General features: G+C 57.8%; 51 protein-coding genes and 1 pseudogene (1 of these 52 running past the window's edge). 31 read left to right on the top strand and 21 right to left on the bottom strand.

Features of this window, described 5'->3' with window-relative positions; genetic code table 11:
- The 8 genes from hpaX to yjiA form a co-directional block, all read left to right on the top strand.
- Window positions 1-6: the end of a 4-hydroxyphenylacetate permease gene (gene hpaX / locus UTM25_RS21460; RefSeq protein WP_194400873.1), read on the top strand. 1,347 nt of this gene lie to the left of the window's left edge; only the last 6 of its 1,353 coding nucleotides appear in the window; the start codon falls outside the window, past its left edge; it ends in the stop codon at window positions 4-6.
- A 9-nt stretch (window positions 7-15) separates the two neighbouring features.
- Window positions 16-948, top strand: a complete 933-nt coding sequence (gene hpaA, locus UTM25_RS21455) for a 4-hydroxyphenylacetate catabolism regulatory protein HpaA (protein WP_194400875.1) — start codon at window positions 16-18, stop codon at window positions 946-948.
- Window positions 949-1,125: 177 nt separating this feature from the next.
- Window positions 1,126-2,688, top strand: a complete 1,563-nt coding sequence (hpaB, locus tag UTM25_RS21450) for a 4-hydroxyphenylacetate 3-monooxygenase, oxygenase component (protein ID WP_063439872.1) — start codon at window positions 1,126-1,128, stop codon at window positions 2,686-2,688.
- A gap of 17 nt (window positions 2,689-2,705) precedes the next feature.
- The gene (locus UTM25_RS21445) at window positions 2,706-3,218 is read left to right on the top strand and encodes a 4-hydroxyphenylacetate 3-monooxygenase reductase subunit (RefSeq protein WP_023310274.1); all 513 of its coding nucleotides are present in this window, start codon (window positions 2,706-2,708) and stop codon (window positions 3,216-3,218) included.
- A 179-nt stretch (window positions 3,219-3,397) separates the two neighbouring features.
- Window positions 3,398-4,315 (top strand): helix-turn-helix transcriptional regulator, encoded by a 918-nt coding sequence (locus UTM25_RS21440; protein WP_194400877.1) that lies wholly within the window; start codon window positions 3,398-3,400, stop codon window positions 4,313-4,315.
- A gap of 191 nt (window positions 4,316-4,506) precedes the next feature.
- Window positions 4,507-6,660 (top strand): carbon starvation CstA family protein, encoded by a 2,154-nt coding sequence (locus UTM25_RS21435; protein ID WP_194400879.1) that lies wholly within the window; start codon window positions 4,507-4,509, stop codon window positions 6,658-6,660.
- A 100-nt stretch (window positions 6,661-6,760) separates the two neighbouring features.
- Window positions 6,761-6,964: a YbdD/YjiX family protein gene (locus UTM25_RS21430; protein WP_003856610.1), complete on the top strand. Its 204-nt coding sequence runs from the start codon at window positions 6,761-6,763 to the stop codon at window positions 6,962-6,964.
- A 10-nt stretch (window positions 6,965-6,974) separates the two neighbouring features.
- Window positions 6,975-7,928, top strand: a complete 954-nt coding sequence (gene yjiA, locus UTM25_RS21425) for a GTPase (protein ID WP_194400881.1) — start codon at window positions 6,975-6,977, stop codon at window positions 7,926-7,928.
- 55 nt (window positions 7,929-7,983) lie between these two features.
- Here yjiA and UTM25_RS21420 read toward each other — a convergent pair whose 3' ends face one another.
- Window positions 7,984-9,342, bottom strand: a complete 1,359-nt coding sequence (locus UTM25_RS21420) for an esterase-like activity of phytase family protein (RefSeq protein WP_194400883.1) — start codon at window positions 9,340-9,342, stop codon at window positions 7,984-7,986.
- Window positions 9,343-9,753: 411 nt separating this feature from the next.
- Here UTM25_RS21420 and UTM25_RS21415 point away from each other — a divergent pair, with 411 nt between their 5' ends.
- Window positions 9,754-10,299, top strand: coding sequence for a YfaZ family outer membrane protein (locus tag UTM25_RS21415; RefSeq protein WP_120159648.1), 546 nt, complete (start codon window positions 9,754-9,756; stop codon window positions 10,297-10,299).
- 55 nt (window positions 10,300-10,354) lie between these two features.
- Here the strand turns inward: UTM25_RS21415 and UTM25_RS21410 are convergent, their stop codons facing one another.
- A complete protein-coding gene (locus UTM25_RS21410) occupies window positions 10,355-11,725 on the bottom strand; it encodes an NAD-dependent succinate-semialdehyde dehydrogenase (protein ID WP_194400885.1) in 1,371 nt (456 codons plus the stop codon).
- A gap of 151 nt (window positions 11,726-11,876) precedes the next feature.
- Here UTM25_RS21410 and UTM25_RS21405 point away from each other — a divergent pair, with 151 nt between their 5' ends.
- The 7 genes from UTM25_RS21405 (at window position 11,877) to UTM25_RS21375 (ending at window position 22,659) form a co-directional block, all read left to right on the top strand.
- Window positions 11,877-12,620 carry an AraC family transcriptional regulator gene (locus UTM25_RS21405; RefSeq protein ID WP_194400887.1) on the top strand — a complete coding sequence of 248 codons (744 nt, stop codon included), beginning with the start codon at window positions 11,877-11,879 and terminating at the stop codon, window positions 12,618-12,620.
- Between the two features lie 47 nt (window positions 12,621-12,667).
- Window positions 12,668-13,306, top strand: coding sequence for a LysE family translocator (locus tag UTM25_RS21400; RefSeq protein ID WP_194400889.1), 639 nt, complete (start codon window positions 12,668-12,670; stop codon window positions 13,304-13,306).
- Between the two features lie 178 nt (window positions 13,307-13,484).
- Window positions 13,485-15,752, top strand: a complete 2,268-nt coding sequence (locus UTM25_RS21395; protein ID WP_320715319.1) for a class I SAM-dependent DNA methyltransferase — start codon at window positions 13,485-13,487, stop codon at window positions 15,750-15,752.
- Complete coding sequence (locus UTM25_RS21390) at window positions 15,752-17,104, top strand: restriction endonuclease subunit S (protein ID WP_194400892.1); 1,353 nt, start codon at window positions 15,752-15,754, stop codon at window positions 17,102-17,104. Before UTM25_RS21395 ends, UTM25_RS21390 begins: the two co-directional genes overlap by 1 nt.
- Window positions 17,101-20,367: a type I restriction endonuclease subunit R gene (locus UTM25_RS21385; RefSeq protein ID WP_320715317.1), complete on the top strand. Its 3,267-nt coding sequence runs from the start codon at window positions 17,101-17,103 to the stop codon at window positions 20,365-20,367. The genes UTM25_RS21390 and UTM25_RS21385 overlap by 4 nt, the downstream gene beginning before the upstream one ends.
- Complete coding sequence (locus tag UTM25_RS21380) at window positions 20,360-21,283, top strand: DUF5655 domain-containing protein (RefSeq protein WP_194400894.1); 924 nt, start codon at window positions 20,360-20,362, stop codon at window positions 21,281-21,283. The genes UTM25_RS21385 and UTM25_RS21380 overlap by 8 nt, the downstream gene beginning before the upstream one ends.
- A gap of 104 nt (window positions 21,284-21,387) precedes the next feature.
- Window positions 21,388-22,659 carry a DUF445 domain-containing protein gene (locus tag UTM25_RS21375; RefSeq protein WP_194400895.1) on the top strand — a complete coding sequence of 424 codons (1,272 nt, stop codon included), beginning with the start codon at window positions 21,388-21,390 and terminating at the stop codon, window positions 22,657-22,659.
- Here the strand turns inward: UTM25_RS21375 and UTM25_RS21370 are convergent.
- The 4 genes and pseudogenes from UTM25_RS21370 to UTM25_RS21355 form a co-directional block, all read right to left on the bottom strand.
- On the bottom strand, window positions 22,656-23,732 hold the full coding sequence (locus UTM25_RS21370) for a DUF2955 domain-containing protein (protein WP_194400896.1): 1,077 nt from the start codon (window positions 23,730-23,732) through the stop codon (window positions 22,656-22,658). The two genes, UTM25_RS21375 and UTM25_RS21370, sit on opposite strands and share 4 nt — an antisense overlap.
- On the bottom strand, window positions 23,722-24,789 hold the full coding sequence (locus tag UTM25_RS21365; RefSeq protein ID WP_194400946.1) for a biotin/lipoyl-binding protein: 1,068 nt from the start codon (window positions 24,787-24,789) through the stop codon (window positions 23,722-23,724). The genes UTM25_RS21370 and UTM25_RS21365 overlap by 11 nt, the downstream gene beginning before the upstream one ends.
- The gene (locus UTM25_RS21360) at window positions 24,786-25,256 is read right to left on the bottom strand and encodes a MarR family winged helix-turn-helix transcriptional regulator (protein ID WP_194400897.1); all 471 of its coding nucleotides are present in this window, start codon (window positions 25,254-25,256) and stop codon (window positions 24,786-24,788) included. The genes UTM25_RS21365 and UTM25_RS21360 overlap by 4 nt, the downstream gene beginning before the upstream one ends.
- Window positions 25,257-25,506: 250 nt before the next feature.
- A pseudogene (locus tag UTM25_RS21355) lies at window positions 25,507-25,632 on the bottom strand (transcriptional regulator); the annotation flags it as partial.
- Between the two features lie 236 nt (window positions 25,633-25,868).
- Here UTM25_RS21355 and UTM25_RS21350 point away from each other — a divergent pair.
- Both UTM25_RS21350 and UTM25_RS21345 read left to right on the top strand, forming a co-directional pair.
- Entirely contained in the window at window positions 25,869-26,138 is a 270-nt protein-coding gene (locus UTM25_RS21350) for a DUF1778 domain-containing protein (protein ID WP_063143245.1), read from the top strand.
- Between the two features lie 3 nt (window positions 26,139-26,141).
- Window positions 26,142-26,663, top strand: coding sequence for a GNAT family N-acetyltransferase (locus UTM25_RS21345; protein ID WP_194400898.1), 522 nt, complete (start codon window positions 26,142-26,144; stop codon window positions 26,661-26,663).
- A 50-nt stretch (window positions 26,664-26,713) separates the two neighbouring features.
- Here the strand turns inward: UTM25_RS21345 and UTM25_RS21340 are convergent, their stop codons facing one another.
- Window positions 26,714-28,129 carry an aldehyde dehydrogenase family protein gene (locus UTM25_RS21340; protein ID WP_194400900.1) on the bottom strand — a complete coding sequence of 472 codons (1,416 nt, stop codon included), beginning with the start codon at window positions 28,127-28,129 and terminating at the stop codon, window positions 26,714-26,716.
- 100 nt (window positions 28,130-28,229) lie between these two features.
- Between UTM25_RS21340 and UTM25_RS21335 the strand changes: the two genes are divergently transcribed.
- Entirely contained in the window at window positions 28,230-29,132 is a 903-nt protein-coding gene (locus UTM25_RS21335; protein WP_045404537.1) for a LysR family transcriptional regulator, read from the top strand.
- Here the strand turns inward: UTM25_RS21335 and UTM25_RS21330 are convergent.
- Window positions 29,119-29,598: a carboxymuconolactone decarboxylase family protein gene (locus UTM25_RS21330; protein ID WP_014882392.1), complete on the bottom strand. Its 480-nt coding sequence runs from the start codon at window positions 29,596-29,598 to the stop codon at window positions 29,119-29,121. The two genes, UTM25_RS21335 and UTM25_RS21330, sit on opposite strands and share 14 nt — an antisense overlap.
- 101 nt (window positions 29,599-29,699) lie before the next feature.
- Between UTM25_RS21330 and UTM25_RS21325 the strand changes: the two genes are divergently transcribed.
- Complete coding sequence (locus tag UTM25_RS21325; RefSeq protein WP_194400902.1) at window positions 29,700-31,088, top strand: PLP-dependent aminotransferase family protein; 1,389 nt, start codon at window positions 29,700-29,702, stop codon at window positions 31,086-31,088.
- Between the two features lie 39 nt (window positions 31,089-31,127).
- Here the strand turns inward: UTM25_RS21325 and UTM25_RS21320 are convergent, their stop codons facing one another.
- Window positions 31,128-31,289, bottom strand: a complete 162-nt coding sequence (locus tag UTM25_RS21320; protein ID WP_194400904.1) for a DUF1127 domain-containing protein — start codon at window positions 31,287-31,289, stop codon at window positions 31,128-31,130.
- Between the two features lie 176 nt (window positions 31,290-31,465).
- Between UTM25_RS21320 and UTM25_RS21315 the strand changes: the two genes are divergently transcribed.
- Complete coding sequence (locus UTM25_RS21315; protein ID WP_194400906.1) at window positions 31,466-32,884, top strand: PLP-dependent aminotransferase family protein; 1,419 nt, start codon at window positions 31,466-31,468, stop codon at window positions 32,882-32,884.
- A gap of 61 nt (window positions 32,885-32,945) precedes the next feature.
- Here UTM25_RS21315 and UTM25_RS21310 read toward each other — a convergent pair whose 3' ends face one another.
- The gene (locus UTM25_RS21310; protein WP_194400907.1) at window positions 32,946-34,067 is read right to left on the bottom strand and encodes a cupin domain-containing protein; all 1,122 of its coding nucleotides are present in this window, start codon (window positions 34,065-34,067) and stop codon (window positions 32,946-32,948) included.
- 135 nt (window positions 34,068-34,202) lie between these two features.
- Window positions 34,203-34,805 (bottom strand): ATP-dependent Clp protease proteolytic subunit, encoded by a 603-nt coding sequence (locus UTM25_RS21305; protein WP_023310243.1) that lies wholly within the window; start codon window positions 34,803-34,805, stop codon window positions 34,203-34,205.
- Window positions 34,806-34,893: 88 nt separating this feature from the next.
- On the opposite strand from UTM25_RS21305, the gene UTM25_RS21300 reads away from it, so the two are divergent.
- Together UTM25_RS21300 and UTM25_RS21295 are read left to right on the top strand one after the other, a co-directional pair.
- Window positions 34,894-35,280, top strand: coding sequence for a VOC family protein (locus tag UTM25_RS21300; protein ID WP_194400909.1), 387 nt, complete (start codon window positions 34,894-34,896; stop codon window positions 35,278-35,280).
- 185 nt (window positions 35,281-35,465) lie between these two features.
- A complete protein-coding gene (locus tag UTM25_RS21295) occupies window positions 35,466-36,083 on the top strand; it encodes a response regulator transcription factor (RefSeq protein ID WP_194400911.1) in 618 nt (205 codons plus the stop codon).
- Window positions 36,084-36,086: 3 nt separating this feature from the next.
- On the opposite strand, the gene UTM25_RS21290 is transcribed toward UTM25_RS21295, so the two are convergent.
- The 5 genes from UTM25_RS21290 to UTM25_RS21270 all read right to left on the bottom strand — a co-directional run bounded on the left by UTM25_RS21290 (window position 36,087) and on the right by UTM25_RS21270 (window position 43,309).
- Entirely contained in the window at window positions 36,087-41,669 is a 5,583-nt protein-coding gene (locus UTM25_RS21290; RefSeq protein ID WP_194400913.1) for an ATP-binding protein, read from the bottom strand.
- 9 nt (window positions 41,670-41,678) lie between these two features.
- Window positions 41,679-42,059: a response regulator transcription factor gene (locus UTM25_RS21285; protein WP_059445718.1), complete on the bottom strand. Its 381-nt coding sequence runs from the start codon at window positions 42,057-42,059 to the stop codon at window positions 41,679-41,681.
- 23 nt (window positions 42,060-42,082) lie between these two features.
- Complete coding sequence (locus UTM25_RS21280) at window positions 42,083-42,343, bottom strand: XapX domain-containing protein (RefSeq protein WP_010427264.1); 261 nt, start codon at window positions 42,341-42,343, stop codon at window positions 42,083-42,085.
- A complete protein-coding gene (locus UTM25_RS21275) occupies window positions 42,340-42,561 on the bottom strand; it encodes a DUF1427 family protein (protein ID WP_194400915.1) in 222 nt (73 codons plus the stop codon). The genes UTM25_RS21280 and UTM25_RS21275 overlap by 4 nt, the downstream gene beginning before the upstream one ends.
- A gap of 61 nt (window positions 42,562-42,622) precedes the next feature.
- Entirely contained in the window at window positions 42,623-43,309 is a 687-nt protein-coding gene (locus UTM25_RS21270; protein ID WP_194400917.1) for a hydrolase, read from the bottom strand.
- Window positions 43,310-43,527: 218 nt separating this feature from the next.
- Between UTM25_RS21270 and UTM25_RS21265 the strand changes: the two genes are divergently transcribed.
- From UTM25_RS21265 to UTM25_RS21245, 5 genes are all read left to right on the top strand, one after another.
- Window positions 43,528-45,399, top strand: a complete 1,872-nt coding sequence (locus tag UTM25_RS21265) for an amidohydrolase (RefSeq protein ID WP_194400919.1) — start codon at window positions 43,528-43,530, stop codon at window positions 45,397-45,399.
- Window positions 45,399-45,806 (top strand): DoxX family protein, encoded by a 408-nt coding sequence (locus tag UTM25_RS21260; protein WP_194400920.1) that lies wholly within the window; start codon window positions 45,399-45,401, stop codon window positions 45,804-45,806. The genes UTM25_RS21265 and UTM25_RS21260 overlap by 1 nt, the downstream gene beginning before the upstream one ends.
- Window positions 45,803-47,422: an MFS transporter gene (locus UTM25_RS21255; RefSeq protein WP_320715308.1), complete on the top strand. Its 1,620-nt coding sequence runs from the start codon at window positions 45,803-45,805 to the stop codon at window positions 47,420-47,422. The genes UTM25_RS21260 and UTM25_RS21255 overlap by 4 nt, the downstream gene beginning before the upstream one ends.
- Window positions 47,423-47,452: 30 nt before the next feature.
- Window positions 47,453-48,274 carry an alpha/beta fold hydrolase gene (locus UTM25_RS21250; RefSeq protein WP_194400924.1) on the top strand — a complete coding sequence of 274 codons (822 nt, stop codon included), beginning with the start codon at window positions 47,453-47,455 and terminating at the stop codon, window positions 48,272-48,274.
- Window positions 48,275-48,399: 125 nt separating this feature from the next.
- Complete coding sequence (locus tag UTM25_RS21245) at window positions 48,400-49,641, top strand: hypothetical protein (RefSeq protein WP_233469406.1); 1,242 nt, start codon at window positions 48,400-48,402, stop codon at window positions 49,639-49,641.
- Between the two features lie 36 nt (window positions 49,642-49,677).
- Here the strand turns inward: UTM25_RS21245 and UTM25_RS21240 are convergent, their stop codons facing one another.
- Both UTM25_RS21240 and UTM25_RS21235 read right to left on the bottom strand, forming a co-directional pair.
- Window positions 49,678-51,072, bottom strand: coding sequence for an MFS transporter (locus UTM25_RS21240; protein WP_223535099.1), 1,395 nt, complete (start codon window positions 51,070-51,072; stop codon window positions 49,678-49,680).
- Between the two features lie 50 nt (window positions 51,073-51,122).
- Window positions 51,123-52,211, bottom strand: a complete 1,089-nt coding sequence (locus UTM25_RS21235) for a cellulase family glycosylhydrolase (protein ID WP_194400926.1) — start codon at window positions 52,209-52,211, stop codon at window positions 51,123-51,125.
- 185 nt (window positions 52,212-52,396) lie between these two features.
- Here UTM25_RS21235 and UTM25_RS21230 point away from each other — a divergent pair, with 185 nt between their 5' ends.
- On the top strand, window positions 52,397-53,404 hold the full coding sequence (locus tag UTM25_RS21230; RefSeq protein ID WP_194400928.1) for a LacI family DNA-binding transcriptional regulator: 1,008 nt from the start codon (window positions 52,397-52,399) through the stop codon (window positions 53,402-53,404).
- On the opposite strand, the gene fosA is transcribed toward UTM25_RS21230, so the two are convergent.
- Window positions 53,390-53,815, bottom strand: coding sequence for a FosA/FosA2 family fosfomycin resistance glutathione transferase (gene fosA, locus UTM25_RS21225; protein WP_194400930.1), 426 nt, complete (start codon window positions 53,813-53,815; stop codon window positions 53,390-53,392). The two genes, UTM25_RS21230 and fosA, sit on opposite strands and share 15 nt — an antisense overlap.
- A gap of 199 nt (window positions 53,816-54,014) precedes the next feature.
- On the opposite strand from fosA, the gene trpS reads away from it, so the two are divergent.
- On the top strand, window positions 54,015-55,016 hold the full coding sequence (gene trpS, locus UTM25_RS21220) for a tryptophan--tRNA ligase (protein WP_194400932.1): 1,002 nt from the start codon (window positions 54,015-54,017) through the stop codon (window positions 55,014-55,016).
- 87 nt (window positions 55,017-55,103) lie between these two features.
- On the opposite strand, the gene UTM25_RS21215 is transcribed toward trpS, so the two are convergent.
- Window positions 55,104-55,367, bottom strand: coding sequence for a hypothetical protein (locus UTM25_RS21215; protein ID WP_194400934.1), 264 nt, complete (start codon window positions 55,365-55,367; stop codon window positions 55,104-55,106).
- Between the two features lie 158 nt (window positions 55,368-55,525).
- Window positions 55,526-55,993, bottom strand: a complete 468-nt coding sequence (locus UTM25_RS21210) for a SymE family type I addiction module toxin (protein WP_194400936.1) — start codon at window positions 55,991-55,993, stop codon at window positions 55,526-55,528.
- Window positions 55,994-56,374: 381 nt separating this feature from the next.
- On the opposite strand from UTM25_RS21210, the gene UTM25_RS21205 reads away from it, so the two are divergent.
- Window positions 56,375-57,295: a colicin D domain-containing protein gene (locus tag UTM25_RS21205; RefSeq protein WP_320715303.1), complete on the top strand. Its 921-nt coding sequence runs from the start codon at window positions 56,375-56,377 to the stop codon at window positions 57,293-57,295.
- Window positions 57,296-57,395 lie beyond the last annotated feature (100 nt).

The raw sequence follows: 57,395 nt of genomic DNA, 5'->3' as shown, positions 1-57,395 counted from the left end.
CACTAGGGAGCCGCCATGTGCCAGAGCCCCATTACCAACATCGACATTAGCAAGGAGTACGACGAAAGTCTGGGCACCGACGACGTGCACTACCAGTCGTTCGCGCGCATGGCGGCCTTTTTTGGCCGCGACATGCAGGCGCACCGTCACGACCAGTATTTTCAGATGCACTTTCTCGATACCGGGCAGATTGAGCTCCAGCTCGACGATCACCGCTACTCGGTGCAGGCCCCGCTGTTCGTCCTCACGCCGCCATCGGTGCCGCACGCGTTTATCACCGAATCCGACAGCGACGGACACGTGCTGACGGTGCGCGAGGATCTCATCTGGCCGCTGCTGGAGGTGCTCTACCCCGGCACGCGGGAAGCGTTTGGCCTGCCGGGGATCTGTCTCTCGCTGGCCGACAGGCCGGACGAGCTGGCGGCGCTGAAGCACTACTGGCTGCTCATTGCCCGGGAATCCACGGAACAGCTGCCGGGGCGCGAACATACTCTGGTCCTGCTGGCGCAGGCGGTGTTTACCCTGCTGCTGCGCAACGCGAAGCTCGACGACCACGCTTCGGGCGGCATGCGCGGCGAGCTGAAGCTGTTCCAGCGCTTTACCCAGCTAATAGATACCCACTACCACCAGCACTGGACGGTGCCGGAATACGCCAGCGAGCTGCACCTGACCGAATCCCGCCTGACCGATATCTGCCGCCGCTTCGCCAACCGCCCGCCGAAGCGGCTGATCTTCGACCGCCAGCTGCGGGAGGCCAGACGCTTGCTGCTCTTCTCCGACAGCGCGGTCAGCGACATTGCCTGGCAGCTGGGGTTTAAGGACCCGGCCTATTTTGCCCGGTTTTTTAACCGCTTAGTGGGGTGCTCGCCGAGCGCGTATCGGGCGCAGAAAGTACCGGTATCGCCTGTTCCCCTCACCCCGGCCCTCTCCCAAAGGGAGAGGGAGTAACCGTCCCCTCTCCCTTTGGGAGAGGGTTAGGGTGAGGGAAATCACACTCTGCGATCTCTCGCGAAAAGTACCCGCCGTTGTCCCAATCGTCCCTTCACGTTACGCCCCTCTCAGGCTTCAATTAAACAACAAAAACAAAACATAAATTTAACAACCCTATTCCGATACGAGGTCCCTATGAAGCCTGAAGATTTCCGCGCTGATGCCAAACGTCCGTTAACCGGCGAAGAGTATTTAAAAAGCCTGCAGGACGGCCGTGAGATTTATATCTACGGCGAGCGCGTCAAAGACGTCACCACCCATCCGGCGTTTCGCAACGCGGCGGCCTCCATCGCGCAGATGTACGACGCGCTGCACAAGCCGGAGATGCAGGACACGCTCTGCTGGGGCACCGACACCGGCAGCGGCGGCTATACCCACAAGTTCTTCCGCGTGGCGAAAAGCGCCGACGACCTGCGCCAGCAGCGCGACGCCATCGCCGAGTGGTCGCGCCTGAGCTACGGCTGGATGGGCCGCACGCCGGACTACAAAGCCGCGTTCGGCTGCGCACTCGGCGCCAACCCGGCCTTCTACGGCCAGTTCGAACAGAACGCCCGCAGCTGGTACACGCGCATTCAGGAAACCGGCCTGTACTTCAACCACGCCATCGTTAACCCGCCGATCGACCGCCACAAGCCGGCGGACGAGGTGAAAGACGTCTACATCAAGCTGGAGAAAGAGACCGACGCCGGGATCATCGTCAGCGGCGCGAAGGTGGTAGCAACCAACTCGGCGCTGACCCACTACAACATGATCGGCTTCGGCTCCGCGCAGGTGATGGGCGAAAACCCGGACTTCGCGCTGATGTTCGTCGCGCCGATGGATGCCGAAGGCGTGAAGCTGATCTCCCGCGCCTCTTACGAGATGGTGGCAGGCGCAACCGGATCCCCTTACGACTACCCGCTCTCCAGCCGCTTCGACGAGAACGACGCGATCCTGGTGATGGATCACGTGCTGATCCCGTGGGAAAACGTGCTGATCTACCGCGATTTCGACCGCTGCCGTCGCTGGACGATGGAAGGCGGCTTTGCGCGGATGTACCCGCTGCAGGCCTGCGTGCGTCTGGCGGTGAAGCTCGACTTCATCACCGCCCTGCTGAAGAAATCCCTGGAGTGCACCGGTACCCTGGAGTTCCGCGGCGTGCAGGCGGATCTCGGCGAAGTGGTGGCCTGGCGCAACATGTTCTGGGCGCTGAGCGACTCCATGTGCTCCGAAGCCACCCCGTGGGTCAACGGCGCGTATCTGCCGGATCACGCCGCGCTGCAAACCTACCGCGTGATGGCCCCGATGGCCTACGCCAAGATCAAGAACATCATCGAGCGTAACGTGACGTCTGGTCTGATCTACCTGCCGTCCAGCGCCCGGGATCTGAACAACCCGCAGATCGACCAGTATCTGGCGAAATACGTGCGCGGCTCCAACGGTATGGACCACGTCGAACGCATCAAGATTTTGAAGCTGATGTGGGACGCCATCGGCAGCGAGTTTGGCGGTCGTCACGAGCTGTACGAGATCAACTACTCCGGAAGCCAGGATGAGATCCGCCTGCAGTGTCTGCGCCAGGCGCAAAGCTCCGGCAACATGGACAAGATGATGGCGATGGTCGACCGCTGCATGTCCGAGTACGACCAGCACGGCTGGACGGTGCCGCACCTGCACAATAACAGCGATATCAACATGCTCGACAAGCTGCTGAAATAGCGCAGCGGGAGGTAGCAATGCATTCAGATGAACAACGCCTGCGTTTTCGCGACGCAATGAGCAGCCTGTCGGCTGCGGTTAATGTGGTCACCACCGAGGGCGAGGCCGGCCGCTGCGGCATTACCGCCACCGCCGTCTGTTCGGTCACGGACACCCCGCCGTCGGTTATGGTGTGTATCAACGCCAACAGCGCCATGAATCCGGTATTTCAGGGCAACGGCAGGCTGTGCGTTAACGTACTTAACCATGAGCAGGAGATCATGGCTCGCCATTTCGCCGGGATGACCGGTATGACGATGGAGGAGCGCTTTGCCCTCTCCTGCTGGCAGAAAGGGCCGCTGGCGCAGCCGGTGCTCAAGGGCGCGCTCGCCAGCCTTGAAGGCGAGATTAGCCAGGTGCAAACCATCGGCACGCATCTTGTCTACCTTGTTGAAGTTAAGAACATCATTCTGAGCGACGCGGGACACGGTCTGATCTACTTCAAGCGCCGCTTCCACCCGGTCATGCTGGAGGCGGAAGCCGCCGTGTGATCCCCCCTCGCGCTGGCCTTTTTCTTCGGCCAGCGCCGCTTTCTACAAAAACTCCTAAGGTTTCCGCTAAATCACGCCGTTATATACCCGTAAGAGAAATTTTCTGTGCCTGAATACTGACACCGCGCGTCAGTGCACCCGCATCATTCAGCGCATACCTAAATATACAGGATGACCTTATGGCTAAAACGACGCGGAGCCGCTCGGCTGAACGTCTGGTCGATATTCTCCTTGAGCTACATTTAAACGGTGTGGTAAACCGCAGTGCGCTAATGGAAAAATTTAAAATTACCGAGCGTACCGTCTACCGGGATTTAAATGCCCTATCTCCTATTGTTGAACATACCGGTAACGGGCTATATCGACTGATCCATTCTGCGCAATCGCCCGGCGGACAAGGCTTACATCACACCCTTGCTAACTTCCTGAATGCTGACAGCTTTTTCCCTGAAAGAAATACGGAATTCTGGCAGAAGCTCGAAACGCGCGTTGACGAAAACCATATTCTTATTCTTGGCAATGAGGCAGAACACACGGTAGAACGTGATATTCGCCGTCATTTAACGAAAATCGAGAAATCGATTAAAAACCATAATGTTTGTCAGATCGTTTATAAGGGGAAAACCCGTCTGATTAATCCCTATAAACTCATTAACAAAAAAAATATATGGTATTTACAAGCCACCGAAAATAGCCGCCTGAAATCCTTCTCATTGAGCCAGATTAGCTGGTTCGATATTCAGAAAACGACCTTTACGCCCGAAGAAAATGTCCTTGAGCTGCTGGAGAAAAGCCTCGATCCCTGGGTGTCTGAAAATACTTTCGCAGTGAAAATATTTATCAAAGATAATATTTCACATTACTTCCTGCGCCGCGATCTTCTGCCGGAACAGGAGCTGCTGGAAAAGCAACAGGGCGGCGTCACGCTTCGCTGCCAGGCGGCGCACGAGAACCAGATCCTGCCGCTGCTGTTCTACTGGCTGCCCCACATTCAGATTCTGGAACCGAACTGGCTGAAGGAAAAACTGATTAGAACCCTGGAGAACTATCTGGCGGTAGAACGTAACCCGAATAATCAAGTGATCTCAATCACATAATTTCGCCCCGTGGCGGCGAGCCGGAACCGCTCGCCGCCCCCTTTGACCGCTCACCTGGTTCTTTCAACCACTCATTCATTTACCGTCCTTTACACGCGCGTAGATCTGGCACGATCGCTCCAGCATTAATCAATACCTCCTCACAACGAACCCTGACCCTTTTTTCTTTACATAAAAAACCAGGTCTTACTATGGATACTAAAAAACTACTGAAGCACGTGCCCTGGGCCTTACTCGGGATCCTCGGCGCTTTTTGTCTGGCGGTTGTCGCATTACGCCGGGGCGAACACGTAAGCGCCCTGTGGATCGTGGTCGCGTCCGTTTCCGTCTATCTTGTGGCTTATCGCTACTACAGCTTGTACATCGCGCAGAAGGTCATGAAGCTCGACCCGACGCGCGCCACTCCGGCGGTCATTAACAATGACGGCCTGAACTACGTGCCAACCAACCGCTACGTGCTATTTGGTCACCACTTTGCCGCTATCGCCGGCGCAGGCCCGCTGGTCGGCCCGGTGCTGGCCGCGCAGATGGGCTACCTGCCGGGTACCCTGTGGCTGCTCGCCGGCGTGGTGCTGGCGGGTGCGGTGCAGGACTTTATGGTGCTGTTTATCTCTTCTCGCCGTAACGGCGCCTCGCTGGGTGAGATGGTCAAAGAAGAGATGGGCCGCGTGCCGGGGACCATCGCGCTGTTCGGCTGCTTCCTGATTATGATCATCATCCTCGCGGTGCTGGCCCTGATCGTGGTGAAAGCGCTGGCCGAAAGCCCGTGGGGCGTCTTCACCGTCTGCTCAACCGTGCCGATTGCGCTGTTCATGGGGATCTACATGCGCTTCCTGAGACCGGGACGCGTGGGTGAAGTGTCGGTGATTGGTATCGTACTGCTGGTCGCCTCCATCTACTTCGGCGGCGTGATTGCGCACGACCCTTACTGGGGCCCGGCGCTGACCTTCAAGGACACCACCATCACCTTCGCGCTGATTGGCTATGCGTTTATCTCCGCGCTGCTGCCGGTCTGGCTGATTCTGGCCCCGCGTGACTACCTGGCCACATTCCTGAAAATCGGCGTTATCGTCGGTCTGGCGATCGGCATCCTGGTGATTAACCCGGATCTGAAAATGCCGGCAGTGACCCAGTACATCGACGGTACCGGCCCGCTGTGGAAAGGCGCCCTGTTCCCGTTCCTGTTCATCACCATCGCCTGCGGTGCGGTCTCCGGCTTCCACGCCCTGATCTCCTCCGGTACCACGCCTAAGCTGCTGGCGAACGAGAAAGACGCGCGTCTGATCGGCTACGGCGCGATGCTGATGGAGTCCTTCGTGGCGATCATGGCGCTGGTTGCAGCCTCCATTATCGAACCGGGTCTGTACTTCGCGATGAACACCCCGCCTGCTGGCCTCGGCATTACCATGCCAAACCTGCACGAAATGGGCGGTGACAACGCGGCGCTGATTATGGCGCAGCTGAAAGACGCGAGCGCACACGCGGCGGCGACCGTCAGCTCCTGGGGCTTCGTGATTTCGCCTGAGCAGATCATGCAGACGGCGAAAGACATTGGCGAACCGTCCGTGCTGAACCGCGCCGGTGGTGCGCCTACGCTGGCCGTCGGTATCGCACACGTGTTCCACAAAGTGCTGCCGTGGGCGGACATGGGCTTCTGGTACCACTTCGGTATTCTGTTCGAAGCGCTGTTCATCCTGACCGCGCTGGACGCCGGTACCCGTGCGGGCCGCTTCATGCTGCAGGATCTGCTCGGTAACTTCGTACCGTTCCTGAAGAAAACCGACTCTCTGGTGGCGGGTATTCTGGGTACGGCGGGCTGCGTCGGCCTGTGGGGCTATCTGTTGTATCAGGGCGTTGTCGACCCGCTCGGCGGCGTGAAGAGCCTGTGGCCGCTGTTCGGTATCTCTAACCAGATGCTGGCCGCCGTGGCGCTGGTGCTCGGCACCGTGGTCCTCGTGAAGATGAAGCGCACCAAATACATCTGGGTAACGGTCGTTCCTGCGCTGTGGCTGCTGCTCTGCACCACCTGGGCACTTGGCCTGAAGCTGTTCAGCGCCAACCCGCAGCTGGAAGGCTTCTTCTTCATGGCTAACCAGTACAAAGAGAAGATTGCCGCAGGCGGCGCGGATCTGACCGCGCAGCAGATTGCCAACATGAACCATATCGTGGTGAACAACTACACCAACGCGGGTCTGAGCATTCTGTTCCTGGTGGTGGTGTACAGCATCATCTTCTATGGCATCAAAACCTGGCTGAAAGTGCGTAACGCCGACGGCCGTACGGATAAAGAAACCCCGTACGTGCCGGTGCCGGAAGGCGGCGTGAAGACCTCTTCACACCATTAATCCGCGATCCTCCCCCTCTCCCTTTGGGAGAGGACTGGGGTGAGGGGAACACAAGCCCAGCGGAGTCACATCGCCGGGCTTTTTCTGTCTGGAGCCCACAATGTTTGGTAACTTAGGCGAAGCAAAAAAATACCTCGGTCAGGCGGCGAAAATGCTGATTGGCATTCCGGACTATGACAACTACGTTGAGCATATGAAGACCAACCATCCGGATAAGCCGTACATGACCTACACCGAATTCTTCCGCGAGCGTCAGGAAGCGCGCTACGGCGGAAGTGGAGAAGGCGGCGTCCGCTGCTGCTAAAGGAGAGACCATGACCCCGATTGCCGTTACCCTGCTGACCGGTTTCCTCGGCGCCGGTAAAACCACCCTGCTGCGCCACATCCTGAATGAGCAGCACGGCTTCAAAATCGCCGTTATCGAAAACGAATTCGGTGAGGTCTCGGTAGACGATCAGCTGATCGGCGATCGCGCCACCCAGATCAAAACCCTCACCAACGGCTGCATCTGCTGCACCCGCTCTAACGAATTAGAAGATGCCCTGCTGGACCTGCTCGACAGCCGCGATCGCGGCGAGATCGACTTTGACCGTCTGGTGATCGAGTGCACCGGCATGGCCGATCCCGGCCCGATTATTCAGACCTTTTTCTCTCACGAGATACTCTGCCAGCGCTATCTGCTGGACGGCGTGATTGCCCTGGTCGACGCGGTCCACGCCGACGAGCAGATGAACCAGTTCACCATCGCCCAGTCTCAGGTGGGCTACGCCGACCGCATCCTGCTGACCAAAACCGACGTGGCGGGCGGAAGCGAAAAACTGCGCGAGCGCCTGACCCGCATTAACTCCCGCGCACCGATTTACACGGTGACGCACGGCGACATCGATCTGTCTCAGCTGTTCAACACCAACGGCTTTATGCTGGAAGAGAACGTCACCGCAAAACCGCGCTTCCATTTTATGGGAGATAAGCAAAACGACGTGGCGTCGATTGTGGTGGAGCTGGACTACCCGGTGGACATCAGCGAGGTTTCGCGGGTGATGGAAAACCTGCTGCTGTCGTTTGCCGACAAGCTGCTGCGCTACAAAGGGATGCTGTGGATTGACGGCGAGCCGAACCGCCTGCTGTTCCAGGGCGTGCAGCGCCTGTACAGCGCAGACTGGGACAGACCCTGGGGCGATGAAGCGCCGCGCAGCGTGATGGTGTTTATAGGCATACAGCTGCCGGAAGAAGAAATTCGGGCGGCGTTTGCGGGGCTGAAAAAATAACCGTCCCGAACAATCCCCTCTCCCTGCGAGGAGAGGGTTAGGGTGAGGGGTAAACCTATTTCACCGCCTCCGGCAGCGTCACAATCCACAGCTCGCTGTCCGACTCCGGCTTCTTCAGCGGCTTCACGCTGAGCGTGGTTTCCACCGGCTTATCATCCAGCGTCAGCTTGCCTTCCGCGTTCACCCGATAATCCTTGAGCTTCTTGCCCTCGACCGGGTTTTGCATCGCCACCTTCACGCCAAAGTCGTTATCGTTCGCCACCGCAAGCGTTTTGCTGTCGATCAGCGCCAGCCCTTCGGCCTTCTCCTGCTGCCAGCCCAGCGCGCGCAGATCGACGACCTGCGTTTTTGCCGCAAGCGTTATGCCGCGCTGCGCCAGGGTTTTCTCATCATCAAACTCCGGGTATTCGCCCGGCTTGTCGAAGGCGGTCAGGTCGCTCGCCTTGCTGAGATCCACCTTGTAGATAAGGTTACGCATGCCGTCGTTTTTATCGCTTCCCTGCTCAATCAGCAGGATGTGCTGGTCATCGAGCGCCACGATGTCGCCGATTTTGGCGTCGCTGTTTTTGTCATAAGCCGCGCTGTCGATAGGGTAACCGTACATCGCCGTTTTCCCGGTTGCCGGGTCGAAGCTCACCAGACGCGTAAACAGCGCCTGCTTTTTGCTCTTACCGTCGATATCCAGCGTGCTTTGCACGGCGGCGATAATCCGCCCGTCCGGCATCCGGGTCAGGCCTTCAAAGCCCCGATTCGCCTGGCGCCATTTGATAATATTTGGCAGGCCGCCCGCGAGGGATTTTTCCCCTTCCGCCGCCTGCGGCCCGTGGATCGCCAGGATCTTCCCTTTGCTGTCGACGTTAATCAGGAACGGGCCATATTCGTCGCACAGCCAGTAGCCGCCTTTCCCGTCCGGCGTGATACCTTCCGTGTCCAGGCCGCGGTTGTCACCCTTCAGGGTCTTGAGGGTATCGCTGAACGCCACTTCATTGGTGGAGCCAATCACGCCGCTTTGCAGCGGCAGACCGTTAATCTCGCCTTTATCATCATGCAGCGGGCGGGCATCCGTTGCCTCTGCTTTGCCGTTCTCAACGCGGATGGTCATCAGCAGCGGCGCGAAATCTGGCGTGACAAATATTTTGGCTTCGTTTTTACCCATTTTTGGCGCATCGGCGTTTGGACCGCGATCGGTCACGGTCGCAAAGGTCAGGGCGTCGCCCTGTTTGCCGGTAAACAGCAGGCCAGAACCGATTCCCACGGGCAGTCCGTTCGGAAACGCGCTGGCAAACGCGCCGCTGTAGCTCACGTGTGAGCCTTCAGGGAAGCTGACGACATAGCGCTCAGCAGTGGGCTGCGCCGCCAGGCCAGAGAAAGAGAGCGCACAGCCGATTAGCACAGGAATAATTTTTCTTTTCATATTGTTAGCATCCATAGAGTGAAGCCAACAACGTAAAGAATAAACGTGTCAGAAAAATGACACAGATGGAACGCTGACCAACGCAGCGGCACGTATATCCCTCTTCAGAAATGTAAACTTACGTCTTTATCTATGACAACTGAAACACTTTTGGAAATTATTAGAAACCCAATTAATTCATCTCAAAGGGCTTTTTTCTCCTCGTTCAAACGTCGTTTAGTAAACTATTTAAACTTTTCCTAAACGCGAATTTAATTACCGTTGACGGCTCGCCAAAGAAACAATTCAGCAACAGACAAAAACAAAATAGCTAACAAAATCAGCATAAAACCACGACATGCATCACATTTGCAGTCATAAACATCACTTGTTAAGGTGCCCTCAGATTAATTTGATGACGAGGAAACACTCATGAAAAAGCTTAACGTTCTCATCCTTTCCGCTCTGACCGCTGTCTCGGGCTCCGCACTGGCGATGGGCGGCAGCATTGAGCAGGGTAAAAACTTTACCAACCTGAATGTGGAAATGGGTAAATCGACCTCCGGTCTGTACACCGAAGGTAGCTGGCTGAAAAATACCGATGACGGCACCACGACCGGTGGCGTAGGTGCAGGATACAACTTCGAAGTCGGTCCGGTGATGTTGAACGCAGGCGCTAAGGCCCTCTACGTTGGCCCGAAAAAAGGCGATAACGGCGTAGCGTTCCCAATCGGTGGCGGCGTGAACGTTGCCCTGACCGACAGCATCAAGGTATTCGGCGAAGGTTACGTTGCGCCAGACGGGCTGAACAACAGCGTCAAAAACTACGTGGAAGCGAACGGCGGCGTCAGCTGGACCCCAATCAAACCTGTGACCCTGAAAGTGGGTTACCGCCACGTGAGCGTTGACGGCAAAGACGGTCGTCCAAACCACACGCTGATCGACGGCGCATACGTGGGCGGCGGCGTGAGCTTCTAATCCGACGAACAAACAAAAAAACCTGCCATGCGGCAGGTTTTTTTTGTCTCGGGTATTACCTGTGCACCACCACCAGCTTCTGGTTCACAAACTCTTTGATCCCCAGATCCGACAGCTCGCGTCCGTAGCCGGAGCGCTTCACGCCGCCGAACGGCAGCTCTGGCGCGGTATCGGTAAGCCAGTTGATATACACCATCCCGGTCTCAATACGCGACGCCATTTTCTTCGCCCGCTCGATATCCTGGCTGAACACCGCGCCGCCCAGACCGTAGTGAGAGTCGTTCGCCAGGGCGACCGCCTCATCGTCGTTTTTCACCACGTAAACCTGCGCCACCGGGCCGAAGAACTCTTCGAAGTACGCCGGGTTGTCGCGCGAGATATTGGTCAGAATGGTCGGTTCAAAGAAGCTCCCGTCGCGCTGAACGGGCTTGCCGCCATAGTGCAGCGTCGCGCCGTTTTTCACCGCCTCGTTGACCTGTTTGGTCAATGTTTCCAGAGCATCTTTAGACGACAGCGGCCCCAGCGTGGTGCTTTCGTCCAGCGGATCGCCAATCTTCACCTGCTTAAATGCCTCGGTGAATTTGCTCAGGAAGGCGTCGGCGATCTTTTCATGCAGGATAAAGCGCTTCGCCGCGGTACAGACCTGCCCGGCGTTGTTGAGCCGCGCATTCACACCAGTCTTGACGGCTTTGTCCAGGTCCGCATCGTCCAGCACCACGAACACGTCGTTACCGCCAAGTTCAAGGGTGGATTTCTTAATGTGCTTCGCCGCCTGCGCGGCCACCACGCTGCCTGCCTTTTCGGAGCCGGTTAATGCTGCGCCCTGCACGCGATCGTCGGCAATGATGTTCGCCACCTGCTCGGACGAAATGAAGAGGTTGGTCCATGCCCCTTCCGGCGCGCCCGCCTCGCGCACCAGATGCGCAAAGGTCTCGGCGCAGTGCGGCACGATGCTGGCATGTTTGGCGATCACCGGGTTACCCGCCGCAAGGTTTGGTGCCAGGACGCGCATCAGCTGGTAATACGGGAAGTTCCACGGCTCGACAGCCATCAGCACGCCGATGGGGTGGTGCTCCACCCAGGCTTCACCTAGTTCTGAATCATATTTCACCGGGGCCAGGAACCGCTTCGCGTTGTCGGCGTAGTAGCGGGCGATCTGCGCGCACAGCTTCACCTCGCCGCGGCTCTGTTCGATGAGCTTACCCATCTCCTGGCTGGCGATTTTCGCCAGCTCCTCGGTGCGCTCGTCGATCAGGTCGGCAAGCTTATGCAGCACCGGCAGGCGCTGGCTGATGTCGCCATTCGCCCATTCCGAATGGTAGAGCGCATCGGCGGCCTTCAGCGCCGCCTCGATATCCGCGTCGGTATGTGAGGGGTATTCTTTGATGAGCTGGTTGGTGGCAGGATTTACTGTCTTATAGGCCATGTCGAATCTCCTTGTTTTACCGCTTAGGGTATTAAGGGTAGTCAACATGACTGGCTATGGACGTAAAGTTGGGTATATCCGGAAGGTTCTTAATGAAGCGCTGCCGGACGGTTCGCTGACGTGGTATAAAAATCGTCCAGAAGGAGTTCCCATGACCGATACCCGACACGTCCGGCAGACATTTCGCCGCGCCTCAGGCCTTGAGCTGCGCAGCACGTGGCAGAGCACGCAGACGTATAAACGTCATTGTCACCCGCAACTCTCCATCGGCGCGATTGTGGAGGGCCAGACCTGCTGCGTCAGTGATGGCAAAGAGTTTATCCTGGCTCCAGGGGATCTCATTGTCATCCCTGCTTACGCGCCGCACAGCTGCAACCCCGTCGTCGGGCAACCGCGCAGCTACCATATGCTCTACCTCGACACAGAGCTTCCTCTGGCGTTCCAGGTGATTCGCGACCCTAGGCTGTTTAAGCATTACCTTGATATTGTTGAGACGATGTCGCCTGCATCCGTGGAGACGCTGCTTTCTGCCCTTCCCCGCTGCGCGGATAAGAGTGCTGTGCTTCGCTCAACCAGCCAGCAGGTTCAGCAGGCGTTTCTTTCCGATCTCACCTGCCCGCCTTCCCTCGACGAGCTTGCCCAACGCTTCTCGCTGCGCAAGGAGACCCTGATCCGCACCTTCAGGCAGGACACCGGCCTGACGCCGGGCAGCTTCCTCAACATCTCCCGCGTGGAGTACGCCAAAGCGCGGCTGCGTGCCGGAGACGACATCGCCGACGTCGGCTACCAGAGCGGCTTTGCCGACCAGAGCCATTTTCATAAGACCTTCGTGAGCTATACCGCCGCCACGCCGCGCCAGTACGCCACGGGCCGATCAATATCAGACAATAAATAGGTTCTGCAGCGCCGTATTCTGACCTCGGATTGTTAACTGAGGTCGCTATGGAACTGTTATTCCCTTCCGCTTTTCTCGCCCTGGCGCTGGCGCACTTTGTTGCCCTGCTAAGCCCGGGCCCGGACTTCTTCCTGCTGGTAGGCTACGCCGCGCGCTATCGGCTGCGCGGCAGCGCCGGATTGTGCCTCGGCATCGCCGCGGGTAACGCGCTCTATATTGTTCTGGTGATTATCGGCTGGAGCGCGCTGCGCCAGTTTACGTGGCTGTTTACGCTGATCGAGCTTTGCGGGGCGCTGTACCTGCTGTGGGTCGGCTCGCATCTGATTCGCAGCCGCCAGCAGGCGCTGACGCTGAATGAAACCCACCAGCGCTTTCCTTCGCTGCGTAAGCAGATCCTGCTGGGGCTCGGTTCGGCGCTGTTAAACCCGAAGAACGCGCTGTTCTATCTGGCGCTGATGACGGCCTTGCTGGGGCCGGACGTCACGCTGCTTCAGCAATCGATCTGCGGCGTCTGGATGGTGATGGTGGTGCTGGTGTGGGATCTGGCGCTGGTGTCGCTGATGGGATTGACGGTGGTTCAACAGAAGCTCAGCCGTTCGCTGTGGTGGATTGAGCGCACGGCGGGGGTCGTGCTGATGGGGTTTGGCGGGTGGGTGCTGTGGCGATTATGCGTTAAGGCAATATGACCCAGCCCCTTCACTTGTACTGAAACACACATTCATGATACTCATCAATTATCACAATGCATAAATATAACATATTGATTTAGATCGATTTTCTAGTCGATCAATATTTTTAACCATGATAAAAGGAGGGTTTTAGATCATCATTAAAAATGCCTGAAATATGGGCAAGGACGCTTTTATGAGTACCCTGAATTTCTCCCAAACAGCAGCTTTTATCTGGTCTGTCGCCGATCTCCTGCGCGGTGATTTTAAGCAATCTCAGTATGGCCGCATTATTCTCCCGTTTACCCTGTTGCGCCGCCTGGAATGCGTGCTTGAAGAAACGAAAGAGGCCGTCGTTATTGAGGCTCAAAAAGTCCGCTCTACTCCCCTACCGGAAGAAGCGAAAGAAAAGTTAATCCTGCGCGCCACCAACGGGCTGACCTTCTTTAACGCCTCGCCGCTGGACCTGAGCAAAATGGGGCAAAACGACATCAAGGCCAACCTGGAAAACTACATCCAGTATTTTTCCAAAGACGCGCGGGAGATTTTCGAGCACTTCAAATTCAGCGAATTCATTGGCTTACTTGATGATGCCAATCTCCTCTACAAAGTGGTGCAGAAGTTTGCCACCACCGACCTTAGCCCGCAGGCCATCTCCAACCATGACATGGGGCTGGTCTTCGAAGAGCTGATCCGGCGTTTCGCCGAAAGCTCGAATGAAACCGCCGGTGAACACTTCACGCCGCGCGATATCGTGCGCCTCACCACTTCGCTGGTGTTTATGGAAGACGACGAGGCGCTAACCAAAGAGTGCGTTATTCGCACCCTTTACGACCCGACGGCTGGCACGGGTGGTTTTCTCTCAGCCGGGATGGAATACGTTCACGAGCTGAATCCGAATGCCGTGATGAGGGCGTTCGGGCAAGAGCTGAACCCGGAGTCCTACGCTATCTGCAAGGCCGACATGCTGATAAAGGGTCAGGACGTCAGCCGCATCAAGCTGGGCAATACCCTTTCTAACGATCAGCTTCCTGCCGACCGCTTCGATTACATGCTGTCGAACCCGCCGTTTGGCGTGGACTGGAAGAAAATCGAAGCTGACGTAAACAACGAGCATCGCAAAGGATTTGACGGGCGTTTCGGGCCTGGCCTGCCGCGCGTATCCGACGGCTCGCTGCTGTTCCTGCTGCACCTGATCAGCAAAATGCGCGATGCCGATACCGGCGGGCGCATCGGGATCATCCTCAACGGTTCGCCACTGTTCACGGGCGGCGCGGGCAGCGGCGAAAGCGAGATCCGCCGCTACATCCTTGAAGCCGATCTGCTGGAAGGGATCGTCGCCCTGCCCACCGACATGTTCTACAACACCGGGATCGCCACCTACGTGTGGATCCTGTCCAACAAAAAGGCGGCGGAGCGTAAGGGCAAGATCCAGCTGATCGACGCCAGCAAGCTGTGCAGCAAAATGCGTAAGTCACTGGGCGCGAAGCGCAACATGATGAGCGAGGAGGATATTCGGCTCATCACCCGCACCTTTGGCGACTTTGAGGTGGTCGATCTTAAGGACGCCGATGACAAACGCACTTTCGCCTGCAAGATTTTCAACAGCACCGACTTTGGCTTCCGCCGACTGACCATTGAGCGCCCGCTGCGCCTGACGGCACAGGTTACGGATGAGTCCATCGCCGCGCTGCGCTTTGCGCCGAAACCGCTCAACGCCCCGATGGCGTGTCTGTACGACGCGTTCGGCGCCTTCTGGCAGGACGAGAACTACGGCAGTTTTACCGAGTTTGAGGTGGAAGCACGCGCCGTTATCAAGGCAGAATTCCCTGAGCTGAAAGAGAAGCAGATTAAAGATCTGCTCGACGCAACGCTGTGGCAACACCAGCGCGCGCTGATGGTAAAAGCGCAAAAAATCCAGTCGGCGCTGGACGGTAAAGCGGGTAGTTGCGCTCAGCCGAGTGATGATTTCAACCAGTTCCAGCTGACGCTCAAAGCGGCGTTCAATACCGCCGACGTGAAGCTGGATGCCAAAGAGCATAAGCAGTTTATCGAGGCCATTACCCGCAAAAACCCGGACGCGGAGCCGGTCGTTAAAAAGGTGCTCAGGGAGGATGCGCAGCCGCTGTACGGCGCGTTTGAGTATTGCGGTCAGGTGGTGGAGTTTGAGCAGGATGCCGACCTGCGCGACAACGAGAACGTAGCGCTCGATCCGTCAGTTTCGACCAGCGATTTGATTGAAGGCTACGTGAAGGCGGAGGTGCTGCCGCACGTGCCGGACGCCTGGATTAATGCCGACAAGCGCGACGCCCGCGACGGCGAGGTTGGGGTTGTTGGGTACGAGATTCCGTTTAACCGGCATTTTTATGTGTATAAGCCACCGCGCCCGCTGGAAGAGATTGACGCGGAGCTGGATGCGCTGAGCGCGGAGATTATGAAGCTGCTGCAGGAGGTACACTCCTGATGGCTAAGTATAAGGCGTATCCGGAATATAAGGATTCTGGGGTTGAGTGGTTGGGGGAAATTCCTTCAACTTGGAATATTGTACACCTAAAGCATATTACAATAATTATCAATGGCTCAACTCCAAGATCTGATATTGATGCATTTTGGAATGGTGAGATAAACTGGCTTACACCAACTGATTTAAGTAAGAAAAAAGGAAGGTTCATTTATTCTAGCTTGAGGAAAATAACCAAAAGAGGATTGAACTCATGCGGAGCATCTTTAGTCCCTCCAAATACAGTTATTCTATCAACCAGAGCTCCGATTGGTTCATTAGCATTAAATAAAATATCATCCTGTACTAATCAAGGATGTAAATCTTTGGTTTGCAAAAACGATAATTTAAGTACATTCATTTACTATTGGCTAACAATATTAAATGAGCAACTTAATAATCTTGGGCGAGGAAGTACTTTTTTAGAGTTATCATCAGAAGATCTTGGTCAAGTTAAAATATCTATCCCAAATGAAAAGATAGATAAAACTGTTTGTTTTCTAAACAGTGAAACTGCGAAAATAGATAAGCTTATAGACAAACAACACCAACTTATCAAACTACTAAAAGAAAAACGTCAGGCAGTGATTAGCCATGCCGTAACCAAAGGGCTAAACCCTGATGCACCGATGAAGGATTCTGGGGTTGATTGGTTAGGTAATATACCAGAACACTGGATACTGAAAAGAGCAAAATTTATATTCCGTAAAATGCAAAGGCCGATATCAAAGCATGCTGGAATAATTACGGCATTTCGTGACGGACATGTCACACTTCGACAAAACAAAAGAACAGATGGGTTTACTTTCGCCATTAAAGAAATTGGGTATCAAGGGGTTTTAAAAGGAGACCTTGTGATACATGCTATGGATGGTTTTGCTGGTGCAATTGGGGTTAGTGATTCGAATGGAAAGTGCTCTCCTGTTTGTTCTGTTTGTATCCCTTATGAAAAAACACTTATTTATACTTACTATTATGGCTATCTCGTTCGTCAATTAGCAGTTACTAATTTTATCCAATCTTTATCTAAAGGAATCAGAGAGCGCTCAACAGAATTTCGTTTTAATGAATTTGCAGAATTACCTCTTCCTATTCCTAATTATGAAGAACAGATGTTCATCTTCAAACATATAAAGAAAAAGGAAGAAAATATAGAGGAACTGTTACAAAAACAACTCCAACAAATCGATCTCCTAAAAGAACGCCGCACCGCCCTGATCGCCGCCGCCGTCACCGGGAAAATCGATCTGCGCGACTGGACGCCTCCCGCCAGCAGCACCGAATCATCCCTCGCCGATGAGGAGGCCACCGCATGATCGCCGACGTCACCAAAGAATCGAACCTGCAGGCCGATATCATAAACCAGATGTGCCAAAACGGCTGGGTTCCCGGCACGGGCAGCAAGTACGATCGCGAACGGGCACTCTATCCGCAGGATGCGCTGACGTTTGTCCAGACCACCCAGCCGCAGGAGTGGGAAAAATTCACCCGCATCTATCCCAACGACACCGAGCGTCATTTTCTCGATGTGCTGGTCGCACAGCTTAAAAAAGCCGATGCCAACGCCACCGATCTCCAGTCCCGAACCTACGGTACTCTGGGGGTGCTGCGCCACGGCATTAAAAGCCATAACGCTCGCTTCTCGTTATGTCAGTTCAAGCCGGATCACAACCTCAACCCGGACACCCTTGCGCGCTATCGGCAAAACATATGCCGTATCGTTCCGGAACTGGTTTTTAGCCCTCACGCCACCAGCAATGCCACGGATGTAAAAGCCAAACGCTGGCGCATCGACCTGGTGCTGTTTATCAATGGCCTTCCCGTTGCCACTCTGGAGCTGAAATCCGAATTCAAGCAGACGGTCAACAGCGCCATTAACCAGTACAAAAAAACGCGCCTGCCGAAAGATCCGGCGACCAACAAGCCTGAGCCGCTGCTGACCTTCAAGCGCGGCGCGCTGGTGCATTTCGCCGTCAGCCAGTATGAGGTCTACATGACCACCCGGCTTGCCGGTGACGACACGTTCTTTCTGCCGTTTAACAAAGGCACTAAAGAGGGCGGCGCGGGGAACGACATCCCGGAGGATAACCATGAATACGCCACCAGCTATCTGTGGAACGAGGTATTGCTCCCCGACAATCTGCTGAAAATCCTCGCCTGCTTTGTGCATCTGCAAATCGAGGAAAAAGAGGACTGGGACGGTAAAAAGGTCAAAAAAGAGAGCCTGATCTTCCCGCGCTATCACCAGTGGGACGTGGTGAACAAGCTTATTGCCGCCGCAGACGAAGAAGGCACCGGCAACAAGTATCTCATCCAGCACAGCGCCGGATCCGGAAAATCGAACTCCATCGCCTGGACGGCGCATCAGCTCTCGTGTCTGCATAACGAAAAGGGTGAAAAACGCTTCCACTCGGTGATTGTTGTGACTGACCGTACCGTGCTGGACGATCAGCTGCAGGACACCATCTATCAGTTTGAACATGCGGATGGGGTGGTCGGGCGAATCAACAACCGCGAGGGGGAAGGCTCGAAATCGGAGAAGCTTGCCAGCGCGCTGGAGCACTCGCAGCCCATCATCATCGTCACTATTCAGACTTTCCCGTTCGTACTCAAAGCGATCGAAAACAGCACCAGCCTCAAAGAACGAACCTACGCGATCATCGCAGATGAAGCGCACTCCTCCCAGAGCGGCTCCACGGCGCGCCAGCTGAAAGAAGTGCTGATGAGCGAAGGGGCCGACGAGGATGTGGTCCTGACCTCTGAAGATATCCTCGACGCCACCCTTGCCGCACGCAGCGGGAGTACCAACCTCAACTTCTACGCCTTCACCGCGACGCCGAAGGCGAAGACCCTGGAGCTTTTTGGCCGCCGACCCAACCCGCACGAACCCGCATCCAGAACCAACAAACCTGCGGCGTTTCATGTTTACTCCATGCGCCAGGCCATCGAGGAGGGCTTTATCCTTGACGTGCTGAAGAACTACACCAATTACAAAGTGGCCTATAAGCTGCTGCAAAAAATGGGTGATAAAGACCGGGAGGTAGACAGCAACCGGGCGAAAATCAGGCTCAACCAGTGGGTGACGTTGCATGAACACAATGTCGCGCAAAAGGTAAGAGTCATCGTTGAGCACTTCCGTCAGCACGTGATGCATCTGCTTGGCGGGCAGGCGAAGGCGATGGTGGTGACCAGCTCGCGCAAGGCTGCGGTGCGCTACAAGCTGGCGTTTGATAAATACATCTCTGAAATGGGCTACGGGAAAATCGCCGCAATGGTGGCATTCTCAGGCGAGGTTGAATTCCAGGAAAATGACATGAACGACCTCGCGCTGTTGCACCAGAAATTCACTGAAATCAGTATGAACCCGGCGCTCAAAGGCCGCGATATGCGTAAGGCGTTTGATACTGATGACTATCAGGTGATGCTGGTGGCCAATAAATTCCAGACCGGCTTCGACCAGCCGAAGCTGTGCGCCATGTACGTGGATAAAGCGCTTGGGGGCGTGGAGTGCGTGCAGACGCTGTCGCGTCTCAACCGAACCTATCCCGGCAAAAAAGAATCCGGCACCTTTGTACTCGATTTTTATAACGAACCTGACGATATCCTCGCGGCCTTCCAGCCCTACTACCAAACGGCTGAATTGACCGATGTCAGCAATCCAGATCAGGTGTTCGATCTGTATGAGAAACTTCGCGCGATGGGCATATTTTTATGGCACGAAGTGGAACAGCTATGCGAGGCTTTTTACAGCAAGAAGAAATCGAATGCGACGCTCAGCAATATTTGCCTGCCCGCAGTAAACCGTTGGGCAATGCGATATACCTCCGCGAAAGAGGCGTATATCAGCGCTAAACAGATCTATGAGTTAACAAAAAGGGATTCCCCTAACCCCATTTTGCTCGCGAACGCGGAAAACAGTTTTAAAGCCTGCAAGCAGGAAAAAGATCGTCTCGAGATCTTCAAAAAAGACCTCGGCAGCTTTGTACGCTTTTACGAATTTATGTCACAGATCGTCGCCTACGATGACAAGTCGCTGGAAAAGTTAAGCCTTTATTGTCGACACCTTCGCCCCTTACTGCGTGAAGAGGCAATAGATGAAGATGACGTCGATCTTTCCAATGTTGAAATGAGCCACTATCGGCTTTCAAAGATCCAGGAGCAGCATATTAAGCTTCAGGAGGATGCAGCAGAGTATAAGCTCAAGCCGGTTAATGACGTCGGCACCGCAAAAGCAAAAGATAAGAAAGAGGAGTTTATGTCGCAGGTGCTGTCGCAGCTCAACGAGCTGTTTATCACTGAAAACCTGACCGACAAAGATATGGATATGCTCAACTACGCCTTTGTGGTTTACGATAAGCTCGCAGAAAACAAACTTGTCATGACACAACTCGACAACAACACCCGTGAGCAGGCCATGCTGGGCGACTTTACGAAAGCCATTGATGATGCCGTGATGGACAGCAATGAAGCGCACAAGGAGATGATGATGCAGTATTTATCGTCACCGGAAGTTGCCAAAGGGTTTGCTCACCTGATGTATGACATCGCAAAAATGCGCAGGGAATTGATTCATGAGTGATATCCAGCTCTTCCGCTATAGTGCTAGCGGCGTAAAAGAACTTTCCGGTAAAGCAGCAACCATCGAAAAAGAGCTGCAATCCTTGATCGAATCCCGAATGGATACCTTTTTCGGCGTTCGTTTTCTCGACAGTGAATACAGTACCGGTAAGACCCACCGTGGACGCATTGATTCCCTGGGTCTGGACGAAAATAACTGCCCGGTCATTATCGAATATAAACGCCACAGCAATGAAAATGTCATCAACCAGGGGCTGTTTTATTTATACTGGCTTCTCGATCATAAGGCTGAATTTAAGTGGCTGGTTATGGAGAAGCTCGGTAAAGAGACGGCAGAGGCTATTGACTGGTCAGGCACGCGCTTGCTCTGTATTGCCGCTGATTTCAATAAGTATGACGAACATGCCGTTCAGCAAATTAACCGTAATATCAGCCTGATTCGTTACAAGCTTTTTTCTGACGATCTGCTCATGTTTGAACTGGTCAATGCAGTGGTTGAAAATGCATTTTCTGAATCAGCAACCGAGACGGTCATTACAAGTAATGGAAAACGCAATACCCGCACTCATAGCGAACAACTTGCCAGTGCCTCTTCTGATTTAACTGCCTTGTTCGAACAGCTCAAAAGCTATGTTCTCTCATTGGGTGATGAAGTTCAGTATAAAGAGTTGAAGTTGTACGGCGCATTCAGACGGCTGAGGAATTTTGTCTGTGCCGGAGTTTATCCCGTTACCGATCCACATATCCGTTTATGGTTGAAACTGGATCCTGAGCATATTCAGTTAGAAGAGGGATTTAGCCGGGATGTTACCCATATCGGGCACTGGGGTACAGGCAACGTTGAGCTGGTCGTTCGTAATGAGCATGACCTGATGAAAGCGAAACTGCTTATCGAAAAGGCTTATCAGGAGAATTGATACGGTAGTGCATATGCCGGGTGGCGGCGTTGCCTTACCCGGCCTACAAAACTGTTAGTCAGGGTACTTTGCACTTCTCCCCCACAACCCTCTATCCTTAACCCATGGAAAAAATAGCTGAACTCAAACGCGCCAAGCTGCTGGCGCTGTCGCTGCTGCTGGTTGCCGCCGCGGCGTTTATCACCACCCTGTTCCTGCCGCAGACCTTCTGGGTGCGCGGCGTGAAGGCCATTGCCGAGGCGGCGATGGTCGGCGCGCTGGCAGACTGGTTTGCCGTGGTTGCGCTGTTCCGCCGGGTGCCCATTCCATTTATCTCGCGCCATACGGCAATTATCCCGCGCAATAAAGACCGGATCGGCGACAATCTCGGCCAGTTCGTGCAGGAGAAGTTTCTTGATACCCAGTCGCTGGTCGCATTGATTCGCCGCTATGAACCTGCGCAGATGATCGGCGCCTGGTTCAGCAAGCCCGACAACGCCCAGCGCGTCGGTCTGCATTTGATGCAGGTAATGAGCGGTTTTCTCGAACTCACCGACGACGGGCGCATTCAGCGGCTGCTCAAACGGGCGGTGCATAAGGCCATCGACAAGGTTGATTTCACCGAAACCAGCGCCGTGATGCTGGAGAGCATGACCAAAAACAACCGTCACCAGGTGCTGCTGGACGCCATTATCAACCGGCTGATTACCCTGATTCAGCGGGAAAGCACGCGGGAGTTTATTGCCGATCAGATTGTCCACTGGCTGAAGACCGAGCATCCGCGCAAGGCGATGGTGCTGCCCACCGAGTGGCTGGGCGATCAGAGCGCGGAGATGGTGTCGAACGCGGTGAACACGCTGCTGGACGATATTAGCCATGACCGCACGCACCAGATCCGCCAGGCGTTTGACCGCGCCACGCTGAAGCTTATCGACAACCTGAAAAACGATCCGGAAATGGCGGCGAAAGCCGACAACATCAAGCACTACCTGAAAAACGATGAGGCGTTTAACCGCTATCTGGGCGAGATGTGGGCCGATCTGCGCCAGTGGCTGAAGGCGGATATGCAAAGCGAGGATTCGCGCGTGAAGCAACGCATCGCCAACGCCGGGCTGTGGTTTGGCGAAACGCTGTCTAATGACGCCAGCCTGCAGGCGTCGCTGAACGAGCATCTGGAGCAGGCCGCGCACCGCCTCGCTCCGGATTTCGCCGCGTTTCTGACCCGCCACATCAGCGACACGGTCAAAAGCTGGGACGCCAAAGACATGTCCCGTCAGATTGAGCTGAATATTGGCAAGGATCTGCAGTTTATCCGCGTCAACGGCACGCTGGTGGGCGGAACGATTGGCCTGATTCTGTTTTTACTCTCGCAGCTGCCGGCAGTGCTGGGGCATTAACCTGGTTTGGGCGGCGCGATGACGTAGCGCGTCGCCTCGAAGCGGTTCAGGATCAGGTGCACCAGGAAGACCATCGTCAGCGTTGCGACCAGCGAAAAGGTGACGGAGGTGATGCGATAGAGATCGCTGAACACCAGGTCAGTGTCCGGGTGCATGTTCTGCCCGAACATAATCCCGATGGTGGTAATGCTGGAAAACCCCACGCCTGCGCCCACCTTTTCCATCACGTGCAGGCGCGCGCCAAACGCCAGCCCGAGGCCGATCAGCGGCATCATCAACAGCATATGGCTGCTGTGATCGTAGAGGATCAGCTGCACCACCAGAATGTAGAGGCAGCCCAACACCACCCCGACCACGCGCCAGATGGAGCTCATCACCGAACCGCGGTAGTGCATGGGGAACAGAATCAAAATACCCGCCATCAGCGCGGAAAGCGAATCGCTTAAGTCGCTAATCTGAAACACCACGAATATCAGCGTCGCGACGGTGCCGGAGAGCAGCGACTCGTGGCGCACGCGGGCATCGTCTTTCTCAATCAGCGGCGGCGGCTTGCGGGGCTCCACGTCCGGCAGGAGATAGTTCATCAGCGCGCTCAGGCACACCGCCATGATGCTCGCTTCGATGTTGGAAAACAGCAGCGTGTGCCAGTTGGTGGTGGGGTAGCTCATAAAGTTGAGCATCACGCTCTGGCACACCACGCCCATTGAGCCAAACAGGAACAGCGGCCCCTTGCTCATAAAGCGAAAACGCATGACGTACAGAGCAAACACCACCAGCGTCATAATGACCGGCCATTGCGACAGATAGCCGATGATAATCACCATTTCGACGCAGTTCAGCGATGCGCTGAAGATAAACTGCTTCGCCACGTGGCGATTAAACACCGGTACCAGCGAGAGCAGCATGATCGGGTAAACCACGAAAAACACGCCGTAGCTGGTGTTGTAGAAGCTGGAGATGCTCAGCGCAATCATCCCGGCAAAGACGATGCGCAGGGTCTGGCGAAAGTCGTTTGCCGTATAGACGATGTTGCCGTGCGGGGTAAATACCCGCGCCAGGGTGCTAATAGACATAGTGAAGCAGGCTCACCAGGTGGATCTGCATCCCGGAGAAAAAGCGCGCAAACGGCCCTTCGCTGTTGTAGAGCTGCACGGTTGCACGCGCGCCGGTCGGCAGATGCTTCGGCAGCGGCTCATCCAGCGTCACGTGAATGCGCATGCGCTGGGCGTCGCGCACCCAGCGGTTGGAGGTTTCCGGCTCGGAGAGCTGGCCGTTAACGGCCTCCTGCCCCGCCAGTATCCCCGCGTCGCTGCTGGTCACGTGGGCGCGGAAAACGTGCCCCGGGAAGGCGTCAAACACCACGGCGGCATCGGTGCCCTGATGGGTATGGCGCAGGCTTTTTTCACGAAAATCGGCCACGATATCGGTCTGGTTGTTCACCAGCGCCAGCGCGGCGGAACCGGATGAAGCATAAAAACCGGGACTTAACTGCAGGTTACTGACGGTGCCGTCCGCCTGGGCGTAGACCTTCGTCCAGCCGAGGTTAAGCTCCGCTTCATCCAGCGCGTTACGGTATTTTTGCAGCGTCACGTTGCGGTGCTCGTCCCGCTCGCCGCGCTGAATGCGCAGGTTATGGATGTTGGCCTGAATGGAGCTGACGGACTGCTCGCTGCTCTGCCAGGTGGTGCGAACCTTATCCAGATCCGCCTGCGAGACGTTCTGCAGGGTGCTCAGCTTCTGGTAGCGATCGAAGGTCACTTTGTCGTTACGCGCGTTCAGCACGGCGGTTTTCAGGCTGGCCTGCGCGGCAGAGATCTGCGCATCCAGCTGTTCGTTGGAAAGGCGGGCCTGCTCAAGCGCGATTTGCGCCGCTTCCACCTTATTGCGAAACGGCGTGTCGTCGAGCTCAAACAGCAGATCGCCTTTCTTCACCTGGCTGTTATTGTGGACATGTACCGCCGCCACATAGCCGGAGACGCGCGGAGAAACCGGCGTCACCACGCGCATCACGGTGGAGTCCGGCGTCAGCGGGATCCAGATATCCGCGACGATAAAGTAGACAAACATCAGCAGGAAAGAGGCAATACTCACCCTTACCCAGCGGGCAAACTTTTGTTCAGGGGTCATTATTTTTCGGTCTTATTATCTTCTTCGCGGATTGTCCGCAAATTGCAGGCGATTTGATTCAACGTGGCGCTGAAAATGTCGATATGTTCCGGCGCGATGTTTTGCGATACGCGCGCCTGATAGGTCTCAATCACCTGAGTGAGCCGTTTTAATATGGCTTTTCCATCAGGCGTCAGCGTCAGAAGCCGGATGCGCTTGTCATACGGCGATACGGCGCGCAGCAGGTAACCCTGCTTTTCCAGCTGTGTCAGGGTGCGCATCAGCGGCGGCAGTTCAATACCCTGCACCTCCGCCAGCTCACTCATTGAGACGTTATCCCCGAGCTGATGAAGCTGCATCATCACCGTCCAGCTCGACTGGGTTAACCCGGTATCGAGAATGGCATCGTCGATCACCGCACGCCACTGGCGCACGATCATCGCCATCCGCATGCCCATCGGCCTGCGGCAGAACAGTTCTTCTTCACTCATGGGGAAACCTCTCGTCACACGCGGTCAAGATAATAGTTATCAGGGTAAGTATCAAGAAACGAGAGGTAAAAGCGCAGGAATTGCGAAAAGGATGTTCTTCCTTTACCTGTGGGGTGAGGGATCCCCAGTCATTTTTTAACCTGAAGCGGTGAATGTGATTCAGGAAAATAAATGCCTTACAGCGATGTCCTGGTCCGGCTGTAAATCGCCGAAGCTACAGCGTGAGCGCTGAACCGTCAGCCTCCAGTCAGCCTTCCGCCTGCATAAAATCATAGATCTGCACCGCAGCCGTTCCGGCAAGATGGTCGTAGCAGGCTCGGGCTTCGCGCATGGCTTTCGGCGCGGTAGTTTCTGGCGGGGTAATGCGGCTTTGGCTTCGAAAATGACTGCGATGATGGTTTTCTCTCCGTTGTAGGGATGAGGAGAGAATGCAGGAGGAAAAAGAACAATGCTTCGGTAAGGAGCGAAGCGTTGTGCCGGATGGCGCTGCGCTCAACTACTCGTTGATTTCCGGTGAGGACACACCTATGATTAATGTACGGATAAACACCGTACACAAGTTTTACCTGTAAAACAAGGCGTTAAGCCAGGATAAAGATTGAGAATGAAACCATGTCAGCACTGAAGAAACAGCGCATCGATCTCCGGTTAACCGAAGATGACAAAAACATGATCGAAGAAGCGGCGGCAATGACAAACCAGTCGATTTCACAATTCATGGTCAGCACAGCCTCTGAACGCGCAGCAGAGGTAATTGACCAGCACCGCCGCCTGGTCCTTAGCGAAGCATCCTGGAATACGGTGATGGATGCCATCAGCAATCCGCCTGCGCCAAATGACCGCCTGAAGCGAGCGGCTAAGCGTCTCCTGGATATGGAGTAAAACGTGAACGACGTGAAGATAGGGATTTTTTCAGAAGACGTTGAGTACGACCTAAGCCAGTTCGACTGCGGAGAAGAGAGCCTTAATACCTTTCTGGCGGAGCACCTGAAACGCCAGCATCGTGGAAAGTTTTTGCGGGGTTATGTCCTCACCACACGAGAGCCAAAACCGCGTATTCTGGGCTATTACACGCTCTCCGGAAGCTGTTTTGAAAAGGCTTACCTGCCCTCAAAAACTCAGCAAAAACGTATTCCTTATAAAAATGTGCCGAGCGTCACCCTTGGCCGTCTGGCGATTGATAAACGTATTCAGGGGCAAGGCTATGGAGAATTACTCGTCATTCATGCCATGAAGACCGTTTATTTGGCCTCCTTTGCCGTCGGCATTCACGGCCTGTTTGTTGAAGCACTCAACCATAAAGCCAAAGAGTTTTACCTCAAAATGGGGTTCATACCGCTCCTGGCCGAGAATGAATTCACGCTGTTCTTACCGACTAAAACCTTTGAGAGCGTGTTTGAAGAGTGATACTGCACGTAGCGCCCCGACTAGCGGGGCGTGCTTTACCTTCAGCGGTCTTAACCCACAATCGACCTCGGCTCCATAAATGCCCGAATCCCCCACTCCCCCATCTCGCGCCCCACGCCGGAGTGTTTGAAGCCACCGAACGGCGCTTTCGGTTCATGAGCCAGGGTGTTCACCAGCACGCGGCCGGAGACTATCTGCTGCGCCACGCGACGAGCCCGCTCTGCATCACGGCCAAGCACCATCGCGCTCAGGCCGTACTCGGTATCGTTGGCAATGGCGACAGCCTCCGCCTCGTCACGATAGGGGATCACGCACAGCACCGGGCCGAAAATCTCATCACGGGCGACCGTCATCTGGTTGTTCACGTCGGCAAACAGCGTCGGGCGCACAAACCAGCCGTCTCGCGTGCCGTCTGGTCTCCCTATACCACCCGCCAGCAGACGCGCCCCCTCTTCGATACCTTTACGGATGTAGCCCTGCACCCGCTGCCACTGCTTTTCGCTGACCAGCGGGCCGACGTCCGTCGCGCTATCGCGCGGATCGCCCGATTTCACCGCCGCCACGGCCTGCGCCAGCGCGGTTTCGATCTCCGCCTTGCGCGCCTGCGGCACCAGAATGCGCGTCCCGGCCACGCACGCCTGCCCGCTGTTCATAAACCCGGCCTGAATCACCAGCGGGATCGCCTGCGCCAGATCCACATCATCCAGCAGGATGGTTGGCGATTTACCGCCTAACTCCAGGGTCACGCGCTTAAAGCTCTCCGCCGCGTTGCGCAGGATCGCCTTGCCGGTATTCGTCGAGCCGGTAAACGAGATTTTTGCCACATCCGGATGGCGGCTGATGGTTTCACCGACGGTTTCGCCGCGCCCGGTGACGATGTTAAACACCCCCGGCGGCAGCGCGGCATCGCGCAGCGCTTCGGTGACAATCCGGGTTTGCAGGGCGCTCATTTCGCTCGGCTTGATGACTGCCGTACAGCCCGCCGCCAGCGCGGCCGCCAGCTTGCCGCAGATAAACCCGGCGTCGCTGTTCCACGGCGTGATAAGCCCGGCCACCCCAAGCGGCGTCATCTGCACCGTCGCTGCGCCTGCGGGGATGACGAACTCAAACGCCTCCAGCGCCTCAATGGCCTGAGCAATCACCTCCGCAGGATAGCTGGCCATCCACGCCGAGCGCGAGGCGGGCGCGCCGTACTCTTCAATGACCGCTTCCAGCAGATCGTCGTGGCAAGCGGCCACGGCGGCGTGCATACGTTTTAGCGCCGCGAGGCGTTCCGGCTTTGTGGTCCGTGACCACGCCGGAAACGCCGCTTTCGCCGCCGCAACGGCACGCTCCGCGTCAACCTCATCCGCCAGACGAACCTGGCCGATGGCCCGCGCCGTCGCCGGGTTGTACAAATCAAACCACTCGGTGCCGTGCGGGGTAACAAATTCGCCGTTAATAAAGATCTGTTCGATGGTGTGCATATAAACCTCCTCAGACTGTGTGAGCACAGTCTGTCACGGCTTCTCCGTTGCGATAATCCACGCTATGCTGCAAGGGTTGTTTCGATTTTCAGGATAATTTATGCATCGTTCAGGTCTTACAGAGCTGGAAGTAGTGATGGCGGTCGTGCGGCGCGGCAGCTTTCGCGCCGCGGCGCAGGAGCTGGGCATGTCCGCCACGGCGGTCAGCAACGCCATCGCAGGGCTGGAGAGCCGCCTTGATACCCGCCTCTTTAACCGCACCACCCGCAGCGTGGCGCTCACCGACGCCGGACAGCGCTACGTGGCGCGTATCGGCCCGGCCCTGCAGGAGATCCGTCTCGCCAGCGAGGAGATCCACAGCGACACCGGGGAGCCCGCCGGCACGCTGCGTCTGAACGTGCCGAACCATATCGGCGCCCTGTTTCTGGACCAGCTGCTGATCGACTTTATGATCCGCTACCCGAAGATGCGCGTAGAGACCGTCAGCGAAGCGCGAATGATCGACATCGTCGCGGAAGGCTACGACGCGGGGATCCGCCTTGAAGAGTCCGTGCCGCAGGACATGATCGCCGTGCCGCTGACCGGGGAGATCCGCCAGCTGGTCACCGCCACGCCGGACTATTTTGCACGCCACGGCATTCCGCAGACGCCGGACGATCTGCTTTCGCATCAGGGGATCGGCATGCGCATGGCCCACGGCGGGATCTACCGCTGGGAGCTGGCGCGTCGGGGGGAAACGTACGCCCTTGCCGTGCCGCCGCGCTTTGCGACGTCCGATCTTTTTGCCTCGATCCGCGCCGTGAAAGCGGGGTTAGGGGTGGGATTTTTGCCGGAACTGTATATCCGGGAAGAGCTTGAGCGGGGAGAACTGGTGAGCGTCCTAAACGACTGGGCGCAGCCCTTTGCCGGACTGCGCCTGTACTACCCCGGCCATCGCCACGTCCCGCCAGGCCTGAGGGCGCTGGTGGCGACGATCCGCGAGCGCGGGATTATTCCAGGTTAGCCTTGTTCAGCCCGTAAGCCGCGTCCAGCGATCCCGGTGCCATGCGGGAGGTGATCCCCAGACGGTTCCAGGCGTTGATCGCCACGATGGCGAAGTTCAGCTCTGAAATCTCGACGTCCGAGAAGTGCTCCGCCACGCTGCGGTACAGCGCGTCGCTTACCCCGTGAACGCCAATCTGGGTCAGCGCTTCGGTGAAGGCCAGCGCGGCTTTCTCGCGGGCGCTGAACAGCGGGGACTCGCGCCAGGCCGCCAGATGATACAGGCGCAGCTCGCGCTCGCCGGCAATTTTGGCCTCTTTCGAGTGCATATCCAGGCAGAAGGTGCAGCCGTTCAGCTGCGATACGCGAATGTCGATCAGGTGCTTAAGCGCCGGGTCGATGGATGTTTTTGCCACCTCCATGCTCAGGGCAGACAGGGCGTTGGCGAGGGCGGGTGTAACTTTGTGGTGGTTGACGCGAGTGCTCATTGTTTTTCCTCTTTTTGTGCGGCATATGTCATGCGATGCAGCAAATCTACGCCGTTCATGACATAGTAAAAAGATACAAAAATCGTGAAAAGAGGTAGGACATGAAGCCGGGCTATCACGAGATTTATTCCCGCTATCGCGACAACATCACGCGCGGCGTGCTGAAGCCGGGCGATAAGGTGCCGGCCATCCGCGTGCTGGCGGAAGAGCTGAAGGTGGCGCGTAAAACCGTCGAAACGGCGTATGCCATTCTGACGGGGGAAGGGTATCTGGTGAGCCAGGGCGCGCGCGGCACGCGGGTCAACCCGGATCTGCTGTTACCGGATAAGAGTGCTCCTGCGGAACAGCCCACCGGTACGCTTCCGGCATCGCTCATCAGCCAGCGCGAGCGGGCGGGGTTTCTGCGCCCCGGCATTCCCGCCCTCGACAGCTTTCCGTATAAAAAATGGCTGCTGCTGGCGGGACAGGCGACGCGCGCCGTGCGTCAGGAGGAGATGCTCAATCCGCCCGTTCTGGGCTGGTATCCGCTGCGCCAGGCCATCGCCAGCTATCTTAATATTTCACGCGGGCTGTCCTGCAGCGCCGAACAGGTGCTGATCACCAGCGGCTACAGCGGCAGCCTGCGGCTGATCCTCGACACGCTTGCCAGCCGCAGCGACAAGGTGGTGTTTGAAGATCCGGGCTACTTTATGGGCCAGCAGCTGCTCAAGCGGATCGTGCCGCGCCTGCACACGGTGCCGGTCGATCGCTGCGGTATCGACACGGATTACCTGCTCCGTCACCATCGCGACGCCCGTTTTGCCATCGTCACCCCGTCGCACCAGAGCCCGCTGGCGGTCACCCTCTCGCTGCCGCGCAAGCAGCAGCTGCTCGACTGGGCCAGCCAGAACGAGGCGTGGATTATCGAAGACGATTACGACGGGGAATTTCACTACACCCGCAAGGTGCTGCCGTCGCTAAAAAGCCTCGACCAGCACGATCGGGTGATTTTTATGGGCACCTTCAGTAAAACCATCATGCCGTCGCTGCGCATGGGCTACGTGGTGATGCCCGCCAGCACCGTCGGGGCCTTTACCGACTGCGCGGACATTACCACCAGCGGCCAGCCGGTGCTGACGCAAAAGATCCTCACCGCGTTTCTCAACGAAGGGCATTTTTTTCGTCACCTGAAAAAGATGCGCGCGCTGTATCAGACCCGCCGCGACTGGATGATTGCCGCCCTGCGCGAGGTGTATGGCGATCTGTTTTTCACCGAGCAAAACGACGGCGGGATGCATATCGTGGCGTTCCTGACCAAAGGCAGCGGTGACCGGGAAGTGGCGCGCTGCTGGCAGGAACAGCAGCTGCAGGTCAATGCGCTTTCGGAGTGGTATCGCGGGTCGGGGAAACGCTACGGGCTGGTGATGGGCTATAACAACGTGCGGTCATATGAAGAGGCGGTGGCGTTGCTGGAGAGGCCGAAGCGGGAGACGCTTGCGCTGTTGAGCTGAAATCGCCGGGTGGCGGCTGCGCCTTACCCGGCCTACGGTTTAAATATCATTGCGGGATAAACCAACGTCCTTCAGCTGCTCGTCGCTCATCTGGCTCAGGATGCGCCGGGTGCGGTTGATGCGATACCAGTTGCAGATAGTTTTGCCGATCCAGACGAACACAATAAACGGACGTTTTGAATGATTCTCGTAGAATTCCATGATGATCACCTCGCTGTGCCAGTGGGCTTATCATCACGGAAAACGGCCTCTACAATACAGATTCAAAAACTGCTTTTGTTTACCATACAGATCCGCTAAAACAGTATCTGCATGCCATTTTTTACGGCAATCTGTACTGGTTTTACAATCTGTATGGTGAAAACAAAGGATACAGCATGACGCGCTATCAACATCTGGCCAACCTTCTGGCAGAACGCATTGAACAAGGGCTGTATCGCAGCGGCGAACGTCTGCCGTCGGTGCGCACGCTGAGCCAGGAGCACGGCGTGAGCATCAGCACCATACAGCAGGCCTATCAGATCCTCGAAAACCTCCAGCTGATCACCCCTCAGCCGCGCTCCGGCTATTTTGTCTCGCAGCGCAAAGCCCAGCCGCCGGTTCCGGCCATGACGCGCCCGGTGCAGCGCCCCGTGGACGTCACCCAGTGGGATGAGGTGATGATGCTGCTGGACGCCCGCGCCGACAAAGAGATGATCTCCTTTGGCGGCGGCTCGCCGGATATTAACCAGCCGAGCCTGAAGCCCCTGTGGCGCGAGATGAGCCGCATCGCGCAGCACAACCCTGCCGAGATGCTGAGCTATGACGTGCTCGACGGCCGCCTGGAGCTGCGCGAGCAGATCGCCCGCCTGATGCTGGACGGCGGCTCCACCGTGGCAGCGAACGAGATTGTCATCACCAACGGCTGCCACGGCGCGCTGTCGATTGCCCTGCTCTCGGTGTGCAAGCCGGGGGACATCGTGGCGGTAGAATCGCCGTCGTTTCACGGCACCATGCAGATGCTGCGCGGGTTTGACATCAAGGCGATTGAAATTCCTACCGATCCCGAGACCGGGATCAGCATCGAGGCGTTAGAGCTGGCGCTGGAGCAGTGGCCGATCAAGGCCGTGATCCTGGTGCCCAACTGCAATAACCCGCTCGGGTTTATCATGCCAGAAGCGCGGAAAAAGCAGGTCTTAGCCCTGGCGCAGCGGCACGATATCGTGATCGTGGAGGACGATATTTACGGCGAGCTGGCGGCGGAGTACCCGCGCCCGCGTACCATTCATTCGATGGATATCGACGGCCGCGTGATCCTCTGCAGCTCGTTTACCAAAACCGTGGCGCCGGGCCTGCGCGTCGGCTGGATTGTGCCGGGGCGCTATTACGACCGGGTGATGCACATGAAATACGCCGCGGGCGGGTTTAACGTGCCGGGCACGCAGATGGCGGTGGCGGCGTTTATTCGCGACGGCCATTACCATCGCCACGTGCGCCGTATGCGTCAGATTTATCAGCAGAATATGGAAACCTACACCTGCTGGGTGCGGCAGTATTTTCCGGCAGAGATTTGCGTCACACGTCCGCAGGGCAGCTTCCTGCTGTGGATTGAGCTGCCGGAGAAGGTCGACATGGTGTGCGTCAGCAAGCAGCTGTGTCGTCTGAAGATCCAGGCCGCGGCCGGGTCGCTGTTTTCAGCTTCCGGGAAGTACCGCAACTGTCTGCGGATCAACGTGGCGCTGCCGCCGACGGATAAGCATCGCGAGGCGTTGAAGAAGATGGGCGAGGCGATTGTGATTGCGATGGAGGAGGGCTAGTGCGGCCTGATGCCCTCACCCCGGCCCTCTCCCACAGGGAGAGGGAGAAAACCGTGCCGCACTACTCGTCGAAGTACCAGTACCCCTGGTTAATCAGCCCGGTAAGCTCTTCAACAAACGCCGGATTATTCAGCGCATCGCCCAGCTCGGCCTGACCGAGTTCGGTGTAGCGGCACAGCGCATCCGCCGCCTTCGCGTCTACCGTCTCCAGCTGTTCGCTGTTGATAAAGAAGCTGCCGTTGACGTTCAGCACGCGCAGGCCGCTCAGGCGGGACAGCGTTTCGCCTCCCTGCAGCGCGTCCAGCACCTCTTCCGGCGCATACGGCGGCTCGGTAGCGGCGATATCCAGCTCGTGGCGCGGAGTGGAGACAAAGCTGCCGAACCATTTTGTGAAATCATCCGGCTTGCTAATCATGTCGAACATCATCTGGCGAATGCGATCGAGTTCGTACTGCTCCACGCGGCCCGGATGTTCGCGACAGGTCAGATCCGGATCGCTGTAGTGCTCGCCGCCCAGATCGTTCTCCAGCGCGTAATCGGCGAAGCTGCTGATCAGATCGCGACCGTTCGGCCCGCGGAAGCCGACGGAGTAGTTGAGCGCCGTCTCATGGGTAAAGCCGTCGTGCGGGAATCCTGGCGGGATGTAGAGGATATCGCCCGGGGCCAGATCTTCGTCGATGATCGGCTCGAACGGATCGACGTGCAGCAGCGCCGGATGCGGGCAGAACTGACGCATCGGCAGCTTGTCGCCCACGCGCCAGCGGCGGCTGCCCATCCCCTGAATGATAAATACGTCGTACTGATCGATATGCGGACCCACGCCGCCGCCCGGCACGGAGAAGGAGATCATCAGGTCATCCAGACGCCAGTCCGGCAGGACGCGGAACGGACGCACCAGCTCCGCGGCAGGCATATGCCAGTGGTTCACCGCCTGCGCCAGCAGCGACCAGCCGGTTTCGCCCAGATCGTCAAAGTGCTCAAACGGACCATTGCTGGCCTGCCATTTGCCGTTGAAATGGCTCACCAGACGGCTATCGACTTCCGGCTCCATCGCCAGCCCTGCCAGCTCGTCCGGGGTAATCGGGTCGACAAAATTCGGGAAGGCATTTTTCAGCACTACGGGTTGTTTTTGCCAGTATTTCTCAAGAAATTCCGGCCAGTTCAGATTCAGTTGATACGCCATGGGTAGCACCTGTGAGAGGGGAAACAGGCGCGATTATAGGCAAGAAGGCAGAGGGGGAACTTGTCATGGGTCAAACGAGGGCGTGTAGGTCGGGTAAGGCAAAGCCGCCACCCGACTCAAACACGCCGCGAAAACTTAATCCAGCTTCAGCTCGTCATAATGGGTAATCAGCTTGCCCACGATGCCGTAGTCCAGCGCTTCTGCCGGAGACATCCAGAAGTTGCGATCGGTGTCTTTTTTCACTTTTTCCAGCGGCTGGCCGGTGGCGTCGGCGATCAGCTTGTTCACGCGATCCAGCATGCGGATGATCTCGCGCGCTTCGATCTCAATATCCGTTGCCTGACCGCGCACGCCGCCCAGCGGCTGGTGGATCATAAAGCGGGTATTTGGCAGCGAGTAGCGGTGCTCTTTTTTCGCCGCCAGGAAGATGGTGATCCCGGCGCTCGCCACCCAGCCGGTGCCGATGACGTGCACTTCCGGGCGGATGAACTTGATGAAGTCGTGGATGGTATCGCCCGCTTCCACGTGGCCGCCCTGGCTGTTGATGTACAGCTTGATCGGATCGTTGCTGACGCTTTGCAGCAGGATCATCTGGGTGATGACCTTCTGCGCCAGCTCCTGGTTGATCTCACCGGAGATCACAATCGAACGAGACTCCAGCAGTTTTTGCTGCAGAGCGCCCGCGCCGTTTGACCCTTCCGCTTTTTCCTTGTCGCTATCTTTCAGTGTGTAGTGCATTGTTATTTCCTCAGCTTGTCGCGCTCAAAACCAGAGTGTAGCCTGTTTTACCGGTGAAAGTCCTCACAGACAAATAACGAGGGAGCTTATGAATATTGCCCATGTCGCACTCTGGACCCGCAGCCTGAACGCGCAGGTTCAGTTCTGGGAAACGGTGTTTGGTGGCCGCAATAACGAACGCTACGTCAGTAAAAATCGTCCCGGTTTCGAATCACACTTTATTATGCTGGATGACGGGCCGACCATCGAGCTGATGACGCTGCCGGATCTGCCCGACGCCCCTGCGCACCCGGAGTTTATCGGCTGGGCGCATATCGCCATCAACGTCGGCAGCAAAGCGCAGGTCGACAGCATGGCCGAACGTGCACAGGCAAACGGCACGCTGCTCAGCGCCCCGCGCATGACCGGGGACGGCTTCTATGAAGCGGTGATCGCGGATCCGGACGGCAACCGCATTGAGCTTGTGGGTGCATAAAATCAGCGTTTCGTTCCTTAACCGCTCCGGTCAGGGATCGCTATACTTCATCTTCATACGGTTATCATATTGTTAAATGATAATGATAGTTAATGTGTTAAGATGAAAGTCAGCATAAACAGTCCCTTACGTAACCGGCGGGATTGTTTGCATCCTCGACATGTAAATCAGCACCGGGGCGGTGAATGGAACACATTGTGTATGTGGTTGATGACGATGACGCGGTCAGGCAGTCCGTGATCGGGCTGCTGGATTCGGCGGACCTGAACGCCGTCGGCTTTTCATCGGCAGAAGCGTTTCTTCAACACCGCTTTGAAGAGCTCCCGTCGTGCGTGGTCCTCGATATGCAAATGCCCGTCATCTCTGGCTTTGAGGTGGCTGACGCCCTTAAGGACAGCGGGCGCGAAATCCCGATTATTTTTCTTACCGGCCACGGCACTATCCCGATGTCGGTGCGCGCCATTAAAGGCGGCGCGTACGAATTTCTCACCAAGCCCGTCGAATCCATTGCGCTTATCGACGCCATTGAGTCCGCGCTTCAGCTGGCGGAACACAACGCTGCGCGCAATAAAGAACACTACGCTCTGAAGCAGCGCCACATGTCCCTCACCCCGCGCGAGCACGAGGTGCTGACGCTGGCGATAAGCGGCATGCTGAACAAGCAGATTGCCGCCGAGCTGGGCGTCAGCGAGATCACGGTTAAGGTGCACCGCCGCCGCGTGATGGAGAAAATGCAGGTGCGCTCCGTGGCGGAGCTGGTCAGGGCCGTTGAGCGCCTGACCAATAGCCAGCCAGCGGAGTAACGTTTATCCTTCCTGCGCTGTCAGCGGCAGCGCAAATGCGAACACCGTGCCGTACGGCTCGCGGCGGCGCGCGCTCATCTTCCCGCAGTGGCGCTCGATGATGCTGGCGCTGATGGTCAGCCCCATCCCCATCCCCTGCGCTTTGGTGGAGTAGAACGAGTCAAAAATCTTCTCCAGCCGCTCAGGTTCAATGCCGCTCCCGGTATCGGCGATCTCGACGATCACTTTCCCGTCCGCGTTGGCGGTGCTGAGGGTGATGGTGCTGGCGCGATCCTTCACCTCGGCCATCGCCTCTACCGCATTCATCACCAGATTGAGCAGCACCTGCTGGATCTGCACGCTGTCGCCGGTGATAAAGCTGTCCTGCGCCTTTAACAGATAATCCACGCTAATGTGTCTCTGCTCCAGCTCGCTGCGCGAGAGCGTGATGATATGGTGGATCAGGTAGTGCATGTCGATGCGCGAGAACGTTGGATCCTGCTTGCGGGTCAGGGACTGAATGCTGCGAATGATCTCCCCCGCCCGCGCGCCTTCCGCGGCGATCTCCTCCAGCCCTTCGCGCACTTTATCCAGCCGGGCGGGCTCGCGGTTGAGCCAGCGCAGGCTCGCCCCGGCGTTCGAGACGATCGACATCAGCGGCTGATTGATCTCGTGGGCAATGGAGGAGGTCAGCTGTCCGACGGTGGTGGCCCGGGACACCCGCGCCAGATCCGCCTGCGCGACCCGCATGGCATCCTCCGCGGCGCGCTGGCTGGTGATATCGGTGATGATGCCGTAATACTCATTCACCTCGCTGCCCACGCCCACCGGATCGCCAATCCCGAGGATGTAGCGGGTTGAGCCGTCGGTACGCTTAACCCGAAACTCCGCGCGCATGGAGAGCCCGTCGCGCACGCTCTCGGTGACGATGGCGCTGATGCGGGCGTAATCGTCCTCATGAACGAAGGTCAAAAACTCCGCCATGGAGATCGTCTTTTGCCGTTCGGGCAGGCCCAGAATGCGGGCGTACTCTTCCGAGACAAACATCAGATCCTGCTCCAGCTCCCAGCGCCAGCTGCCGGTGTGGCTGATCTGCTCGCCGAGCATCAGCGAGGTCTGGCTGGATCGCAGCTCTTTCTCCACCCGTCGGCGCTGGATGTTTTCCGCCAGCAGCTCGGCGTACAGCCGCGCCGTCTCAAGGGATACCGCGGCCTGCGCGCCCAGCAGGCTCACCACGCGCGAGTGCTCGGCGGTGAAGACCTCCGGCATCAGGCGGTTTTCCAGGTACAGCACGCCCACCAGCCGCGCCTGTTTGAACATCGGGACGCACATCACCGCCGCCCCCGAGGTCACCAGATAGGGGTCCTGGCTGAAGGGATGAAACTCCTCCGGCCTGCCGGTGCGGATCTCCTGCCCGGTGCGGATCACCGCCGCCAGCACCGACAGCGGCAGGTCGGTCGCCGTCGGCACGTCTTTCAGGATCCGCACCCGCACGCCCTCGGTGCTGGTCCAGGCGCTGGCCTCGATCTCCGGGATGAGGCTCTCGCTCACGCGAAGCAGCAGGCCGCGCTGCGCCCCGGCGCGTTCGAGCAGGATGGTCATCAGGTTTTCGATTAAGCGCTCAAGGTTAATCTCTTCCGACAGCGCGCGGGAGGCTTTGATGACGCTTTGCAGATCGCGGATGGTCTCATTCTGGGCGAACGCCACCGTGTCGTAGGCGCTGGCCTGCCCGGAGGCCAGCAGGTGCGGGAAATCCTGCTCCAGCTGGCGCACCTTGGCCTGCGCACCCGCGCGTCCCCAGGCGGCAATCGAGCCGCGGAAGTGCGCGTCCGACGCGGTTGGGTAACCGCAGGCCAGCGCGAACCGGCCCGCCAGCTCGTGGGCCAGAGCGTTGATCGGGTTAAACCCGCCCTCGCGTGAGAGCCGCGCCGCCTTCTCATACTGCTCGAGCGCAATGCTGTTCATCCCGTCCAGACGCACGATTTCGGCGTAGATCAGCGCCTCTTTATCCGCGAACGTGCCGGGATTAACGCGCGCCCAGAGGGCGATTTTGTCGTAGTGGGCGTGAATGCTTCGGCGGTGGTTCGCCGAGAAGGTCTCCGGCGTTAGCTGACGTGACAGCGCCATGGCGCTGTAAAGATGGTAATCCAGCAGATGGATGTGGCCCGGCGCAGACCACGCGTACCAGCCCGCCATCTCAAGATCCGCCTGCGCGTCGGCATATTCGCCGCAGGTAAAGTGCGCCATGCCGCGATACAGCCAGTACCAGAACAGCATGGTGGCGTTCTTCTCCGGCGCCTGCTCCGGCGACGCGGGAAGCAGCGCCTCCGGCAGCACCTGCGACGCGGTCCAGGTGCCGATGACCGGCGTGCGCAGGAACTCAACGTAGCCGCGCTGGACCATCAGAATGGTCTCCACGTCCTGGAAGTGGGTTTTACGCACGAACGCCAGGCCGCGCTCGATGCTGGTCAACACCCCGTCCAGGTGATCGCCCCGCGAGAGGAAGTTAATCACCTGGTGGCAGGCCGCAAAGCAGGCCATCGTCATATCCCCGTGGGTCACCGCCGAGGTGAAGCAGGCCTTCGCGCATTCGATGGTAAACGATAAAGGCTGGGTCCAGACGCTGAGCTGGTCGAGCGGCAGCAGGGTTTTGGCTTCGAACGCATCGTAGCCGTGGCGATTCACCAGCTCGCGGGCAAGGGTGCCGTACTGGAACCCGAGGCGGTACTCGGCGTAGCGGTGGCCAATCAGCACGCCAAACCAGGCCATCGCCGTGGTGGAGGCGCCGGTAATGCCGTGGTCGAGGGTCAGGTGCATCATGCGGCAGAGCAGCAAAAAGTGCAGGCGCGGGCAGATGAAGCTGGCGCAAATGCTGGCGCTGTAGAGCAGGTTCATCACCGCTTCGGTTTCCGGGTTATCCAACCGCGACAGCTGGGCAAACAGGTTTTGCGGCGCGTCGGCCGTGCGGTTGCAAAAGAGCGCCCAGGCCTCGTCGCAGTCGGCATCTTCCGGATAGCGGCTAATCTGGATCCCGAAAATCCCCAGCCAGCAGAGCGCCGCCTCCAGCGCCAGGCGGCTATCCGACTGGCGAATGTACACCTCCACCAGCAGGTTGGCCGCCAGCGCCTTTTCGGTCAGCCCGCCGGGGCAGCCGAGAATGGCGTCACACAGCTCGCGGGTGCGCTCCAGATACCCCAGCGCAAACTCGCAGCCCGCCTCTTCGATATCGAGCATAAAGTCCGATACCGTCCCGGCGTTGCCCAGCGCTCTGGCGGTCTGGATATAGCCGAGCGCCGAAAGGTAATCTCCCGAACGCTTCGCGCGCCGCGCGGCCAGCAGGCTCAGCTCGCGGAACATCTCGCGCTGCGGGGCGGGCTGGATGCTGTCCAGCGCGGCCGTGACGTGGTGAACGGCGCGGAACAGCAGCTCGTTCCCCGCCGCCTGACGCGCGGCGTCGGCCAGCAGGCTGGCGGTGGTCAGGTGAATATGGCTTCTCTCATGCCGATCCAGCAGCGCAAAGGCGGCCTCCTGCACCCGGTCGTGGGTGAAGGCGTACTTTTTTTCCGCCAGCACGATGAGCTGGGCCATCACCGCCGGGTGCAGCGCATAGCGCATTTCCGCCATCGACATGCCGACCACGCGGCAGATCATCTCCATCTCGCCCGTGCCGCCGAGGCAGGCGATGCTGCCCAACAGGCGGCGCGTTTCGTCGGGCAGCTCTTCGAGCTGCTCCAGCACAAGGGTGACGACGTTTTCGGTGTAATGCCTGGCGCGGATCGCCTGCAGATCGTAGTGCCACTTGTCCTGATATTTGTTGTGCACTACCAGGCCGTCATCCACGATGCGGCGGAAAAACTCGTGCACAAAGAGCGGGTTGCCGCCCGTCTTCTCGTGGATCAGCGTGGCGAGATCGGTCGTCGCCGCGCTGCGGGTGCGAAATACCGTCGCCAGCCAGCGCGCCACCGCTTTCACGGAAAGCGCCTGCGGGACAATCTCGCTCGCGTTTCGTGCCGCCTCCGGCAGGCCCGCCAGCAGCGCCTGCAGGGCGGCGTCGGACACGGCGCTGATATCCCGGTGGGCCGCCACCACCAGCAGCGGAACAGCTCCGCAGTTCATCAGCAGGTATTTAAGCGTGTGCAGGCTGGCGGCGTCGCTCCACTGGAGGTCGTCGAGCACCAGTACCAGCGGGCAGCCCTGCGAAGCAAAGGTTTTTACCAGCGCCAGCACCATATGGCTGAAGCGCGCCCGGGCATCTATGGAAAACGTATCCGCCGAGAAGCGCGGCTTGCTCTCAAGCAGCAGGCCCAGCTCGGGCACCAGGCTGACGGCCAGCGCCTCGTGCCCCTCCAGGGCGCGAGACAGGCGGATTTTCCACTTCGCCACGTCCTCTGCGGGCAGCCCCAGCAGGTGCAGCGTCAGGGTGCGGAACGCGGAGCTTAATACGCCGTAGGGCAGCGACGGCGAAAACTGATCAACTTTGCCCACAGCCAGCAGCACCGTACGCTGCTGCAGCGTTTTGAGCGCCGTCGCGATGATCGAAGATTTGCCGATCCCCGACGGCCCGCCGATCGTCACCAGCTCCGGTACCAGGCTCTGCCCCACCCGCTCAAACGCCGCAATAACGTCATTCGCCTGCGGATGCGTCGCGAAGAGGGAGTCCGCCAGATGGATCGCCGGGGTGCGGTCCTGCTGGCCGGGCGTAAAGGCGACGATCTCGCCCTCGCAGGTCAGCGTCGCCTGGCAGCGGCGAAGGTCGGCAATCAATCCGTCGACCGTCTGGTAGCGGTTATCGGGGTGCTTTTCCAGCAGCTTCAGGACGATGGTCGACAGCATTCCCGGCACGTCCGGGCGGATCGCGTCCGGGGCCAGCGGCGCCGAGGCAATATGGTAGTGCGCCCAGTTAGTCTGCTCGTCCTCCCCCAGCTCAAACGGCAGGCGTCCGGTCAGGAGTTCATACAGCACCATGCCGAGGCTGTAGAGATCGCTGCGGCCGTCGACGGGGCGCTGGGTGCGGGTGGTGTGCTCCGGCGACATATAGGCGGGCGTGCCCCCTGAAACGGCAAGCCGGGTCTGGGTGATGGCATCGGAAAGACTGCTGGAAAGGCCAAAGCTGCCCAGACGGCAGGTGGCGTCGTGATGAACAAAAATACTGCCGGGCTTGATATCGCCGTGGATCAGGTTTTGCAGATGCATCTGGCGCAGGGGAACGCAAATCTGGATCGCCATCTCGAGAAAGCGCGTGATGCCCGAGATCGCCCTGCCCGCGCGCCGCGCCAGCAGCTCAAACGAAAACGGGGCGTACACCAGCGCGAAGCGCCCCCGGTACTGGGTGGACGCAACGGCGCGGATGGCCCAGCTGTCCTGCAGCGCGTCGCGCAGCGCAAACTCGTTTTTAAGCAGCCGGGTGGCCCGCTCTTCCTCTTCGTCGCTCACCGCGGTGGCGATAATGAACGAACCGCCGGAATGAGGATGTCGCGCGTGCATCCAGGCGATTCCGCCCTCCTGCGCCAGCACGGTAAAAATCACATCCTCTTTAAGGACAAAAACCCGCCCCTGGTGAAGATTCCCCTGGGCGGGCCAGAATGCAGGCTGCTCGTTTTCGTTCATCCGCGATCCTTATTGTCGGCGGGCCAGCTCCCGCTGAATATGATCCAGCAGAATATCGATGTTAATAGGCTTACGCAAAAATGCAGCGGCGCCCAGATTAAGAGCGTACCGCTGCATATTTTCATCAGCATGACCGGAGATAAAGAGCACGGGCGGAGGCGGTACGGCCAGCAGCCGCAGCTTATCAAACAGCTCCAGGCCGCTCATGCCCCGCAGCTTGATATCGGTGATCACCAGCGCCGCGCCGGACAGGGCGAGCGGATGGCTCAGAAACACCTCTGCCGAATCAAACGTATCGGCGGCATAGCCTTCCGACTCGAGGAGATTACTCAGCCCGCTGCGGACGGATCGTTCGTCATCAATGATGGCAATGCGCCACGGCAGCGTCATGCTGTCTTTCCTCTGGTAAATCATTAAACGTCGCGATCGTCCTTCGCGGGCGCAGGAGGCGCCGTGCCGCTGATTTTCGGTACGCATTCGTGACGAAACCAGGCGAGGGTAAGCGGTTCGCGACTCAGTAAACGCCGTCCCACCGGGATGAGCTGTTCGCCCACCAGCATGCCAAACAGGCCAAGCAGGGCGACAACCGGCGGCGCCGGGGAATGGACGTCGAGCAGAGCGTAAATTACCCCAGCAACCACGCCGCACACCAGCGAAATTATCCATGCTTTCATGACGACGCTCCCGTCTGCGAGTTGGCCTGCGGAACGGTCACCGGAGGCGGCGGCGCGGCGTCGCGGGATAACAGATGTCGCGTCGCCTGTTCACCCGCCAGCATCCCCAGCAGGCCAATCAGCGCCAGCGCGGGCGGCGCGGGGGAGCGCACCTTCAGCACGGCATACATCAGGCCAATCAACACGCCTGCCGCAAGGGATATCAGCCCAGTACTCATTGTGAACTCCAGAGAAAGAGGCAGCGGCGAGCCGGATGAAGGACCAGCCCGCCGGCGGAACTTAGCGTGCCGGGATCGGCGCTAAGGTGCGGTGCTCGCTCTTCTGGCGAGACGGCGCTTTGTGCACCATGGTGTAGGCGTAATCGACGCCCATGCCGTACGCGCCGGAGTGCTCACGCACGATATCCATCACCGCGGTGTAGGTCTCTTTACGCGCCCAGTCGCGCTGCCACTCCAGCATCACCTGCTGCCAGGTGACCGGGATCACGCCCGCCTGGATCATGCGCTGCATCGCGTAGTCGTGGGCTTCTTTGGAGGTGCCGCCGGACGCGTCCGCCACCATATAAATTTCGTAATCGCCTTCCAGCATCGCGCACAGGGCAAAGCTGTTGTTGCACACTTCGGTCCACAGGCCGGCAACCACCACCTTCTTCTTGCCGTTGGCCTGCAGCGCGTCGCGCACCTTCTGGTCGTCCCAGGAGTTCATGGAGGTACGCTCCAGAATGTCCTGGCCCGGGAACACGTCCAGCAGCTCCGGATAGGTGTTACCGGAGAAGCTTTCGGTCTCAACGGTGGTGATGATGGTTGGGATGTTGAACACTTTGGCCGCTTTCGCCAGCGCCACGGTGTTGTTTTTCAGCACCTGGCGGTCAATAGACTGCACGCCAAACGCCATCTGAGGCTGGTGATCGATAAAGATGATCTGACAGTTCGCAGGGGTTAACACTTCGAGCTTTGAAGAGGTCATAGCATTTTCCAGTGGTTAAGGGTGAAATCGCCGCGAGCGCCGCGACGATAAAGTCACCCTCATCCTGCGGTTTTCCGTCCCTGCGCGTAATTATCTCTTCGTATAGTTAACCTTAGGTATAGTTATACTTTGGTATACCTATCCTATTGTATAACTGGATCTTTGCCGAAACCGGTTCCCATAATCCTGACCATTCCCCTCTCAGTCAGGAGCAGTTTATGGTTACCCTCGGTAAAGCCGATCTCATTCTGGTTAACGGCCAGTTTCACACCGTCGATCGCGAGAACCCCGTCGCGGAAGCAGTTGCCGTGCGCGACGGAAAATTTCTGGAAGTGGGTACCGTCGCCGAGGTGATGCAACACCACTGCGAAGGCACCAAAGTGGTCGACTTAAAAGGCCACACCGCCATCCCCGGCCTGAACGACTCGCACCTGCACCTCATTCGCGGCGGGCTGAACTACAACCTCGAGCTGCGCTGGGAAGGCGTGCCGTCGCTGGCCGATGCCCTGCGGATGCTGAAAGAGCAGGCCCTGCGCACGCCGTCGCCCCAGTGGGTGCGCGTGGTGGGCGGCTGGACCGAGTTCCAGTTTGCCGAGCGCCGCATGCCGACCCTGGACGAAATTAACGACGCCGCGCCGGATACCCCGGTCTTTATCCTGCACCTGTACGACCGCGCCCTGCTCAACCGCGCCGCGCTGAAGGTGGTCGGCTACACCAAAGACACGCCAAACCCGCCGGGGGGCGAGATCCAGCGCGACGCCAACGGCAACCCGACCGGGATGCTGATCGCCCGTCCGAACGCCATGATCCTCTACGCCACGCTGGCGAAAGGGCCGAAGCTGCCGCTGGAGCAGCAGGTCAACTCCACGCGTCAGTTCATGCGCGAGCTGAACCGACTGGGGCTGACCAGCGCCATCGACGCGGGCGGTGGCTTCCAGAACTACCCGGAAGATTACGAGGTGATTGCCGAGCTGCACGAGAAAAAGCAGATGACCATCCGCATCGCCTACAACCTGTTTACCCAGCGTCCGGGCCACGAGCTGGAAGACTTTGAAAAATGGACCGACATGCTCACGCCTGGCCAGGGCAGCGACTTCTTCCGCCACAACGGCGCTGGCGAGATGCTGGTCTTCTCCGCCGCCGATTTTGAAGATTTCCTCGAACCGCGCCCGGACCTCGCGCCGGGCATGGAGGACGAGCTGGAGCGCGTGGTGCGCCATCTGGTGGAGCATCGCTGGCCGTTCCGCCTGCACGCCACCTATAACGAATCCATCAGCCGCATGCTGGACGTCTTCGAGAAGGTGAACCGCGACATTCCGTTCAACGGCCTGCACTGGTTCTTCGACCATGCGGAAACCGTTACCCAGGCCAACATCGACCGCATCAAAGCGCTCGGCGGCGGCATTGCCGTGCAGCACCGCATGGCCTTCCAGGGGGAATACTTTGCCGAGCGCTACGGCATCGAAGCCACCCGCCACACGCCGCCGGTGGCGAAAATGCTCGAGACCGGCGTGCCGGTGGGCTTAGGGACGGACGCCACCCGCGTGGCGAGCTACAACCCGTGGACCGCGCTCTACTGGCTGGTCTCCGGCCGCACCGTCGGCGGAATGCAGATGTACGACCACAGCGCCCGTCTGGACCGCGATACCGCCCTGATGCTCTGGACCCAGGGCAGCGCGTGGTTCTCCAGCGAGCAGAACCAGAAGGGGCAGATCAAGGTCGGCCAGCTCGCCGATCTGGCGGTGCTGAGCAAAGACTACTTCCGCGTGCCGGAAGAGGAGATCAAGGGCATCGAGTCCGTCCTGACGGTGGTCAACGGCGATATCGTTTACGCCGCAGGCAGCTTTGGCCCGCTCGCGCCGCCTGCCATTCCGGTTCTGCCCGAGTGGTCCCCGGTGGTGAAGGTGCCGGGCCACTACCGCAGCGCGCCGCCGCAGGCCACCCGCGTCGGGATGAGCGTCGTTCATCACTGCAGCGGCCCGTGCGGGGTTCACAGCCACCAGCATGATTTCGCCCGCACGTCAGAGATGCCGGTGTCCGACGATAACGCTTTCTGGGGGGCGCTGGGCTGCAGCTGCTTTGCATTCTGATGAAAAACACCTTTGCTCCGCCCAGGGTCGACCTGGGGCTGTTCTTCCTGCGCCTGACCGGCAGCCTGCTGCTGCTGTACGTGCACGGCCTGCCGAAGGTGCTGCACTTCAGCGAAGAGCTGACGCGCATTGAAGATCCGTTCGGCTTCGGGCCCTGGGCGAGCCTGATCCCGGCGATTGTCGCCGAGGTGATTTGCCCGCTGTTTATCATTGCGGGCGTGTACACCCGCCTGGCGTGCCTGCCGATTATCGCCGTGCTGCTGGTGGCGATGCTGGCGGTCCACCCCAACTGGTCGATTGCCGAAGGGCAGTTTGGCTGGCTGCTGCTGATTATCTTCACCACCCTCGCCCTCACCGGGCCGGGCCAGTGGCGGCTGCAGCGTAAGACAGCGGAGAGGTTCACATGACCCAGGTTAACGACGTTCGCGACGCACACGTCGAGACGACGCCCGCACCGACGGTTTCGCCCTGGCAGCCGCTGAGCCAGCCGGTGTTCCGCATGCTGTGGATCGCCACGGTGGTCTCTAACGTCGGCTCATGGATGAGCGACGTCGGCATCAACTGGAGCATGCTGACCCTGAGCGCCGACCCGCTGGATATCGCGCTGGTGCAGGCGGCCAGTAGCCTGCCGATGTTCCTCTTCGCTCTGCCGTCCGGGGTGATGGCTGACATCGTCGACCGACGTAAATACCTGCTCTTCTCCCAGCTGTGGGTGTTCATCGCCGCCGCCGGGCTGACGGTGCTCTCCTTCACCGGACACGTCACCCCCACCGTTCTGCTGGTGGCGACGTTTCTGCTGAGCGTGGGCGCGGCGATGAGCTCGCCGCCGTTCCAGGCCGTGGTGCCCGATCTGGTGAGCAAGCCGGAGCTGGGCGCCGCCGTGGCGCTGAACTCGCTCGGAGTGAACATCAGCCGGGCAATTGGCCCCGCGCTGGGGGGCTTCCTGCTGTCGCTCGCCGGGCCGTGGATGGTGTTTGCCCTGAACGCGCTCTCCGTGGTCGGCGTGGCGTGGGTGCTGTGGCGCTGGCGTCCGGCACCGTCCATTCAGCGTCTGCCGCCGGAGCACTTCTTCTCCGCGGTGCGCTCCGGCATCCGCTACGTGCACGCCGCGCCGGTGCTGCGCAACGTGCTGGTACGCACCGTGGCCTTCTTCGTTTTCGGCAGCGCGGGCTGGGCGCTGCTGCCGCTGGTGGCGCGCCGCGAGCTGGGCTTAGGCCCGGCGGGCTATGGCGTGATGCTGGCGTGCATTGGCCTGGGAGCGATTGCCGGGGCCATTCTGCTGCCGCGCCTGCGCCAGCGGCTCAATGCCGACCGGCTGATGGTGGCCGCCAGCCTGACCTTTGCTCTCACCATGCTGGCGCTGGCGTTCGTGCGCCACGTCTGGCTGCTCAACCTGTTTGAATTCTTCACCGGCTTCGCGTGGATTGCGGTGCTTTCAACGCTGAACCTCGGCGCGCAGCGCAGCGCCGCCCGCTGGGTGAAGGCCCGCGCGCTGGCGGTCTACCTGACGGTGTTCTTCGGCTCGATGACCGCGGGCAGCGCCATCTGGGGGCAGATCACTTCCCGTTTCGGCACCCCGACCTCGCTGGTTGTCGCCACGCTGGGGATGGTGCTGGCGAGCGCGACGGTGCTCCGCTGGAAGCTGGGCAAAGATCCCGACCTGAACCTCGACCTCAGCGGCCAGCCGCTGGACGGCGTGGAGATTGACCTGCCGAACGAGCGCGGACCGGTGCTGGTGTCGCACGAGTACATCATCGACCCGCAGAACACCAGGGCCTTCCTGGAGGCGGTCCACGAGCTGCGCCGGGTGCGCCGCCGCGCCGGGGCGATGAGCTGGGCGGTGTACGAAGATATCGAGCGTCCCGGCCTGTTTATCGAGACCTTTCTGATGGGCTCCTGGATTGAGCATCTGCGCCAGCAGGAGCGCCACACCATGAATGACCTCCTGCTGCAGAGCCGCGTTCTGGCTTTTCATCAGGGCACAACATCACCGGCAATTCGCTACCTGGTCGCGCCGGTATAACCATAACCATCACCTGCACAGGAACACACTATGGCAACGTTTAAGGCAAAAGACGGCACGCAGATTTACTACAAGGACGGCGGCGCGGGCAAACCGGTTCTCTTCAGCCACGGCTGGCCGCTGGACGGCGACATGTGGGACAGCCAGCTGAACTACCTGGCGGAGCGCGGCTTCCGCGCCATCGCCTTTGACCGTCGCGGCTTTGGCCGCTCGGATCAGCCGTGGAACGGCTACGACTACGACACCTTTGCGTCCGACATCAACGACCTGATTACCACCCTGGACCTGCAGGACGTGACGCTGGTGGGCTTCTCGATGGGCGGCGGCGACGTGACCCGCTACATCAACAACTACGGCAGCGCGCGCGTGGCCGGTCTGGCGCTGCTGGGCGCGGTGACACCGATCTTCGGCAAATCCGACACCTTCCCGCAGGGTGTGGATCAGAGCGTGTTCGACGGCATTCGCGACGGACTGCGTAAAGATCGCGCCCAGTTCATCAGCGACTTCGCGACGCCGTTCTACGGCATTAACGCCGGGCAGACCGTTTCCGCCGGTGCCCTGACCCAGACGCTGAACATCGCCCTGCTGGCGTCCCTGAAGGGCACCATCGACTGCGTGACCGCGTTCGGCGAAACCGACTTCCGCCCGGACATGGCGAAAATCGACGTGCCGACGCTGGTGATTCACGGCAGCAACGACCAGATCGTGCCGTTTGAAAGCACCGGCAAGCTGGCGGCAGAGATGATCAACAACGCCACGCTGAAGGTGTACGACAACGCGCCGCACGGCTTCGCGCTGACCCACCAGGACCAGCTCAACGAAGATCTGCTGGCGTTTGTGAAGTCGCTGTAATTTCCCGGGGCTGACGCCAGAAGGCGTCAGCCTGAATATGCACTTCCCGGCATACTAAATTTGAGCGTAGAACTCCCTCTCCCTTGTGACTAGTATTCCTTCATTTCAAAGGGAGACTACATAAGATGAATATCCAGTTTCATAAGCGGCTAACCCGAAAGTTTATCATCGCTATTTTAACATCCTCTTCATTTGTCACAGCCTGTACATTTAGCGTTATATGGTTCTATCTTGCGAATATTGACCGGCTTGATATTTTATATGATGCATTAAGCGTGAGTAGCGCAGTAGGAATAATATTTGGGTTTACCCTTGTCTCACTACTTGGCTTCAGCCTTGTCATTTTTATCTCATCTTTCCTTACTTACTTAATTTACACCGCACATGAGAAAGAGTTTGTTAAATACGAAGGCTTGACGCATAGCTTTACCTCAGTCTGTTTTGGTAATAGCTTTGTGATGTGCGTTGTGCTTATCGGAGCGTTCTGCTTACAATTTTTTCTGGATATAAATGGTTTTATCGTTCTTGCCTTAGCGATAGCCATAATACTGGCCGCATCGTATGGCTTATGCTACAAGCTTATGTTCAACGTTCAGTCATACAAGGATGTTGATGATACGCGTGATGAAAAATATTTGCAGAAAAAGGCCGTCAGGAACTGTCTGCCTCTGTTATTGATTGCACCTGCTTTTACACAAATCTTCCCACTCATTTTTATCGCGGGTCAGCTAGATTTTAACGAAGAAAGTAATACGTTCTTACAGGTTATCATTTTCCTTGCACTCTCGGTCGCGATGATTATTGTGGGTATTTTCCCAGGAATGATCCTGATAAATGAAAAGAAAAATAAAAGTTTATTGCAAATAATCATTTATACACTAATCATTATTCCTGTCAGCATGCTTGTCCTGACAATGATTTTCCGCCCCACCCCCAATATGATCATTAACATGACCATGAACCTTTCTGGCATAAGCGATTGGCGCACACATCAATATTACATAGATACTCACACTCACCCACCAGCGATGTTTGATGGTTTAACATGGAACACACGTTATTATAAAGATATCCCTTCGAGATTCTTTATCACCGGCGTAAACATTTTCTCGCTTGGAAACATTCAGCTTATTTGCCCTACGCAAATCAATCATGCCAGATCGCTGAGCCTGAAAACTACGCCAGACAACTTTGACGAATATGACCTTCGCATAAAACGATTAAAAAACACCGCTATGAAATGTATCCCGTTTAAGAAGGATGAGATACACCAATGGGATTCTCCTATAGCTGAGCCTGTTTATTTTCAGAAAATTAAATCTACCGATGAAAGCCTTTTATTAAAGTTGCTTCATGATATCAAGTAGCCTTTAAGAAACGCCCGCAGCGCGGGCGCTACTTAATCAATTCACCGTAAGCGTAGGCTCATGCTTCTGCCCAGGCTCACCACGTTGCACAACGCCGTGCTCGCGCTCCGCCAGCAGCCGACAAATCTCCGCGTGCTTCTCCTCGGTGAAGGTAAAGCGCGACATAAACACGATGCGGATCAGCGACCCTATTGCCGGCAGCAGGCAAATCCCGAAGAACAGCCCCGACAGCACGCCTTCGCTCTGGATTTGCGCCTGCGGCACGTAGCCAATCATCGTCAGGAACACGCCGATTAACCCGCCGCCCACCGCCACCGACATCTTGCCGGTAAAGGTCTGCCCGGAGAAGGTGATCGCCGCGCAGCGCTTGTGGGTGTGGTACTCCGCGTACTCGATGGTGTCGGCAATCATCGACGAGGTGAGGATGTTGGTCATCATCACGAACAGCGTGCTCAGGCCGAGCAGAATAAACAGCATCGTCACCTGCTGATACCCGACAAACCACATCACCACGCGCACCGCCACGTCCAGCCCACAGAGGATCATAAACAGCTTCCGCTTCTGCATCCGGCGCGTCAGCATCGGGGCGACCAGGCACAGCACCGCCGCGACAATCCCCATCACGCCAATCGCCATCTGCAGGCTGCCGTCGCCCAGGTTGTTGATAAAGAAGTAGATATAAAGACCGCCCGCCACGTTGTGGAACACGCAGAAGAAGAACGACAGCAGGACGATAAACAGCGGCTTGTTCTGGCGCAGGTTGTGGAAGGTGTCGCGAATGGTCACCTTTTCCGGGCTCGGCGGCACGCGCTCTTTGATCTGCATAAAGCCGTTGAGCATCAGCGGCAGGCCCACCAGCATCATCACCAGCGCCGCCATAAAATAACCTTTATCGTTGCTGTACTGGGCGAAGAACGCCGCCAGCTTCGGGAAGAAGATGTTGGCGCAGGCAATCCCCGCGTTCACCCCGAGCATCGCCGCCGTCACCGCGCGGGTGCGCTGGGCGGAGTCGTTGGTCATCACCGACGACATCGACCAGAACGGGATATCGGAGATGGCGTACAGCGTCCCCCACAGGATATACGTCACCCCGGCGTAGAGGATTTTGGTGGTCATGTCCGCTTCGATTTTATAGAACGACAGCAGCGTGACGCCGGTGATTAGCAAAGGGGCGATCAGCAAAAAGTGGCGAAACTTGCCAAACCGGCTGTTAATGGTGTCCATGATGCTGGCAAACAGCGGATCGTGAACCGCGTCCCACGCGCGGGCAATCAGGAAGATGGTGCTCGCCGCCAGCGCCGAGATCCCCAGCACGTCGGTGTAAAAATAGTTAATAAACGAACCCACTAAACCAAAGCTAAAACACTGACCTAAACCATAGCCAAAATAAGACCACAACTCGCGAGACGGTATTTTCATTGTCGTTGCCATTGTTATATGCCTGCCTGGTTGCCCGGCGGTGGTCCGCCGGGTCGATATTATTAGCCCTGAACCTTCGGGGCGATCTTGCGCAGCTGCTGCATTAATGCGATTTCACGGCGCGAGAACGGAATGCCGTTCTCCTCGAACACGTCGTGGAACCAGAGGCGGCAGTAGTCCGTGGACTCCTTCATCACCACCGGCCACGGCAGCCACGTCTGGGTTTTGCCGCGTACCAGGCCCCACTGGTACGGCGCAACCTTCGCCGCGTACATCAGCGGGAGCTGCTCTTCGATGGTGCTGCCCACGTGGCGCGCCAGCCATTCGGTGCAGAACAGCGGGCGGCCGAGCTGTTGCAGCTGCTGGATAATCGCCGTCATCCGGCCCGTGTGGGTGTAGGCGTGGAAGCTCACCACGTCCGAGAGCGCCAGCGCGGTCTGGTCCAGCGGATGCTGGAAGAACGTCTCGCCCTCCTCCTCCGGCGGCAGACGCCACGCGCAGACGGTGAGCGGCTGGGTCGGGTCTTCTTCACGCACCCACTGGAACGCCAGCTTCATCAACTCATGCGCGCAGGTCTCCAGCTTCGCGTCGTACTGCACCTCCTGCGTGCCGGTCGCGAAAATGCCGCGATTGCCCGGCTCGTTATAGAGATCCCACAGCAGCACGCGCTTATCCTCGCGGAACTGGCGGACAACGTCGCGGATATAGCGCTCAATGTCTGCCCAGCAGTCGGGATCGCACACCTTATCGCGCCCCGGGCTCGCCGCCGCCTGGCTGTTGTGCTTGCCCGGCACTGGCGGCTTTTGCGGGCCGAGGTACGGCTCGTCGCCGGAGAAGCCGCAGTCGTCCATCAGGGTCAGCATGGTGCTGAACCCGCGACCGTCGGCAATCGTCAAAAACCGGTCGATGCGCGCCATCAGCCCGTCGCGGTCGTGCTCCCAGACGATAAACGGCAGGTTGATGCGCAGGGTGTTGTAGCCCGCCTCCGCCGCCCAGCCCAGCTCGCGCTCGATGGTTTCGGCATCGAAGGTTTCAGCCTGCCAGATATCGGTCCAGTTCACCGCCGTCGACGGCAGGTAGTTAAACCCGCACAGCCAGCCTTTTTGCTCATACCACGCCTGTGCCTGCTCCCTGCTCCACTGCTCTTTCATTACGCGTCCTCTCACTGATAATATTTAGCTAATAAATATTAGCTGCGGGATAAATGCGCAAATCACGGCGTGAAGAAAAGCGATGCTCTTCACAAAGTTCACGCTTCGATGAATGAGAAACGTGATCGACGGCGCTAAAGCGTGCGGTTAGGGTATGATGCGAAGTCGCGAAAGGGAGAGGACGGATGAAGCGAAAAACGAAAGTGACGATGAACGATATTGCGCGGGCGGCGGGCGTGTCGCAGGCGACGGTATCGCTGGTGCTTAACCAGTCCCGTAACATCAAGCTCAGCGACGACACCCGCCAGCGGGTGATTGGCGTCGCCACCGAGCTCGGCTACGACCGCCTCCCCGCCGTTCACGCTCCGCGCAACCAGGAGGAGATAGCCCTGCTGGTGAGCTCCATGCAGAGCTTCGACCCGTTTATCGACGCCATCAGCCAGGCGCGGGAAGCGGCGTGGCGCAACGAGACCCTGCTCACCGTCTACGACTACGGCGATGACATCGAGCTGGCGCTAAACATCATCCGCCAGCTGGAGAAGCGCAACTGCATCGGGATTATTCTCGCCTCTCCGGTCACCACGCTGGTGGACATGACGGCGTTCCAGGACTGCACCCGCATCCCGCTGGTGCTGCTCAACCAGCGCGACCCCGGCTCGCCGCTGCTGCCGTCGTTTATCCCGGACGACTACGCCAACGCTTTCCAGGTCACTAAACACCTCATCGCCTGCGGGGCCACGCGCATCGCCCACATTACCGGCGAGAGCTGGATGGAGGCCTCGCGCCAGCGTCTGGCGGGCTACCAGGCGGCGCTGCAGCAGGCCGGACTCGCGTGCGACGACGACCTGGTGCGCCAGACCAACTGGCAGTTCAGCGAGTCCTTTACCGCGACGACCTCTCTGCTGGAACTGGCCGAGCGCCCGGACGCCATCTTCTGCGCCAGCGACTGGCTGGCGATCGGCTGCTATCAGGCGCTGGCGGTGAACGGTGTGCGCATCCCGCAGGATATGCTGCTGGCGGGCTACGACGACCAGAAGATCTCCGAACAGCTCACCCCGCCGCTGACCAGTATCCAGCTGCCCTACAGCGAGCTGGGACGGCTGGCGGTGGAGTACCTGTGCAATCAGGAAGATGCCGCCACGCACGTGACGCTGGCGGGCAGGCTGAAGGTGCGCAACTCAAGCCTCGTCTGAGGTAAACACCATGCCCGCGTAGGGCTTCTCGCGACACGCCGCCAGCCGCGCGGCGAGGCTGCCCACGTGCAGCTCCAGCTTGTGCCCGTCCGGGTCGAGAAAATAGAACGACGCCCCCTCGCTTTTGTTCTGCTTCCAGACGGTGACGCCCGCCTGCTCAAGCCTTTGCGAGAACGGTTCAAAATCCTCTTCCGCCACGGTAAACGCGTAGTGGGTGTAGTCGCTCTCCTGCGGCGGTACGTACCGGCGCGCCTCGTCGTACGACAGGCAGACCCACAGATCGCCGCAGGTGAGATAGGCCCCGGTATTCCAGCGGGCGTGCAGCGCAAGCCCCAGCAGCTCGTGCCAGAAGGTGACGCTTTTTTGCAGGTCGCTGACCGCGAGGGTCAGATGGTTGAGTGATTGCAGCATGACGTGCCCTTTTGTTTTTCGCGCCGGACGTGATACGGTAAAAGCATGAACATAAACTACGCCGTGCTCACCGTAAACCGCTGGTGGCTGCCTTCTTAAAGGCGGCTCGGAGTAGTTTTCCCCATTTTCAGATAGCCGCCGAAAGGCGGCTTTCACATTTCTAAGACCCCTTTCGGCAACTGCCCATTAAGGAGTCTTTATGAACGCACCCACCATCCTCACCGGCGACCGCCCAACCGGCCCGCTGCACCTCGGCCACTTCGTCGGATCGCTGCGCCAGCGCGTGGCGCTCCAGCAGACGCACAATCAGTTTGTGCTGATTGCCGACCTGCAGGGGCTGACCGACAACGGCAGCAACCCGCAGAAGATCCGCGACAACATCCCCGAAGTGCTGGCCGACTACCTCGCCGCGGGCATCGACCCGAACCTGACCACGATCTGCCTGCAGTCCGCCCTGCCCGCCCTCGCCGAGCTGACGATGCTGTATATGAACATCGTCACCGTCGCCCGCGTGGAGCGTAACCCGACGGTGAAAAACGAGATTGCGCAGAAGGGCTTCGCCCGCTCGCTGCCGGTCGGTTTTATGGCCTATCCCATCAGCCAGGCGGCGGACATCACAGCGTTTAAGGCCGAGTGCGTGCCCGTCGGCGACGACCAGCTGCCGATGATTGAGCAGACCAACGAGATTGTGCACAAGATGAACAGCCTGCTGCCCGCCCCGGTGCTGCGCCACTGCAAGGCGATGCTGAGCGACACCAGCCGCCTGCCCGGCATCGACGGCAGCGCCAAGATGTCGAAATCGCTGGGCAACACGCTGCATCTTTCGGCCAGCGAAGAGACTATTCATCGTGCGGTGAGCGCGATGTACACCGACCCGCACCACCTGAAGGTGAGCGACCCGGGACAGATTGAGGGGAACGTGGTGTTTACGTACCTCGACGCGTTTCATCCGGACAAGGAGAAAGTGGCGGCGATGAAGGCGCATTATCAGGCGGGCGGGCTGGGGGACCGGGCGTGCAAGAACGAACTGGAAGCGTGCCTGCAGGAGCTGATTGCGCCGATGCGGGAGCGGAGGGCGATGTATATGCAGGATAAAGGCGAGCTGATGGCGATGCTGAAGCACGGCACGGAACGGGCGCAGGGGGTGACGCAGGAGACTTTGAGGGAGGTGAAGGTTGGGCTGGGGGTGCCGGTGTTTTGACCAGGTGAGTTGATTGCGGTTGGGCGGCGAATTGCGTGGGACTGGCATGAAGCCGCTTAACTGTTTTGAAAGCGGCTATGAAATATTTCATCCCTGCTTCAGGTTGCATAACTTTCGGAGGACGAACATCAGTAAAGCGGTAACGACGAGCATCATCCCCCCCAACACCCACAGGAATGATGGGTCTGCTTCACCATCAGCAAACCCCAAACCGGTGCGATTTAAAAAATCATTGCTGGCTTGAGATAAGTAATCGAGTAAGCCTCCCAGAGGAAACAGGACGATAAAGAAGGAAGCAATGAGGCATGGCAGCCCCATCAGGATATTATTTTTTAACTTTGCATGAAGCATAATCAGCCCTTCCTGTCGCTTTGCCGGGAATGTTACAACCGATTTATTGAACACACCAGCGGTGTTAAATTATTTCAAAAAAAACGGACATGCGCATTCATATCCGTTTTAATTAATCCCTTTACATGATTAATGAAGGGATATTTTAGATATTATCCTTACTCTGCCAGACCATTTCCGCGCTTCACCATAGGTATATCTCCCGTATCATTCAACGCTCCCGGAAATGTTTTCAGCCACTGGGCGACTTTCTGCTTATTTATATTCACCACGCTCATACCTTCCAGGCATCCCCATAATTCTCTTGTATGCTGTGGGGTAATCACAATGCAGTCTTTCATAGCGCGGATTTTTACCGGTATGCCGTTGATAAAGCCCGCGCGGGTTAACCAGTCTCCGCCCAGAAGAAGGTATTTCATGTCTATGCGTGCATACAGTTCGCAACAGGCTGCGCTGTCCTGCGGCGTTTCTGCGCGGGGATGGACGGGCGCCGCGTTGGGCTGGTTGCCGTGAAGACGGCGGGTACTGTTTTTGCGTACCAGCTCGTGGTTTTCAATCATGCCGGTGAAAGCGTCTGATTCTGTTTTGCAAACAGTAAACTCTGGCTTAAAATTCGTCGCAGCCATTTTCAACTCCATCTTAGTTGTTGGTGGTTAGCGGTATGGGGGTGTTGAAGCACCTTCATATCGCGAATTCTCTCTTTAAATATTCTTTGATACTTCCTTTGCCGTTCGGCGTAATTTCTGGTGCTCATTATACAGGGCTGAATATAAATACAGCGGTTTTGGGTCGGGGGAAATTTGGAATTAGCGAGAGGGATTCAGGAAATAGGGATCTTTGCGGTAAAGTCATGTTTTTGTTGATTGCGGGTTGCCTGGTCTGCTTTTTGCGAGCATCATCGCAATTATTTACTTTCTTTCCTTTCTTAAGCTCAAGGATAGGCTTAAATTTTGTTCAACATCGATCAGTTAAAAATCGATGCGCGACGGTAGCGCTAAAGGGACATTATGCTTCATCACTATCAGGCAAAGTCACTGGACAATATTTATCTCGAGGACATTCCCCACATCATCCACCCGGACTATGCGGCGCGTGATCTGGCGGATACCACCCTGCCAAACCGGAACATCCAGGAGTGGAATTTGCCTCAGGACTACAGCCATTTTGTCAGCCGTTATTACCCGTTTCACTGGCAGCGCCCCTGGATGGCATACCGTGACGCACTGGACGACATCAAATCCGGAAAGGTCGTTCTGTTGAAAACAAACATGACTGGTCATGCCTTAGCGGGCGTACTGACGGCCTCCGGCAACCTCCAACATGATCTGCCCTTGCTCCTTCACTCCCACCTGAGCTATCTCATATCAAGGCAACTAAAACGCCCGGTATATTACGTTCGCCCGTCAGCGCCCGTAAAACATGCTCAGGCTGCAAAAACCATCAACAGTAAATCAGCGGGCAGGCTTTTGGCTGCGGGAGGCGTTTATAACGGCAACATAGATGGATTCAAGAAGACAGCAGAGCAACTCGGCGGGGATGCGCCAGCAGGTTACAATCAGGTCATGAATAACAAAGGGCTACTCATTACCGGAGCCTCTGTTGCAGCGGCACTTGGCATCGGAAGATTACCCCCTACTAATGAGTTAGAAACACTATCAAACTTGTCTAAAATGCCTTCCCCTCCCCCTTCAACGTTGGTTAATTTCGAGTCACGACAGCTACAGAAAAAGTTCAAACATGCTGTCGATTTCAACGTTCCCGGCAATCCAAACGCAGAAGGATTAAAATCATTTGAACAAGCGTTAAAAAGTCATATAGACGATCCGTTAATCAATAGAATTACAGGTAAATATCGATGGAATCAGGATGTCTATCACTACTATAATCCAGAAACTAAACTGAATGTTATGACAAAACCAGATGGTTGAGTCCGTCAAGGTGGTGTAAATTCAGTTCCAGCCTTCCGGTCCGGTAATGTGCCTGTTATGCGCTGAGTGGCAGCGCTTCGATTACTTCAGTTTCAGTGGC

This window comes from Enterobacter sp. 61D5 (genome assembly GCF_034107965.1).
GTDB lineage: Bacteria > Pseudomonadota > Gammaproteobacteria > Enterobacterales > Enterobacteriaceae > Enterobacter > Enterobacter cloacae_M.
This window is presented reverse-complemented; position numbering and strand designations above follow the sequence as displayed.

Coding starts and splice junctions, on each gene's coding strand:
- UTM25_RS21310 (WP_194400907.1), bottom strand. CDS start 34,067: ATGGCGTATCAACTGAATCTGAACTGGCCGGAATTTCTTGAGAAATAC.
- UTM25_RS21405 (WP_194400887.1), top strand. CDS start 11,877: ATGACCGATACCCGACACGTCCGGCAGACATTTCGCCGCGCCTCAGGC.
- UTM25_RS21370 (WP_194400896.1), bottom strand. CDS start 23,732: ATGTCTATTAGCACCCTGGCGCGGGTATTTACCCCGCACGGCAACATC.
- UTM25_RS21390 (WP_194400892.1), top strand. CDS start 15,752: ATGGCTAAGTATAAGGCGTATCCGGAATATAAGGATTCTGGGGTTGAG.
- UTM25_RS21260 (WP_194400920.1), top strand. CDS start 45,399: ATGAAAAACACCTTTGCTCCGCCCAGGGTCGACCTGGGGCTGTTCTTC.
- UTM25_RS21255 (WP_320715308.1), top strand. CDS start 45,803: ATGACCCAGGTTAACGACGTTCGCGACGCACACGTCGAGACGACGCCC.
- UTM25_RS21280 (WP_010427264.1), bottom strand. CDS start 42,343: ATGAAAGCATGGATAATTTCGCTGGTGTGCGGCGTGGTTGCTGGGGTA.
- hpaB (WP_063439872.1), top strand. CDS start 1,126: ATGAAGCCTGAAGATTTCCGCGCTGATGCCAAACGTCCGTTAACCGGC.
- UTM25_RS21290 (WP_194400913.1), bottom strand. CDS start 41,669: ATGAACGAAAACGAGCAGCCTGCATTCTGGCCCGCCCAGGGGAATCTT.
- UTM25_RS21250 (WP_194400924.1), top strand. CDS start 47,453: ATGGCAACGTTTAAGGCAAAAGACGGCACGCAGATTTACTACAAGGAC.
- yjiA (WP_194400881.1), top strand. CDS start 6,975: ATGACCCCGATTGCCGTTACCCTGCTGACCGGTTTCCTCGGCGCCGGT.
- UTM25_RS21240 (WP_223535099.1), bottom strand. CDS start 51,072: ATGGCAACGACAATGAAAATACCGTCTCGCGAGTTGTGGTCTTATTTT.
- UTM25_RS21380 (WP_194400894.1), top strand. CDS start 20,360: ATGAGTGATATCCAGCTCTTCCGCTATAGTGCTAGCGGCGTAAAAGAA.
- UTM25_RS21375 (WP_194400895.1), top strand. CDS start 21,388: ATGGAAAAAATAGCTGAACTCAAACGCGCCAAGCTGCTGGCGCTGTCG.
- UTM25_RS21440 (WP_194400877.1), top strand. CDS start 3,398: ATGGCTAAAACGACGCGGAGCCGCTCGGCTGAACGTCTGGTCGATATT.
- UTM25_RS21270 (WP_194400917.1), bottom strand. CDS start 43,309: ATGACCTCTTCAAAGCTCGAAGTGTTAACCCCTGCGAACTGTCAGATC.
- UTM25_RS21320 (WP_194400904.1), bottom strand. CDS start 31,289: ATGGAATTCTACGAGAATCATTCAAAACGTCCGTTTATTGTGTTCGTC.
- UTM25_RS21265 (WP_194400919.1), top strand. CDS start 43,528: ATGGTTACCCTCGGTAAAGCCGATCTCATTCTGGTTAACGGCCAGTTT.
- UTM25_RS21205 (WP_320715303.1), top strand. CDS start 56,375: ATGCTTCATCACTATCAGGCAAAGTCACTGGACAATATTTATCTCGAG.
- UTM25_RS21300 (WP_194400909.1), top strand. CDS start 34,894: ATGAATATTGCCCATGTCGCACTCTGGACCCGCAGCCTGAACGCGCAG.
- hpaA (WP_194400875.1), top strand. CDS start 16: ATGTGCCAGAGCCCCATTACCAACATCGACATTAGCAAGGAGTACGAC.
- UTM25_RS21295 (WP_194400911.1), top strand. CDS start 35,466: ATGGAACACATTGTGTATGTGGTTGATGACGATGACGCGGTCAGGCAG.
- UTM25_RS21360 (WP_194400897.1), bottom strand. CDS start 25,256: ATGAGTGAAGAAGAACTGTTCTGCCGCAGGCCGATGGGCATGCGGATG.
- UTM25_RS21430 (WP_003856610.1), top strand. CDS start 6,761: ATGTTTGGTAACTTAGGCGAAGCAAAAAAATACCTCGGTCAGGCGGCG.
- UTM25_RS21445 (WP_023310274.1), top strand. CDS start 2,706: ATGCATTCAGATGAACAACGCCTGCGTTTTCGCGACGCAATGAGCAGC.
- UTM25_RS21285 (WP_059445718.1), bottom strand. CDS start 42,059: ATGACGCTGCCGTGGCGCATTGCCATCATTGATGACGAACGATCCGTC.
- UTM25_RS21235 (WP_194400926.1), bottom strand. CDS start 52,211: ATGAAAGAGCAGTGGAGCAGGGAGCAGGCACAGGCGTGGTATGAGCAA.
- UTM25_RS21245 (WP_233469406.1), top strand. CDS start 48,400: ATGAATATCCAGTTTCATAAGCGGCTAACCCGAAAGTTTATCATCGCT.
- UTM25_RS21315 (WP_194400906.1), top strand. CDS start 31,466: ATGACGCGCTATCAACATCTGGCCAACCTTCTGGCAGAACGCATTGAA.
- UTM25_RS21335 (WP_045404537.1), top strand. CDS start 28,230: ATGCATCGTTCAGGTCTTACAGAGCTGGAAGTAGTGATGGCGGTCGTG.
- UTM25_RS21305 (WP_023310243.1), bottom strand. CDS start 34,805: ATGCACTACACACTGAAAGATAGCGACAAGGAAAAAGCGGAAGGGTCA.
- UTM25_RS21420 (WP_194400883.1), bottom strand. CDS start 9,342: ATGAAAAGAAAAATTATTCCTGTGCTAATCGGCTGTGCGCTCTCTTTC.
- UTM25_RS21275 (WP_194400915.1), bottom strand. CDS start 42,561: ATGAGTACTGGGCTGATATCCCTTGCGGCAGGCGTGTTGATTGGCCTG.
- trpS (WP_194400932.1), top strand. CDS start 54,015: ATGAACGCACCCACCATCCTCACCGGCGACCGCCCAACCGGCCCGCTG.
- UTM25_RS21210 (WP_194400936.1), bottom strand. CDS start 55,993: ATGGCTGCGACGAATTTTAAGCCAGAGTTTACTGTTTGCAAAACAGAA.
- UTM25_RS21215 (WP_194400934.1), bottom strand. CDS start 55,367: ATGCTTCATGCAAAGTTAAAAAATAATATCCTGATGGGGCTGCCATGC.
- UTM25_RS21350 (WP_063143245.1), top strand. CDS start 25,869: ATGTCAGCACTGAAGAAACAGCGCATCGATCTCCGGTTAACCGAAGAT.
- UTM25_RS21415 (WP_120159648.1), top strand. CDS start 9,754: ATGAAAAAGCTTAACGTTCTCATCCTTTCCGCTCTGACCGCTGTCTCG.
- UTM25_RS21230 (WP_194400928.1), top strand. CDS start 52,397: ATGAAGCGAAAAACGAAAGTGACGATGAACGATATTGCGCGGGCGGCG.
- UTM25_RS21325 (WP_194400902.1), top strand. CDS start 29,700: ATGAAGCCGGGCTATCACGAGATTTATTCCCGCTATCGCGACAACATC.
- UTM25_RS21330 (WP_014882392.1), bottom strand. CDS start 29,598: ATGAGCACTCGCGTCAACCACCACAAAGTTACACCCGCCCTCGCCAAC.
- UTM25_RS21435 (WP_194400879.1), top strand. CDS start 4,507: ATGGATACTAAAAAACTACTGAAGCACGTGCCCTGGGCCTTACTCGGG.
- UTM25_RS21340 (WP_194400900.1), bottom strand. CDS start 28,129: ATGCACACCATCGAACAGATCTTTATTAACGGCGAATTTGTTACCCCG.
- UTM25_RS21410 (WP_194400885.1), bottom strand. CDS start 11,725: ATGGCCTATAAGACAGTAAATCCTGCCACCAACCAGCTCATCAAAGAA.
- UTM25_RS21400 (WP_194400889.1), top strand. CDS start 12,668: ATGGAACTGTTATTCCCTTCCGCTTTTCTCGCCCTGGCGCTGGCGCAC.
- UTM25_RS21385 (WP_320715317.1), top strand. CDS start 17,101: ATGATCGCCGACGTCACCAAAGAATCGAACCTGCAGGCCGATATCATA.
- fosA (WP_194400930.1), bottom strand. CDS start 53,815: ATGCTGCAATCACTCAACCATCTGACCCTCGCGGTCAGCGACCTGCAA.
- UTM25_RS21395 (WP_320715319.1), top strand. CDS start 13,485: ATGAGTACCCTGAATTTCTCCCAAACAGCAGCTTTTATCTGGTCTGTC.